The 55,673-nt window shown below is 59.1% G+C and carries 57 protein-coding genes and 1 other annotated feature (1 of these 58 cut by a window edge); of the genes, 11 read left to right on the top strand and 46 right to left on the bottom strand.

Annotation, left to right across the window (positions count from 1 at the left end):
* The first annotated feature begins 100 nt into the window (after positions 1 to 100).
* Entirely contained in the window at positions 101 to 1,312 is a 1,212-nt protein-coding gene (locus NQ490_RS13465) for an acetate/propionate family kinase (protein WP_007046637.1), read from the top strand.
* A gap of 88 nt (positions 1,313 to 1,400) precedes the next feature.
* Here NQ490_RS13465 and NQ490_RS13460 read toward each other — a convergent pair whose 3' ends face one another.
* From NQ490_RS13460 to NQ490_RS13410, 11 genes are all read right to left on the bottom strand, one after another.
* Positions 1,401 to 3,557 carry a polyribonucleotide nucleotidyltransferase gene (locus NQ490_RS13460; RefSeq protein ID WP_050764690.1) on the bottom strand — a complete coding sequence of 719 codons (2,157 nt, stop codon included), beginning with the start codon at positions 3,555 to 3,557 and terminating at the stop codon, positions 1,401 to 1,403.
* A gap of 205 nt (positions 3,558 to 3,762) precedes the next feature.
* Positions 3,763 to 4,035, bottom strand: coding sequence for a 30S ribosomal protein S15 (gene rpsO / locus NQ490_RS13455; RefSeq protein WP_007046639.1), 273 nt, complete (start codon positions 4,033 to 4,035; stop codon positions 3,763 to 3,765).
* A 153-nt stretch (positions 4,036 to 4,188) separates the two neighbouring features.
* Complete coding sequence (gene ribF, locus NQ490_RS13450) at positions 4,189 to 5,142, bottom strand: bifunctional riboflavin kinase/FMN adenylyltransferase (protein ID WP_242654983.1); 954 nt, start codon at positions 5,140 to 5,142, stop codon at positions 4,189 to 4,191.
* Positions 5,129 to 6,022 carry a tRNA pseudouridine(55) synthase TruB gene (gene truB, locus NQ490_RS13445; protein WP_007046641.1) on the bottom strand — a complete coding sequence of 298 codons (894 nt, stop codon included), beginning with the start codon at positions 6,020 to 6,022 and terminating at the stop codon, positions 5,129 to 5,131. The genes ribF and truB overlap by 14 nt, the downstream gene beginning before the upstream one ends.
* Positions 6,023 to 6,052: 30 nt before the next feature.
* Positions 6,053 to 7,042 (bottom strand): DHH family phosphoesterase, encoded by a 990-nt coding sequence (locus NQ490_RS13440; protein ID WP_007046642.1) that lies wholly within the window; start codon positions 7,040 to 7,042, stop codon positions 6,053 to 6,055.
* 63 nt (positions 7,043 to 7,105) lie between these two features.
* The gene (rbfA, locus tag NQ490_RS13435; RefSeq protein WP_040917629.1) at positions 7,106 to 7,495 is read right to left on the bottom strand and encodes a 30S ribosome-binding factor RbfA; all 390 of its coding nucleotides are present in this window, start codon (positions 7,493 to 7,495) and stop codon (positions 7,106 to 7,108) included.
* Between the two features lie 78 nt (positions 7,496 to 7,573).
* Positions 7,574 to 9,961, bottom strand: a complete 2,388-nt coding sequence (gene infB, locus NQ490_RS13430) for a translation initiation factor IF-2 (protein ID WP_007046644.1) — start codon at positions 9,959 to 9,961, stop codon at positions 7,574 to 7,576.
* Between the two features lie 21 nt (positions 9,962 to 9,982).
* Positions 9,983 to 10,288, bottom strand: a complete 306-nt coding sequence (locus NQ490_RS13425; RefSeq protein WP_007046645.1) for a L7Ae/L30e/S12e/Gadd45 family ribosomal protein — start codon at positions 10,286 to 10,288, stop codon at positions 9,983 to 9,985.
* Entirely contained in the window at positions 10,278 to 10,589 is a 312-nt protein-coding gene (gene rnpM / locus NQ490_RS13420) for an RNase P modulator RnpM (RefSeq protein ID WP_007046646.1), read from the bottom strand. Before rnpM ends, NQ490_RS13425 begins: the two co-directional genes overlap by 11 nt.
* 57 nt (positions 10,590 to 10,646) lie before the next feature.
* Positions 10,647 to 11,720: a transcription termination factor NusA gene (nusA, locus tag NQ490_RS13415; RefSeq protein ID WP_007046647.1), complete on the bottom strand. Its 1,074-nt coding sequence runs from the start codon at positions 11,718 to 11,720 to the stop codon at positions 10,647 to 10,649.
* A gap of 54 nt (positions 11,721 to 11,774) precedes the next feature.
* Positions 11,775 to 12,266 (bottom strand): ribosome maturation factor RimP, encoded by a 492-nt coding sequence (locus NQ490_RS13410; protein WP_007046648.1) that lies wholly within the window; start codon positions 12,264 to 12,266, stop codon positions 11,775 to 11,777.
* Between the two features lie 253 nt (positions 12,267 to 12,519).
* Here NQ490_RS13410 and NQ490_RS13405 point away from each other — a divergent pair, with 253 nt between their 5' ends.
* Both NQ490_RS13405 and NQ490_RS13400 read left to right on the top strand, forming a co-directional pair.
* Positions 12,520 to 12,921: a PadR family transcriptional regulator gene (locus NQ490_RS13405; RefSeq protein ID WP_007046649.1), complete on the top strand. Its 402-nt coding sequence runs from the start codon at positions 12,520 to 12,522 to the stop codon at positions 12,919 to 12,921.
* Positions 12,866 to 14,065, top strand: a complete 1,200-nt coding sequence (locus NQ490_RS13400; RefSeq protein ID WP_040917632.1) for a DUF2812 domain-containing protein — start codon at positions 12,866 to 12,868, stop codon at positions 14,063 to 14,065. Before NQ490_RS13405 ends, NQ490_RS13400 begins: the two co-directional genes overlap by 56 nt.
* A gap of 46 nt (positions 14,066 to 14,111) precedes the next feature.
* Here the strand turns inward: NQ490_RS13400 and NQ490_RS13395 are convergent, their stop codons facing one another.
* Together NQ490_RS13395 and murC are read right to left on the bottom strand one after the other, a co-directional pair.
* Positions 14,112 to 15,347, bottom strand: coding sequence for an aminopeptidase (locus NQ490_RS13395; RefSeq protein WP_007046651.1), 1,236 nt, complete (start codon positions 15,345 to 15,347; stop codon positions 14,112 to 14,114).
* Positions 15,348 to 15,460: 113 nt separating this feature from the next.
* Positions 15,461 to 16,831 (bottom strand): UDP-N-acetylmuramate--L-alanine ligase, encoded by a 1,371-nt coding sequence (gene murC, locus NQ490_RS13390; RefSeq protein WP_007046652.1) that lies wholly within the window; start codon positions 16,829 to 16,831, stop codon positions 15,461 to 15,463.
* 175 nt (positions 16,832 to 17,006) lie between these two features.
* Here murC and NQ490_RS13385 point away from each other — a divergent pair, with 175 nt between their 5' ends.
* Together NQ490_RS13385 and NQ490_RS13380 are read left to right on the top strand one after the other, a co-directional pair.
* Entirely contained in the window at positions 17,007 to 17,228 is a 222-nt protein-coding gene (locus tag NQ490_RS13385; protein ID WP_040917633.1) for a hypothetical protein, read from the top strand.
* 365 nt (positions 17,229 to 17,593) lie between these two features.
* Positions 17,594 to 19,015 (top strand): glycine--tRNA ligase, encoded by a 1,422-nt coding sequence (locus NQ490_RS13380; protein WP_007046655.1) that lies wholly within the window; start codon positions 17,594 to 17,596, stop codon positions 19,013 to 19,015.
* Positions 19,016 to 19,072: 57 nt separating this feature from the next.
* Here the strand turns inward: NQ490_RS13380 and NQ490_RS13375 are convergent, their stop codons facing one another.
* From NQ490_RS13375 to NQ490_RS13350, 6 genes are read right to left on the bottom strand one after another with little or no spacing between them, the layout of a single operon-like run.
* Positions 19,073 to 19,450 carry a type II toxin-antitoxin system PemK/MazF family toxin gene (locus NQ490_RS13375; RefSeq protein ID WP_007046656.1) on the bottom strand — a complete coding sequence of 126 codons (378 nt, stop codon included), beginning with the start codon at positions 19,448 to 19,450 and terminating at the stop codon, positions 19,073 to 19,075.
* A 52-nt stretch (positions 19,451 to 19,502) separates the two neighbouring features.
* A complete protein-coding gene (locus NQ490_RS13370; RefSeq protein ID WP_007046657.1) occupies positions 19,503 to 20,591 on the bottom strand; it encodes an acyltransferase family protein in 1,089 nt (362 codons plus the stop codon).
* Positions 20,592 to 20,594: 3 nt separating this feature from the next.
* Positions 20,595 to 20,984: a holo-ACP synthase gene (gene acpS / locus NQ490_RS13365; RefSeq protein WP_007046658.1), complete on the bottom strand. Its 390-nt coding sequence runs from the start codon at positions 20,982 to 20,984 to the stop codon at positions 20,595 to 20,597.
* Positions 20,981 to 21,511 carry a nitroreductase gene (locus tag NQ490_RS13360; protein WP_007046659.1) on the bottom strand — a complete coding sequence of 177 codons (531 nt, stop codon included), beginning with the start codon at positions 21,509 to 21,511 and terminating at the stop codon, positions 20,981 to 20,983. The genes acpS and NQ490_RS13360 overlap by 4 nt, the downstream gene beginning before the upstream one ends.
* A gap of 43 nt (positions 21,512 to 21,554) precedes the next feature.
* On the bottom strand, positions 21,555 to 22,925 hold the full coding sequence (locus tag NQ490_RS13355; RefSeq protein ID WP_007046660.1) for a CCA tRNA nucleotidyltransferase: 1,371 nt from the start codon (positions 22,923 to 22,925) through the stop codon (positions 21,555 to 21,557).
* A 31-nt stretch (positions 22,926 to 22,956) separates the two neighbouring features.
* Complete coding sequence (locus NQ490_RS13350; RefSeq protein ID WP_007046661.1) at positions 22,957 to 23,346, bottom strand: hypothetical protein; 390 nt, start codon at positions 23,344 to 23,346, stop codon at positions 22,957 to 22,959.
* Positions 23,347 to 23,482: 136 nt separating this feature from the next.
* Between NQ490_RS13350 and NQ490_RS13345 the strand changes: the two genes are divergently transcribed.
* Entirely contained in the window at positions 23,483 to 24,379 is an 897-nt protein-coding gene (locus NQ490_RS13345; RefSeq protein WP_007046662.1) for a MerR family transcriptional regulator, read from the top strand.
* Positions 24,380 to 24,431: 52 nt separating this feature from the next.
* On the opposite strand, the gene NQ490_RS13340 is transcribed toward NQ490_RS13345, so the two are convergent.
* The 9 genes from NQ490_RS13340 to NQ490_RS13300 form a co-directional block, all read right to left on the bottom strand.
* The gene (locus NQ490_RS13340; RefSeq protein ID WP_007046663.1) at positions 24,432 to 25,085 is read right to left on the bottom strand and encodes an HAD family hydrolase; all 654 of its coding nucleotides are present in this window, start codon (positions 25,083 to 25,085) and stop codon (positions 24,432 to 24,434) included.
* A gap of 12 nt (positions 25,086 to 25,097) precedes the next feature.
* On the bottom strand, positions 25,098 to 26,117 hold the full coding sequence (locus NQ490_RS13335; RefSeq protein ID WP_007046664.1) for a glycosyltransferase family 2 protein: 1,020 nt from the start codon (positions 26,115 to 26,117) through the stop codon (positions 25,098 to 25,100).
* Between the two features lie 160 nt (positions 26,118 to 26,277).
* On the bottom strand, positions 26,278 to 26,415 hold the full coding sequence (locus NQ490_RS13330) for a hypothetical protein (RefSeq protein ID WP_007046666.1): 138 nt from the start codon (positions 26,413 to 26,415) through the stop codon (positions 26,278 to 26,280).
* A 330-nt stretch (positions 26,416 to 26,745) separates the two neighbouring features.
* Entirely contained in the window at positions 26,746 to 27,153 is a 408-nt protein-coding gene (locus tag NQ490_RS13325) for a putative ABC transporter permease (protein ID WP_007046668.1), read from the bottom strand.
* A 79-nt stretch (positions 27,154 to 27,232) separates the two neighbouring features.
* A complete protein-coding gene (locus tag NQ490_RS13320; protein ID WP_007046669.1) occupies positions 27,233 to 28,684 on the bottom strand; it encodes a nicotinate phosphoribosyltransferase in 1,452 nt (483 codons plus the stop codon).
* 25 nt (positions 28,685 to 28,709) lie between these two features.
* On the bottom strand, positions 28,710 to 30,041 hold the full coding sequence (locus NQ490_RS13315; protein WP_040917634.1) for a D-alanyl-D-alanine carboxypeptidase family protein: 1,332 nt from the start codon (positions 30,039 to 30,041) through the stop codon (positions 28,710 to 28,712).
* Between the two features lie 88 nt (positions 30,042 to 30,129).
* A complete protein-coding gene (gene recG, locus NQ490_RS13310) occupies positions 30,130 to 32,214 on the bottom strand; it encodes an ATP-dependent DNA helicase RecG (protein WP_007046671.1) in 2,085 nt (694 codons plus the stop codon).
* A 61-nt stretch (positions 32,215 to 32,275) separates the two neighbouring features.
* The gene (locus NQ490_RS13305; protein ID WP_007046672.1) at positions 32,276 to 33,961 is read right to left on the bottom strand and encodes a DAK2 domain-containing protein; all 1,686 of its coding nucleotides are present in this window, start codon (positions 33,959 to 33,961) and stop codon (positions 32,276 to 32,278) included.
* A 20-nt stretch (positions 33,962 to 33,981) separates the two neighbouring features.
* Entirely contained in the window at positions 33,982 to 34,335 is a 354-nt protein-coding gene (locus tag NQ490_RS13300) for an Asp23/Gls24 family envelope stress response protein (RefSeq protein ID WP_007046673.1), read from the bottom strand.
* Between the two features lie 183 nt (positions 34,336 to 34,518).
* Between NQ490_RS13300 and NQ490_RS13295 the strand changes: the two genes are divergently transcribed.
* Positions 34,519 to 34,971, top strand: a complete 453-nt coding sequence (locus tag NQ490_RS13295) for a CBS domain-containing protein (protein WP_007046674.1) — start codon at positions 34,519 to 34,521, stop codon at positions 34,969 to 34,971.
* A 132-nt stretch (positions 34,972 to 35,103) separates the two neighbouring features.
* On the opposite strand, the gene rplL is transcribed toward NQ490_RS13295, so the two are convergent.
* The 17 genes from rplL to rfbA form a co-directional block, all read right to left on the bottom strand.
* Positions 35,104 to 35,481 (bottom strand): 50S ribosomal protein L7/L12, encoded by a 378-nt coding sequence (gene rplL, locus NQ490_RS13290; protein ID WP_040917636.1) that lies wholly within the window; start codon positions 35,479 to 35,481, stop codon positions 35,104 to 35,106.
* Positions 35,482 to 35,572: 91 nt separating this feature from the next.
* Positions 35,573 to 36,085, bottom strand: a complete 513-nt coding sequence (gene rplJ / locus NQ490_RS13285; RefSeq protein ID WP_007046676.1) for a 50S ribosomal protein L10 — start codon at positions 36,083 to 36,085, stop codon at positions 35,573 to 35,575.
* Positions 36,086 to 36,134: 49 nt separating this feature from the next.
* Positions 36,135 to 36,275 (bottom strand) — a sequence feature (ribosomal protein L10 leader region).
* A gap of 52 nt (positions 36,276 to 36,327) precedes the next feature.
* Positions 36,328 to 37,020, bottom strand: coding sequence for a 50S ribosomal protein L1 (rplA, locus tag NQ490_RS13280; protein WP_007046677.1), 693 nt, complete (start codon positions 37,018 to 37,020; stop codon positions 36,328 to 36,330).
* A gap of 18 nt (positions 37,021 to 37,038) precedes the next feature.
* Positions 37,039 to 37,464, bottom strand: coding sequence for a 50S ribosomal protein L11 (gene rplK / locus NQ490_RS13275; RefSeq protein WP_007046678.1), 426 nt, complete (start codon positions 37,462 to 37,464; stop codon positions 37,039 to 37,041).
* Positions 37,465 to 37,617: 153 nt separating this feature from the next.
* Entirely contained in the window at positions 37,618 to 38,157 is a 540-nt protein-coding gene (gene nusG, locus NQ490_RS13270) for a transcription termination/antitermination protein NusG (protein WP_007046679.1), read from the bottom strand.
* Positions 38,158 to 38,181: 24 nt separating this feature from the next.
* On the bottom strand, positions 38,182 to 38,457 hold the full coding sequence (gene secE / locus NQ490_RS13265; RefSeq protein ID WP_007046680.1) for a preprotein translocase subunit SecE: 276 nt from the start codon (positions 38,455 to 38,457) through the stop codon (positions 38,182 to 38,184).
* Between the two features lie 16 nt (positions 38,458 to 38,473).
* On the bottom strand, positions 38,474 to 38,623 hold the full coding sequence (gene rpmG, locus NQ490_RS13260; protein WP_007046681.1) for a 50S ribosomal protein L33: 150 nt from the start codon (positions 38,621 to 38,623) through the stop codon (positions 38,474 to 38,476).
* Positions 38,624 to 38,799: 176 nt separating this feature from the next.
* Positions 38,800 to 42,282: a UvrD-helicase domain-containing protein gene (locus tag NQ490_RS13255; protein WP_007046683.1), complete on the bottom strand. Its 3,483-nt coding sequence runs from the start codon at positions 42,280 to 42,282 to the stop codon at positions 38,800 to 38,802.
* Positions 42,283 to 42,293: 11 nt separating this feature from the next.
* Entirely contained in the window at positions 42,294 to 45,626 is a 3,333-nt protein-coding gene (locus NQ490_RS13250) for a PD-(D/E)XK nuclease family protein (RefSeq protein WP_040917639.1), read from the bottom strand.
* Positions 45,627 to 45,705: 79 nt separating this feature from the next.
* Entirely contained in the window at positions 45,706 to 46,284 is a 579-nt protein-coding gene (locus NQ490_RS13245; RefSeq protein WP_007046685.1) for a stage II sporulation protein R, read from the bottom strand.
* Positions 46,285 to 46,346: 62 nt separating this feature from the next.
* Entirely contained in the window at positions 46,347 to 47,237 is an 891-nt protein-coding gene (gene ispE / locus NQ490_RS13240; RefSeq protein ID WP_007046686.1) for a 4-(cytidine 5'-diphospho)-2-C-methyl-D-erythritol kinase, read from the bottom strand.
* Between the two features lie 30 nt (positions 47,238 to 47,267).
* Complete coding sequence (locus NQ490_RS13235) at positions 47,268 to 48,449, bottom strand: aminotransferase class I/II-fold pyridoxal phosphate-dependent enzyme (RefSeq protein WP_007046687.1); 1,182 nt, start codon at positions 48,447 to 48,449, stop codon at positions 47,268 to 47,270.
* Positions 48,449 to 48,928 (bottom strand): Lrp/AsnC family transcriptional regulator, encoded by a 480-nt coding sequence (locus NQ490_RS13230; RefSeq protein ID WP_007046688.1) that lies wholly within the window; start codon positions 48,926 to 48,928, stop codon positions 48,449 to 48,451. The genes NQ490_RS13235 and NQ490_RS13230 overlap by 1 nt, the downstream gene beginning before the upstream one ends.
* 123 nt (positions 48,929 to 49,051) lie before the next feature.
* Positions 49,052 to 50,029 carry a hypothetical protein gene (locus tag NQ490_RS13225; RefSeq protein WP_007046689.1) on the bottom strand — a complete coding sequence of 326 codons (978 nt, stop codon included), beginning with the start codon at positions 50,027 to 50,029 and terminating at the stop codon, positions 49,052 to 49,054.
* Positions 50,030 to 50,098: 69 nt separating this feature from the next.
* Complete coding sequence (gene rfbB, locus NQ490_RS13220) at positions 50,099 to 51,163, bottom strand: dTDP-glucose 4,6-dehydratase (RefSeq protein ID WP_007046690.1); 1,065 nt, start codon at positions 51,161 to 51,163, stop codon at positions 50,099 to 50,101.
* 7 nt (positions 51,164 to 51,170) lie between these two features.
* Positions 51,171 to 52,073, bottom strand: a complete 903-nt coding sequence (gene rfbD / locus NQ490_RS13215; RefSeq protein WP_007046691.1) for a dTDP-4-dehydrorhamnose reductase — start codon at positions 52,071 to 52,073, stop codon at positions 51,171 to 51,173.
* Positions 52,074 to 52,084: 11 nt separating this feature from the next.
* Positions 52,085 to 52,969 carry a glucose-1-phosphate thymidylyltransferase RfbA gene (rfbA, locus tag NQ490_RS13210; protein WP_007046692.1) on the bottom strand — a complete coding sequence of 295 codons (885 nt, stop codon included), beginning with the start codon at positions 52,967 to 52,969 and terminating at the stop codon, positions 52,085 to 52,087.
* Between the two features lie 309 nt (positions 52,970 to 53,278).
* Here rfbA and NQ490_RS13205 point away from each other — a divergent pair, with 309 nt between their 5' ends.
* The 4 genes from NQ490_RS13205 (at position 53,279) to NQ490_RS13190 (ending at position 55,534) form a co-directional block, all read left to right on the top strand.
* Complete coding sequence (locus NQ490_RS13205; protein WP_007046693.1) at positions 53,279 to 53,614, top strand: hypothetical protein; 336 nt, start codon at positions 53,279 to 53,281, stop codon at positions 53,612 to 53,614.
* A 64-nt stretch (positions 53,615 to 53,678) separates the two neighbouring features.
* Positions 53,679 to 54,614, top strand: coding sequence for a class B sortase (locus NQ490_RS13200; protein ID WP_007046694.1), 936 nt, complete (start codon positions 53,679 to 53,681; stop codon positions 54,612 to 54,614).
* Positions 54,615 to 54,702: 88 nt separating this feature from the next.
* Positions 54,703 to 54,924, top strand: coding sequence for a YdbC family protein (locus NQ490_RS13195; protein WP_007046695.1), 222 nt, complete (start codon positions 54,703 to 54,705; stop codon positions 54,922 to 54,924).
* A 7-nt stretch (positions 54,925 to 54,931) separates the two neighbouring features.
* A complete protein-coding gene (locus NQ490_RS13190) occupies positions 54,932 to 55,534 on the top strand; it encodes a hypothetical protein (RefSeq protein ID WP_007046696.1) in 603 nt (200 codons plus the stop codon).
* Between the two features lie 48 nt (positions 55,535 to 55,582).
* Here the strand turns inward: NQ490_RS13190 and NQ490_RS13185 are convergent, their stop codons facing one another.
* Positions 55,583 to 55,673: the final stretch of a DUF4179 domain-containing protein gene (locus tag NQ490_RS13185; protein WP_007046697.1), read on the bottom strand. The gene runs 1,088 nt beyond the window's last position; 91 of the gene's 1,179 nt are visible here — the last part of the coding sequence; its start codon lies beyond the right edge, outside the window; it ends in the stop codon at positions 55,583 to 55,585.

Raw genomic sequence — 55,673 nt, 5'->3', positions numbered from 1 at the left:
TTGCGTTTATTGTCCTTGAAAATCCATTGTTCCCATTATATAATATTTTTAGTAACTCGAAAAGGGCATTTTGCCCCACACCACTGAAGGAGGAAACCCCATGAAAATTCTGGTTATCAACTGCGGTTCTTCGAGCCTGAAGTACCAGCTCATCGATATGGAAGGTGAGAAGGTACTCTGCAAAGGCCTGTGTGAACGCATCGGCATGGAGAGCAGCATGATCACCCATGAAGCCAATGGCCACAAGGCCACGACGCCTGCGATCTTCCCCACCCATACCGAAGCGTTCGGCGAAGTCGTCAAGAAGATGACCACCGGCGAGGGCAAAGTCATTGAGGACGTCAGCGAGATCGATGCCATCGGCCATCGCGTGGTCCATGGCGGCGAAAAATTCAAGAAGAGCTGCCTGATCACCCCCGATGTCGTCAAGGCCATCCGGGATCTGTCTCCCCTGGCGCCGCTGCACAATCCCGCCGCCATCCTGGGTATCGAGGCTTCCTACAAAGTGTTCGGTCAGGACAAGCCCAACGTGGCCGTCTTTGACACTGCCTTCCATTCCACCATGCCGCCGAAGGCCTACATGTACGCCATTCCTTACGAGTACTACGAGAAGTACGGCGTGCGCCGCTATGGTTTCCACGGTACCAGCCACAAGTATGTCAGCCATCGCGCGGCTGAGTATCTGGAAGAGCCCATTGAGCGCCTGAAGCTGATCACCTGCCATCTGGGCAACGGTTCCTCCATTGCCGCTGTGGACCAGGGCAAGGTGGTCGACACCTCCATGGGTATGACCCCGCTGGCCGGCCTGATGATGGGCACCCGCTGCGGCGACCTGGATCCCTCGGTGGTCAACTATCTGAAGTATACGCTGGAGATCACCGGCCATCAGCTGGACGAGATCCTGAACAAGAAGTCCGGCCTGCTGGGTGTTTCCGGCGTTTCCAGCGACATGCGTGACGTGGAATCTGCCGCCAAAGACGGCAATGAGCGCGCTCAGATGGCTCTGGATATGCTGAACTATCAGATCAAGAAGACCATCGGCAGCTACATTGCCGCCATGGGCGGTGTGGACGCCATCGTCTTTACCGGCGGCATCGGCGAGCACGACGATGAATCCCGTGCCAAGATCTGCCACCACATGGACTGGCTGGGCATCCGCATCGACACCGACAAGAACCGCGGCGTGCGCAGCCAGCACAAGGACGTGGTGGAAATCACCGCCTGGGGTGCCCGTGTCCGGACGCTGGTCGTTGAGACCAACGAAGAGCTGATGATTGCCCGCGACACCAAGGAAGTTCTCAGCGCCGAGTAATCCGTACCCGCACAGTTGTTCCCGCAAATTTCCATACAAGCAAAAAGAAAGCAGGCTCCTGCAGGAGCCTGCTTTCTTTTGTTATCATTTACTGCTGCTGGGCAGCGCGCTTCTTGGCGATAGCCGCCAGTGCATCCTTGCGGGACAGATTGATGCGGCCCTGCTGGTCGATATCGGTGACCATGACGAAGATGGGATCGCCCACAGCAACCACGTCCTCCACATGCTCCACGCGATGGTCATCCAGCTTGGAGATATGGACCAGACCTTCCTTGCCCGGCGCGATCTCCACGAAAGCGCCGAAATTCATCAGACGGGTCACACGGCCCTTGTAGATGGCTCCGATCTCGGGATCTTCCACAATGGTCTTGATGGTGGCGATGGCGCGCTTGGCATCCTCCTGATCCACAGCGGAGATAAAGACGTGACCGTCTTCCTCGATGTCGATCTTGCAGTTGAAGTTGGCGCACATCTCCTGAATGACCTTGCCGCCCTTGCCGATGACGTCCTTGATCTTGTCCACGGGAATCATCATGCTGAACATCTTGGGCGCGTAGGGAGACAGTTCCTTGCGCGGCTCGGCGATGACCGGCTTGATGATCTCGTCCAGGATATACAGACGGCCCTTGCGGCACTTCTCCAGGGCCTCCTCCACGATTTCGTAGGTCAGACCATCCACCTTGATATCCATCTGGATGGCGGTGATGCCGCGACGGGTACCGCCCACCTTGAAGTCCATATCGCCGTGGAAGTCCTCCACGCCCTGGATGTCCAGCATGGTCATCCAGCGGCCGCCGTGCAGCGGATCGCCATCGGTGATCAGGCCGCAGGAAATGCCGGCCACAGGCGCCTTGATGGGCACACCGGCGTCCATGAGAGCCAGCGTCGAACCGCAGATGGAAGCCTGGGAGGTAGAACCGTTGGAGGAGAGCACCTCAGACACACAGCGGATGGTGTACGGGAACTCGCTCTGATCGGGCAGCACAGGAACCAGCGCGCGCTCGGCCAGGTTGCCGTGACCGATCTCGCGGCGGCCGGGGCTGCGGGGCGCACGGGCCTCACCCACAGAATACGGCGGGAAGTTGTAGTGGTGGATGTAGCGCTTGTACTGGGTATCGGACAGATCATCCATCAGCTGGGCATCCTTGGTGGAGCCCAGTGTGCAGACGGTCAGCACCTGGGTCTGGCCACGGGTGAACATGCCGGAACCATGCACACGGGGCAGCAGACCGACTTCGGCGGCCAGCGGACGGATCTCGTTGATGCCGCGGCCGTCCACCCGCTTGCCATCCTCCAGCAGCCAGGTGCGGACGACCTTTTTCTGCAGCTTGTAGCTGATCAGGTCGATGTCCGCCGCGGTCAGCTCGGGATGCTCGGCAGCGATGGCGTCCATGATGGGCAGCAGCGCCGCGTCGCGCACGTTCTTGTCATCGGTGTCCATGGCAGCCTTGACTTCGTCCAGATGCTTGGCATAGACATCCGCCAGCAGACCGTGGTCCAGCTCCACCGGCGTAAAGGTCTTCTTGGGTTTGCCGATCTCGGCAACGATGCTGTTGATGAAGGCCAGCATCTTTTTGATCTCGGCGTGGCCGGCCTTGATGGCTTCCATCATGGTGGCCTCATCCACCTCGTTGGCACCGGCTTCGATCATGACGATCTTTTCCTCGCTGGCGGCCAGCGTCAGGGACAGGTCGCTGTGCTCCCGCTGCTCCTTGGTGGGGTTCAGAACGATCTCGCCGTCCACCAGACCGACAAACACACCGGCGATGGGTCCGTTCCAGGGAATGTCGGACATGGCGATGGCCAGCGACGCGCCGTTCATACCGGTGATCTCGGCAGAATTGTCGGGATCCAGGCTCATGACGGTCATGGTAACGCAGACATCATTGCGCATATCCTTGGGGAACAGCGGACGGATCGGGCGGTCCACCACACGGGAGGACAGGATCGCATGCTCGCCAGGGCGGCCTTCGCGGCGCATGAAGCTGCCGGGAATGCGGCCGGCGGCGTAGAGCTTCTCCTCAAACTCCACGCTCAGGGGGAAGAAGTCGACGCCCTCCCGGGGCTTCTCGCTCATCGTGACGTTGCAGAGCACGCAGGTGTCGCCATAGCGGACCATGGCACTGCCGTTGGCCAGACCGCACATCTTGCCGGTCTCCACCACAAAGGGGCGGCCCGCAAAGGTCGTCTCAAATTTGCGGTAGTGGGGGAATGTTTCCAGCCGGGAAGCAAATTCGTAAGCCATGAATGATTCTCCTTCTGTTTGGATTTTATATACCGTGGCCGCGTCTGCTCCCGATTTGAGCAATAAAGCCAGCAGCCAAGCCAATGCTTGGGTGCTCGATTTACTGCACAAAACGGCGGGCATTCCCGGCCGAAAGCCATGCAGTGGAATAAAAAAAGAAAAGCGGGCAAGGTGCTTGCGTGCACCCTGCCCGTTTTTGCGAAAATTACTTGCGCAGACCCAGCTCAGCGATCAGGGCACGATAACGGTTGATGTCCTTCTTTTGCAGATAGGCCAGCAGATTGCGGCGGCGGCCGACCATCTTGAACAGGCCGCGGCGGCTGTGGTTGTCATGCTTGTTGGTCTTCAGATGCTCGGTCAGGTGGTTGATGCGTGCGGTGAGCAACGCAACCTGGACCTCCGGAGAACCGGTGTCACCCTCGTGCAGGGCGGCCTTCGCGATGATGGGCTGCTTTTCGATAGCAGATTTCTGGCTCATGATAGATACCTCTTTCAAGTAATATTTGCCGATGGCGCAGTATGGGGTAACTGCAGATCTGAGGCATACGCCCCTTACCGGGCCACGGTAGCAGACAATAGTATACCACAACGCCGCCTGGATTACAAGAGCAGGCAGCGGTGTTTTTTGCAATTATTTTACCGTCTGGGCGGCAAAGTAATCCTTGCTCTCCCTGGCTGCACGGTGGATCAGATCGGACAATTCCTGCAATGTGCGGAACTTGCGAACCGGGCAGAAATACCGGTGAAATTCCAGCACCGGATTCTGGCCGTAAAGATTCCCGGAAAAATCCGGGACATAGGTTTCGCAGGTCACGGCGGCGTTGGCACTGTCGTCCACCGTGGGACGGCGGCCGATACCGGTAGCGGCGGGCCACCAATGTCCGTCCAGCAGGATGCGGGTCAGATAGACACCGGTGCAGGGCTGCAGAGCATCGGGCGGATAATTCTGGTTCACGGTAGGCGTTCCCAGGCGGCTGGTACCTACCCCTTTCCCGTGCGTAACGGTCCAGTCAATAGCATAGGGGGCCCCCAGCATGGCATTGGCATCATCCAGGCGTCCTTCCTCCAGCGCCGCACGGATACGGGTGGAGGACACCGCCTGCGCACCGTACTGCGCCATGGGAACGATGTGCACCGAGATTCCTCGGGGTTCGCAGAGGGCGTGAAGCATCTCCACATCACCGGCTGCCCGGGCGCCAAAGGTAAAATTCTTCCCGCAGAAAACAGCTTTGGCCCGGAAACAATCCACCAGTACTTTCTGGACAAAATCCTCCGGGGAGAGATCCCGGAATGCCTCAAAGGGCGGCTCCAGATACTGCTCGATACCGAGACTTTCGATGCGGATGTGTTTCTGCACCGGGGAAAGAATCCGTCCGCCTTTCAGCGTCTGATTGCCGGGCAATTCAAAGGTGAACGCCGCCGGTGTCAGCCCGTTTTCAGCTGCATAGCGCACTGCGCTGCCCAGCACCATCCGGTGGCCGCAATGGACCCCGTCAAAATACCCCAGCGCCACCGCACAGCCCTGCGCGGTATGCACCGGAGTCATGGTATGGTAGATCTGCATCGGCGTTTCAATTCCTTTCACAAAAGAGTTTTTCCACCTGCAGCACGCCGCCTTTTACGGCGGCAAGCCCCAGGAACGTGCCCTCTTTATCGTAGGCACGGTAGCGGCCGTCGGCCGCTGCGTAGTGACTGGTGGGACAACCGTTGAAGAGATGCGCTTTCACACCGTCGTTGACGGTCAGAGTCGGCAGCGGCGCAAAGACCGTCTCCACCGGAAGAATCCAGCCGTCTTCGGTCAGTGTACCCTTTTCTGCCGCGGCCAGAATGTCCGGCAGCGTGTGACACTGGCTGATCTCGAATTCACCGGCCCGGGTACGGCGCAGTGCCGCCAGTGTGGCGGGAACGCCCAGCGCTTTGCCGATGTCTTCCGCCAGCACACGGATGTAGGTTCCCTTGGAGCAGGCAATGCGAAGGGTATAGTCCCCCGGTTTGGGAGTGCCAAGATATTCGATGCTGTACACCGTGATGGGGCGCGGCGTGCGCTCCACCGTCTGACCTTTTCGGGCCGCTTTGTACAGCGGCTGACCGTTGATTTTGACCGCACTGTACATGGGCGGCAGCTGCATCTGCTCCCCCATAAACCGGGGTAGCACGGCGCGCAGTTCTTCCTCCCCTATCGTCACGGGGGCGGTCTCCAGTACCGTGCCGGTGATGTCGCCGGTATCGGTGCGCTGTCCAAAACGCAGCGTCGCTTCGTAGGTTTTATCGTGATTCAGCTGGCGATCGGCGGCTGCAGTTGCCTTGCCGATAAACACGGCGAGCACACCGGTCGCCATAGGATCCAGTGTGCCCGAGTGCCCCAGCTTGCGCGTGCCCAGGGCGCCGCGCAGCTTGGCCAGCACATCAAAGCTGGTCCAGCCGGCGGGCTTATCCACGGGCAGAATGCCGTTTGGCGTTTGCATAGTGGGGATTCCTTTTCTGTTCGTTCAGGACTAGGACTCCGCCGCGTTCAGGGAGGCGCTGCGGTCCAGTTCTTTTTTTACTTCATCCAGGATAGCGTGCTTGGCGTTGTCCAGATTGCCGCTGATTTCACAGCCGGCGGCCCGGGGATGTCCCCCGCCGCCCAGACGCCGTGCAATGTTGCAGGCGTTGGTGTCGTGACCGGTGCGCACGCTGATCTTGTAGCTTCCGTCCTTCTGCTGGCGCAGGGTCAAACCCACCTCCACGCCTTCGATAGAACGGGGCAGGCTGGTGAGATCTTCCAGCTCAGCTCCTGCCACACCAGCCGCCTGAATCTGATCCCAGGTCAGACAAATCAGAGCGCAGCGGTTGTCGTAATAGAATTCCAGACTTTCCAGCGCCATGCGCTCCGCTGCCATCCGGGCGTGGGAACGGCACTCAAACAGCCGTTCGTTGAGATTTTCCACATCGGCTCCCGCCTCGATCAGGGCCGCCGCCGCACGATGGGTGGCAGCCGTGGTGTTGGTGAAACGGAAGCAGCCTGTGTCGGTGGCAATGCCGGTATACAGGCAGGCGGCAATATCCGGCGTGATCTCCACACCCATTTCAGGGATCAGCGCGGTCAGCAGTTCCGCCGTTGCCGCGGCATGGTCATCCAGCATGGTCTCGTAGGCATAGCCGCTGTTGGAGCCGTGATGGTCAATACAGAGATCCACATGTTCGGCATACTGGGGCATATTGTTGCGGTCGCCGAACAGCTGAATGCCGGCCACATCCACTGCCACCACAAAGTGCGGCGTAAAACTGCCGTCAAACACCGTGATGGGCAAAAACGCATACATAGCCGGAATGGGATCGCTGCACAGAACCGCAGCGGTCTTGCCCAGCTTCTGCAGCGCCAGACACAGCGCCGTACCCGACCCGATGGTATCACCGTCCGGATTCTTATGGCATAGTATCAGGATCTCATCTGCGCTCAGTAGGCGCGAGACAACGGTCTCATGATCCACGGATTGCGTCATACAGTTCCTCTTTTCTGGGGCGATCGGTCAGGCACTGCCTCCCAGGCAGCGCCCTCGCGCCGATCATTCGCTGTCGCTGTCCGCGCCGTCATCCGCGGCGGGTTCAGCTTCGGCTGCCAGTTCTCCCAGCAGCTTGTTGATATGGGCAGCGTAGGCAGCGCCCTCGTCTGCCACAAACACAAAGCGAGGCGCTTTGCGGATGTGCATGCGGCGGCTGACTTCGGTGCGCACATGGCCCGACGCTTTGTTCAGCGCCTTGACCACCGGCTCCGGACCGCCTTCCCGTCCCATCACGCTGATGTAGACCTTGGCCTGATCCAGATCCGGGGTAACATCCAGACGCGTGACGGTCAGCAGGCCGCCGGTCACCCGCGGGTCTTTCATCTCGCCGATGATGGCAATCAGTTCCCGCTTCATGTCCTGGGCCATACGGCCGTGATTTTTGCTTGGCATGGTATTCTTTCCTCAACTTTATGCAGGAACCCCCGCCGGCATCCGCCGGCGAAGCGTTTTTCCTGCCTGAATTCCAACTCAGTCGCGGTACTCCTCGAGCTTGAAGCACTCGAAGACGTCGCCCTCCTTGATGTCGGAGAACTTCTCCAGCGTGATGCCGCACTCAAAGCCCTCGGCCACTTCCTTAGCGTCGTCTTTGAAGCGCTTCAGGCTGGCAATGGCATCCTCGCAGATGACAATGCCGTCACGCACCAGACGCAGCTGGGCATCGCGGGTGATCTTGCCGCTGGTCACGCGGCAGCCGGCCACGGTGCCGACGCTGGAGATCTTGTAGACCTGACGGACCTGGGCTTCACCCAGCGCAACCTCGCGGATCTTGGGTGCCAGCATGCCCTTCATAGCGTCGGAAACATCGTTGATGGCATCGTAAATGACGCGGTACATACGCATCTCCACGCCGGTCTGCTCGGCCTCGGCCTTGGCCACCGCGTCGGGACGGACGTTGAAGCCGATGATGATGGCGTTGGAAGCATCCGCCAGCGAGACGTCGGACTTGGAAATGGCGCCGACACCCGCATGAATGACGCGGACACGGACCTCGTCGTTGGAGATCTTCTCGAGGCTCTGCTTGACAGCCTCGGCGGAGCCCTGGACGTCCGCCTTGACGACGATGGGCAGTTCCTTCATATCGTTGGCCGCCATCTGATCGAACAGATTATCCAGGGTGACCTTGGTGTAGGCGGCAAACTGACGTTCCTTGGCCTCGGCGGTACGCTTGTCGGCCAGTTCACGGGCCAGCTTTTCGTCCTCCACAGCCTCAAACAGTTCGCCGGCTTCCGGCACTTCGGTCAGACCGGTGATCTCCACAGGAGTGGACGGACCGGCCTCGGTGATCTCGCGGCCCTTGTCGTCGCGCATGGTACGCACACGGCCCACGGCGGTGCCGGCGATCAGGCAATCGCCCTTATGCAGGGTGCCGTTCTGCACCAGCAGGGTGGCGATGGGGCCCTGGCCCTTGTCCAGACGGGCCTCCACCACAGCGCCCTTGCCGCGGCGGTTGGGGTTGGCCTTGAGTTCCATGACCTCGGCTTCCAGAACGATGCGCTCCAGCAGATCCGAGATGCCCATGCCGGTCACCGCCGACACCGGGATGCAGGCCACGTCGCCGCCCCAGTCCTCGGGGACGATCTCGTACTGGGTCAGCTGCTCCTTGACGCGCTCGGGGTTGGCGGTGGGCTTATCCATCTTGTTGATGGCCACGATCAGCTTGACGTTGGCAGCCTTGGCATGGTTGATGGACTCGATGGTCTGGGGCATGATACCGTCATCGGCTGCCACCACCAGAACTGCAATATCAGTCATGTTGGCACCGCGGGCACGCATGGCAGTGAACGCCTCATGGCCCGGGGTATCCAGGAAAGTAATGACGCTGTCGCCGCTCTTGACCTGGTAGGCACCGATGGCCTGGGTGATGCCGCCGGCTTCCCCTGCGGTCACATTGGTCTTGCGGATGGCATCCAGAATGGAGGTTTTGCCGTGGTCGACGTGGCCCATGACCACCACGACCGGCGGACGCTCGACGAGGTCGGCGGCGTTGTCCTCCTCCTGCACAAAAAGGCGCTCCTCGATGGAGACGTGCACTTCGTGCTCCACCTTGGCGTGGAACTCCTCGGCGATGAGGGCGGCGGTATCGAAGTCGACCACATCGGATACAGCGTGCATCTCGCCCATCTGCATGAACTTGGCAACGACTTTGGCAGCGGTCTGCTTCAGACGGCTAGCCAGCTCACCCACGGTGATCTCATCGGGAATGGAGATCTTGAGCTGGGCGTTGCGGGCCTTCTCCAGCTGGATGCGCTGCAGGCGCTCGGCTTCCGTTTCCCGGCGGCGGCCAAACTGCTGACCGCGGCGGTTGTTGCGGTTGTTGAACTTTTCTTTCTTGCCGGTGGGCTGGTTCTTGCGCTTGTTGGGCATGTTGCGGCTGTCGGCCAGGTCGTCATACCGGGCGTTGAACTTATCCACGTTGACATCCACCGTACGGGTGTCCACCGACACCTGGGCACGGTTGACCTTTACCTGCTCCGTGGCAGCCACCGGCTTCTTGATGCCGGTGTCAGCAGCCAGTTCCTGAAGGGTGACACGCTTTTCGTTACGCTTCTCCGCCTGCTTCTCGGGCTTGCGGTTTTCCCGCTTGGGTTCCTGCTTCTTGCCCTCCGGCTTTTTCGCCTCGGCCTTGGGCGCCGGTTTCGGCTCTTCCTGTTTGGTGCCGCTGGCGAGATAGGCATCGAGGCTCTCCTCGGCATTCTCACGGGTCAGCGTCTCCAGCAGGAAATCCAGCTCCTTTTCCCCGAACGTACCGCCGGTCTTATAAGCTTCGCCGGTGATGGGCGAAACGGTCTCGATGACCTTCTTGGCGGGCACGCCGAACTCCTTGGCAACATCAGCGATCTTGTATTTAAAATCCATAAACTGTGGTCCTCCTCTGCATCAGGTAAGATGTTTTGCGCACAGCTGCGCAAGGTGTTCGTCCGTTATGCCGAACACAGCGGCAGGCTTGGGGGTGAGCATCGCCAGATCGGCGGTGGTCAGCGGCATCTGTTCACAGGCCACGATTCCCTCACAGGCGCTGCGCATATGGGTCACGGTGCGTTCACTGGCATCTGCGGCAAGCAGAACCAATGCCACCTTACCGCGCAGGGCATTTTCCTGCACTCGGTCGTACCCGTGCAGTAGCTTTCCGGCTTTGCGGCAAAGCCCCAGCGCGCCCAGCAACGGATGTTGGTCATTCGCCATGCTCTGTCGCCTCCTTTGCACTTTGTTCCGCGCATTGGATCTCCTCGGTCAGGCGCTCGTAGATTTCCCCGGGAATGGGGACCTCAAACGTGCGCTCCAGCCGCTTGGCCTTGCGGGCTTTCGCCAGACACGCGGCGGACGGGCAAAGATATGCCCCCCGTCCCGGGGCCTTGCCGCGCAGATCAATGCTGATCTCGCCTTCCGGGCTGCGCACAACGCGCACCAGCTCGCGCTTGGGGCGCTGGGCGTTACAGCCCACGCAACGGCGCACCGGGATCTTTTTTTGCTTTTGCTGCTGCAAGTAGCCGACCTCTTTTCCCTTGGAATCCGGGGCCGATGCACCCGGGTCTTTGTCTTTTTATTCCTCGTCCTCGCCGTAGTAACCGGACTCGGGGCGGATATCAATATTGTAACCGGTCAGGTGTGCACACAGACGCACATTCTGTCCTTTATTGCCGATGGCCAGGCTCAGCTGGTGATCCGGCACCGTGACACGGCAGCTCTTGGTCTCGCCGGGGAGCAGTTCCACCTTGACCACCTTGGCCGGAGACAGCGCCGCCGAGATGAACTCGGTGATGTCCTCGCTCCAGCGGATGACATCGATCTTCTCACCGCCCAGCTCCTGGACGATCTTTTCCACACGGGCACCGCGGGCACCAATGCAGGCGCCGACGGGGTCCACATCGGGGTTCTTGCTCCAAACCGCCAGCTTGGTACGGGCACCGGCCTCACGGGCAATGGCCTTGATCTCGACGGTGCCGTCATAGATTTCCGGCACTTCCAGCTCGAACATCCGCTTGACCAGGCCGGGATGAGTGCGGCTGATCGTCACGCGGGGACCGCGGTCGGTGGCCAGCACATCCACCACGTAGACCTGCACGGTCTCGCCCTCATGGAAGGTCTCGCCGGGGACCTGCTCGTTGCGGGGCAGCACGGCGCTGCCGCCCTTGCCCAGATCCAGCACGACGTTGCCGCGCTCCGGATCAATGGAGACCACCGTGGCGGTGATGAGCTCATGGGCGCGGGACTGCATCTCGCTGCACTGCAGGTTGCGCTCACCTTCGCGCAGGCCCTGACGGATCACGTGCTTGGCAGTCTGCGCAGCGATGCGGCCGAACTCCTTGGTTTTGAGCTGGGTGACCATGCGCTGACCGACCTTGTAGCTCTTGCGGACCTTCTGGGCCTCCTCCAGGCTGACCTGGGTATGGGGGTTCTCCACTTCCTCCACGATGTCGCGCAGCAGGCTGGCGCGGAACGCGCCGATCTCGGGGTCGATGTCAACCACAACGTTGTCGTCCTCGACCTCGTAGTCCTTCTTCACAGCAATGACGATGGCTGCCTTGATCTTTTCGATCAGGTAATCTTCCGGCAGTCCGCGCTCTTTTTCCAGCGCAGCCAGAGCATCAAAGAATTCGTTGTTCGCAGTAGCCATTTTTACGGTTTCCTCCCAATATAGGTTTCAGTACACAAATACAGAACTTGGCGCTCAGCCAAACAGATCTTCATCATCGCAGAGCTTGACATAGCCCGCGGCCTTCACCGGGAAGGTGTAAGTTTCTTCCCCGTCCACGAGGGTCACATTGCCTTCCCCATCCAGCCCCTGCAGAATGCCCGCCACGTCCCGCCGGCCCGCTTCGTCAGGCCGGATCAGATGCGCGGCGCACTTCTGCCCGCGCAGGGCTTCATAATGCTCAGGGCGGGTCAGACGGCGTCCCAGTCCGGGGCTGCCCACTTCCAGATAGTAACTCTGGTCGATGGGGTCTGCCTCGTCCAAAATGGGATCGATGGCGCGGGAAACCGCTTCACAGGTATCGGTATCCAGCGGTTCGTCCCGGTCGATCAGCACCCGCAGGAACCAGTCGGGGCCTTCTTTTTCAAAACGGACATCCCACAGGCGCAGGCCCATGCCCTCCACCGTGGGGCGCACCAGCGTTTCGACCGTCTTGGCCGCTCCGCCGCTGTTTTGCTGTTTTGCCATGCAAACGCTCCTTAATTCTTCCCTATCATAAAAAGAAAGCGGACCTTGACGGCCCACTTTCCAATAAAATCATCATCGAACAGTAAAAATATACCACACCCCCGGGCAAATTGCAACCCCCTGCCGCAGAAAAAGGGGGCACAAAAAGGCCTTTGCAGGCCATTTTTTACCGCAAAGCGAAAAAAACAGTTGACTGCGCATCGATATCAATATACAATATCATTATACGATATTGCAACGGGAGGTGTTGCCGATGCCCAGGCAGGCAATGGAAAACCTGACAGAATCCATGTTTTATGTGTTGATGGCTCTGCAGCAGGCAGATGCCTGCGGTGCGGAGATCACAGCCTATGCGGCACAGATTTCCGGCGGCACGGTACGGCTGGGTCCCGCCACCCTCTATACTTTGTTGGCTCGATTTGAAAAAGAAGGATTTCTGGCGGATGCCGGTTCGGTCGGATGCAAGCGCTATTATCATCTTACCGCCGCCGGCAAAGCCGCTTACGAAGGCGAGCGAGCCCGTCTGCAGCGCTGTCTGGATGACGCCGCCCGCGCCGAGATCACCGCCCCCGCCAGCCTGACAAAAGGAGATGCCCGGGATGAAGCTGCTTCACAAGGAGATCGTTTACCGTCCCGTCCCCAGCCTGTGCTATGAGGTGGAAGCCTGTGAAAGCTGGCTGACGGATATGGCCGCCCGGGGCCTTTTTGTGGAGAAGATGGGGCGTACGCTGGCACGGTTCCGCCCCGGCACCCCGCAATCGGTGCGCTATCGCCTGACCGCCGCCCGGCTGAAAGGCGGCTGGCTGGATTCTGCCCCGTCGGAGCCGCTCTCCTCAGAAAAAGCGCTCTACGCCGAATACGGCTGGTATTTTGTCTGCGCTCAACAGGAGTTTTTTCTGTATGCCTGCGAAGATCCCCGTGCGCCTGAACTGCACACCGACCCCGCCGTGCAGGCGCTGAGTCTGAAGATGGCCCGCCGCTCCGCCTGGTGGAGCTTCCTGGGGTTGTTTGCCGCACTGATCCTGCAGTTTCTTCTGAATGGCCGAGGGCGTCTGGTGAGGTTCCTCGTGGAAATGCCACTGCTTTCCTGCTGCATTTACCTGTATTTTTTCGGCACGCTGTTTCTGGCTTTCCGAGACCTGTATAACATTCTGAAACTGAGCCGCAGGCTGCGGCAGGGGTATGAACCGGATCACCAAAAGAACTGGCATGCCGCCGCCTGGATCCACCGGATCAGCCAGGGGATCACTACCTGTGCCCTTGTTCTGCTGCTCCTGGGTGGATTTGGGGCGCTTGTCCAGTCAGGGACCCGCCAGCCCATCACGGACTACCAAGGCCCCCTTCCCTTTGCCACCCTGACAGACCTGGCCGACGGCACACCGGTCTGGGATGAGGCAGACGCTCGGAAACGCAGCAATCTGGAAATCCGGCATTCCCTGTTGGCCCCTACCATATTGGAGTATGACGAGAGCGGCAAAATCCTGCAAAACGGGAAAGTGGTGCTGGACACCTCTCTTGCCGTTTGCTACTATGACACACGCACACCCTGGCTGGCCCATCTTCTGGTGAACGACCTCCACGAAAGCCAGTCCCTACTGGCCGATGAGCCGCAGCCATTGCCGGATCTGCCGGGGACGGACGCCGCATACGGCTATAGCGGAAAGGATGGCGTTTTCCGACAACTGATTCTGGTGCAGGGCCGCCGCGTGTTGTGCGTTCTGTGGACGGATCCCGACGGCACCCAGAATTTTGACCGGATGGCACCGCGTTTTGCGGAAGTCTTTGCCGCTTCGGCCTGACAGAAAAAGTCCCGGACAAACTGTCCGGGACTTTTTACGGATGATATCAGAAAGCCCACTCGCCGTCGGTGAAGATGGTGACTTCCTCGCCGGACTTGGTGATGCCGGTGATCTGGCTGTCTGCTGCGCCGATCATCACATCCTCATGGATAGCGGAATCGTTGAGTCCCTTCTCCATCAGCTGCGCGCGGGTCATCGAAGCACCGCCCCGGATGTTCGTGGGGTAACCGGCGCCAAAGGCGATGTGGCAGGCGGCGTTCTCGTCAAACAGCGTGTTGAAGAAGAGCACACCACTGCGGTTGATGGGGCTGGAAGCCGGCACCAGGGCGATCTCGCCGATGCGGTTGGCATTCTCGTCGGTGGAGAGAAGCTCTGCCAGGAGATTGGCGTTCTTCTCAGCGCCATGCTCCACGACCTGGCCATCCTTGAAGGTCACATGCCAGCCCTCGATGAGCTGTCCGTTGTAGACATAAGGCTTGGTGCCATAGACTATGCCGTCCACGCGATTGCGGTCCGGGGCGCAGAAGACTTCTTCGGTAGGCACGTTGGCGATAAACTCAATCCCCCGTTCCGACTTGCTGGAGGCTCCCTCCCAGGTGGCATCCTGAGCAATGCCCACCGTCAGGTCGGTGCCGTTGCCGCTGGTGATGTGCACGCGGTCCAGGTTCCAGGCGTTGAGCTGATCCCGCCGGGCCGCCGTCTTGGCCACATGCTCTTTCCAGGCGGAGACGGGATCTCCGGTGGAAACGCGGCAGACGTCAAAGATGACCTCCCACAGCTTCTCCACCGCCTGCTCGACGGGAAGGTCCGGGAACACCTTGGCAGCCCAGCCGGGGGCCGGGACAGCGACCACGCACCACTGGACCCGGTCGTTCATGGTATATTCCTGCCAGGGCTTCATGAAGGTGCGCTTGGCCAGGTTCACACGGTTGACCTTGGCGGCATCCAGGCCGGCCAGCGCCTCGGGATCCTCGGCGTGGATGGCCAGCGTGCAGCAGCCGTCCGGATCTTCGGCATAATCGAGATAACTGCGCAGCTCATAGGGCTTCAGCTCGCACAGGTCGGACTCCTGCGCCAATTCCATATGCAAACGGGTGAGTTTGTCATCCTCCCACCGGACGATGACCCGCTTGGCACCCGCTTCGTAACCCGCGCGCACACAGGCATGGGCAAACTCCGGCATCGTGACCGGGCAGCGAACGATAAAATTCTGGCGCGGACGCACATTGACGCCCACTTTGACAACAAAATCAGCATACAGCTGCAGATAGTGCTGGTTCATAGATCGGTTCTCCTTTTACGATTTTGGTTTTAGTATACACCATTTGAGGATAAATGTGTAGAGATACAGCAAAAAGGCAGGCCGCCCGACGGGCAGCCTGCCTTCCGATTCTATTACTTGCCGACCATCATGTCCGCCGCCTTGTACAGATCACCGCAGCTCATGCAAACCACCAGATCGCCTTTTCCGGCGTTCTGCTTGACCCAGTCGGCCGCGCCTTCCAGCCCGTCGACCACCACACTGCCGGGGATCTTGGCCGCCAGCTGTTCGGAGCTGACGGTGCCGTCGTCCGCTTCGCGGCCGCCCATGATGGGCAGCAGCACGACCTGATTCGCTTCGCCCAGCACCTTGACGAAATCATCCATCAGCATCTTGGTGCGGCTGTAGGTAAACGGCTGATGCACCGCAATCACCCGCTGGTATCCCAGCCCCTTGGCGGTTTTCAGCGTAGCTTCCAGCTCTGTGGGATGATGGGCATAATCGTCCACAATCACGGCACCGTTGCACTCGCCCTTGATCTCAAACCGGCGGCCGGTACCATGGAACGCTTCTGCCGCACGAACAGCATCCTCCGGCTTGAGGCCCAACGGACGCACGCAGCAGCACATGGCCAGAGCATTATAAATGTTGTGGTAACCGGGCACGCCCAGACGGATATGAGCAAAATTCTCGCCCAGTTCAAGGACATCAAACTCATAGAATCCGGGTTTGTACTCGGCTACGTTGACGGCACGGAAACGGGCATCTTCGGTGATGCCGAAGCTCAGTACCGGACGGTCAATGCTGTTCACCACATCAACGGTGTTGTGATCGTCCATATTGAATACTACCGTGCGGGACAGAAGCGCAAACTTCTGGAATGCCAGCTTGAGCTGCCCCATCGTGCCGTAGTACTCCAGATGGTCATTGTCAATGTTCAGGATGACCCCTACCGCGCAGGTCAGATGCAGGAAAGTCTCATGGTATTCGCAAGCTTCGATGACGGCGCTCTGACCGCTGCCGGCCTTGCCGTAGCCATCGATCAGCGGCAGTTTGCCGCCGATGACTGCCGCAGGGTCCCGTCCGGCCAGTTCCAGCATCGTCGTGATCATGCCAGTTGTGGTGGTCTTTCCGTGAGTACCTGCCACGCCGACGCTCTGGGGATGCATCCGGCTGACGTATCCCAGCAGGACACTGCGCTCCACAGCCTTGATTCCGCGGGCCTTGGCCGCCTGCAATTCGGGATTGTCGTCATGAATGGCGGCACTGTACACCACCAGCTGGGCATCCCCCAGATTGGCAGCATCGTGGCCGATCGTTACCTTGACGCCGAGGGCACGCTCCGCTTCGGTGTTCTTGGTTTCCTCCACATCAGAACCGGTGATGGCAAAGCCGTGACTGTGCAGGATCTGGATCAGCGGATAGGTACCGGAGCCGCCGCAGCCGATAAAGTGTACGGTCTTGACGCCATCCAGCAATTTCGGGTCAAAGATGTTAAATACCATGAGTCGTCACCTCAAACAAAGTCCGTCCCCGCAGGGTACGGCTATACTTTTACAAAAGTTTTTTATAATTATAATATTTTTTTGCAGTAAAATAAACACTTTTTTAAAATTTTTGGTATAATGGCAGAAAAGATTTCCACAATTCGGGTGATTTGCCCACGGGGAGGCATAAATCATGGCAAAATTTGTATGGAGCATGGATCCTCTGGTCATTTCCCGCTTGGGGAAGGACTCCTCCAAAAGTCCTCTCACCAGCGCCGATCTGCGAGCGCTGGGTATTCCAGCCCGAAAGATTCCCCGGGTTCAGGCTGAACTGGCCCGTCTGAACGCCGGTAATGATGTGAGCGTGGAAGCACTACCCGAGCTGGCACGACAGATTGCACGTCAGCTCTGCTGAACCGCTGCCCGCTTTCGTTTATTCCCTCGCAGCCATGCGGCCAAGACAAGACGCCTCTTTTTTGCGAAGCAGGGCAGAGAGGAAGCACCAAAAAGCGGATACCTTTGGATGCACTTTTTCCATTACGCGATCGCCTTGCTGCGCATATCTGTGCCGCCTCTCTGTTTTTGCCGGTCGCATCCATTTTCCGGACTGTATTACTTTCCAATTATACCAATGTAATACTTCCTTTTCAACAGCTTTTGCCGCGCAGCGCTTGTGCGGACCTGCTGCCTATGCTATAATAAGTGCATTGCGCCCGATTGGTGCGGCGCAGCAAATCGCTTTGTGTGGCAGCCAGCCATGCGGAAGGAGTAATCGTACAAATGAAGAACAGTGAAAAGACTCTGGACATGATCGTCAACCTGTGCAAAAACCGCGGGTTCATCTACCCCGGCAGCGAGATCTACGGCGGCCTGGCCAACAGCTGGGACTACGGCCCCCTGGGCGTTGAGTTCAAGAACAACGTCAAAAAGGCCTGGCTGAAGAAATTTGTGCAGGAAAGCCCTTACAATGTCGGCCTGGATGCCGCCATCCTGATGAATCCTCAGACCTGGGTAACCACCGGCCATGTGGCCAGCTTCTCGGATCCGTTGCTGGACTGCCGTGCCTGCAAGAGCCGTCACCGCGCCGACAAACTGATTGCCGACTGCGAGCAGGGCAAGAATGTGGACGTGGACGCCATGACCTTTGACGAGATGGACGCCTTCATCGCCAGCCACGAGGAGGTGGTCTGCCCCGTCTGCGGCAAACATGACTTTACCCCCATTCGTAAGTTCAACCTGATGTTCAAGACGGCCATCGGTGTCACCGAGGATTCCTCCTCCACCTGCTACCTGCGTCCCGAGACTGCGCAGGGCATCTTCGTCAACTTTGCCAACATCCAGCGCACCACCCGCCGCAAACTGCCCTTCGGCGTCTGCCAGGTGGGCAAGGCCTTCCGCAACGAGATCACTCCGGGCAACTTCACCTTCCGCACCCGTGAATTCGAGCAGATGGAGTGCGAGTTCTTCTGCAAGCCGAACACCGATCTGGAATGGTTCGCCTACTGGAAGGATTTCTGCAAGAACTGGCTGCTGAGCCTGGGCATCAAGGAAGAAAATCTGCGCCTGCGTGATCACGAGGCCGCCGAACTCGCCTTCTACTCCCGCGCTACCACCGACATCGAGTACGCTTTCCCGTTCACCGACTGGGGCGAGCTGTGGGGCATTGCCGACCGCACCAACTATGACCTGAGCCGTCACCAGGAGGCTTCCGGCAAGAGCCTGGAGTACTTTGACCCCGAAACCAACGAACACTATATTCCCTATGTTATCGAGCCGTCCCTGGGCTGTGACCGCGTCGCCCTGGCTTTCCTGTGTGAAGCCTACGACGAAGAGCACCTGGTGGATGCCAAGGGCAAGGAGGATGTGCGCACTGTGCTGCATCTGCATCCCTTCCTGGCGCCTTTCAAGTGCGCCGTCCTGCCGCTCTCCAAAAAGCTGGGTGACAAGGCTATGGAAATCCGCAACGAGCTGGCCAAGGACTTTATGGTGGACTACGACGACGCCGGTTCCATCGGCAAGCGTTATCGCCGCCAGGATGAGATCGGCACCCCGCTGTGCATCACTGTGGACTTCCAGACTGTCGGCGACGACAAGGTCGAAGCGGACAACTGTGTCACCGTCCGTGACCGCGATACGATGGAGCAGGTCCGCCTGCCCATCAGTGAGCTGAAGGATTACATCGCCAAGAAAGTGGCGTTCTGATCCTTCCCTGAAAAACAGCAATCCCTCCGGGACCAGCATCCCGGAGGGATTTTTGTATCAAAAGTAGCCGCCATCCTCATGGGTATTCTGGCTTTCCAGTCCCATGGAAACGCCCAGCGCCTCATCCACCCGGCGCATATCGTCGGGCGGGATACGACCGGCCCGTTCCCGCAGCCGCCGTTTGTCCAGCGTACGGATCTGTTCGGTCAGCACAATGCTGTCCTTGGACAGCCCGCAGCGATCTGCCCGTACGCTGATGTGGGTGGGCAGGCGGTTTTTGTCCTGCCGGCTGGTGATCGCTGCGGCAATGACGGTGGGACTGTGCCGGTTCCCGATCTCATTCTGAATGATAAGTACCGGCCGGATGCCCCCCTGTTCCGAACCCACCACCGGGCTCAGATCCGCGTAGAACACTTCCCCTCTATGCACTTCCATCAAAAAACCTCCTCTCGTCTCATACTCTTAGTATAAGCGGGAGGAGGTTCTTTTAATCACCGGACTGTATTTTTGCCGCGAGTGCATCCCCCTTTGCGCAAAGCATACGGAACGGCGGGCTATTATACAGCGGACGCATAACCAGCCAGGTGCGCACAGCATCTACACAGGCACAGCCCGCAAAGGTAGCCAGGATCACCAGCAGTGTATAGGATACCGAACCGTGATGCGCCTGTGCCTGAAAGATACCGTTCCACAGGAAGTCCCGAAATGCCGGAACCTGGTGCAGGATGTAGACACCAAGGGTGGTACCGGCCAGGGCATTGACCCAGCGTCGGCTGCCGAGCTTCACTGTCTGGAACAGCGAGAACAAGGCCAGCGCCGCCAGCAGATTGGGCAGGGCGCCGAGCCCGGTACGATAGTAAGCAACGTACTGGAAGGCCTTGCCGTCCGTCCGGCCCTGCCATTCCAGCCAGGCGCGTGCCGCCGTGTTGAGCAGCGGCAGGCCCACACCCAAAGCCAAAGCCAGTACCCGGTGGCGCAGCAGCCGGCTCAGACGGTTGTCCGGGTAACGGCGCAGGTAGGCCGCCAGCAGATATTCATACAGGAACATCCAGGAAAGATCGCTGACAATGCCGTCCTCCGCGAACAGCGTGGGGTACAGAATCAACGGCACCGCCAGAACCAACAGCAGCCCTCGGTGCGCCCCGCGGGGCAATCCCCGCAGAACCCGCGCCAGCAGCGGCATACAGACCAGCAGGACCAGATAATCCGAGATAAACCACAGCTGCCGAGTGGAGGCCGGGAAGACAGCCCACCGCAGCGTGCCGAAGGAGACCGGCAGCCCCCCCAGGGCGCAAAGCAATGTAACCGGCACTGTATAAAGCCACAGAGAAAGCCACAGCGAAAGCGGGCGGCGGGTTGCAAAGGGCTGCTCACACAAAAACCAGCTGCCGATCAGCACAAAGATGCTGCAGGCGATGCGGGACCCGCATCCGATCAGGCAAAACGCCAAGGAGGAGGACAGGGTGCTGTAGTCCGCAATGCCGCCCTGGCCGGTCAGGTGATCCCCGATGATGAACAACATACAGAGAATACGCAGCAATTCCAGATTGCTGGCGCGGGGTGTTTTAGCAACCATCGGTCACTCCCCTTTGGGTCGGTGTTCTTCCAGCAGGACGATGGCACTGGCCAGGCCTTTCTCATGGGTCAGACTGACGTGCACGGTCAATCCCCGCTGGACTGCCCAGGTCGCTGCCCGCCCCTGGAGCTCAAAATAAGGCGCTCCGTTTTCTGCCCGGAGCAGCGCCAGTTCCGACAGCGCAAAGCCGCCCAGGCCGGTACCGGCCGCCTTCAGAAAGGCCTCCTTGGCAGCGAAATTGGCCGCTGCGGTTTCCGCTCTCCGTTTGCCGGAAAGCCCCGCCAGCAGCGTCTGCTCGGCGGGCGCGTAGACATAGTCACAGAACGTTTGTTTTTCCAGACTTTTTTCGATGCGGCTCGCATCGCAAAGATCGATTCCGACGCCGAGAATCATGCCTTCACCACATAGTCTGCCTTGCGCGGTGTGGCCGCTTTGACCCCACCAGGTGCAGGATAGCCCAGGATACAGTTGCCTACCCCGACGTACTTGTCGGGATCAAGTCCCCACTTGCGCAGCATCTCTTTGCCTTCCTCGGTTTCGAAGGTTTCCTTGGCACGGTGGATCCAACAGGAACCCAGACCGATGCTGGATGCTGCCAGGAGCAGATCTCCCAGCACAAGAGAACCGTCCTCCACGTGGGTATGAACGCTGCGGTCTGCCAGCACCACAAGCACGGTGGGAGCACCATAGAAGGGATCCCCGTTGCTGCCCATGATGGCGGCGTTGATGGCAGAAAGGCGGTCCCGGGTTTCTTTGTCCTGCACCGCAACGATCACCGGGCTCTGCCGGTTCATTCCCGTGGGAGCCCAGGTACCGGCCTGGAGAACCGCATCCAGCTCTTCGGGCTTGATCTGTTCCGGCTGGTAAGCACGGCAGCTGCGGCGCGCCGCGATGGCAGACAAAACTTCATTTTGAATCATGGCAAAAACCTCCCTGTACAAAATACAATATAGGAAATGGAGTTCAGCATTCGCGCAGCAGACGTTGTGCTTCCCGCAGCAGCGTGTCGCGCTGATTTTCGATGCGTCCCTCCATGACCGCACTCAGCAACGCATGGAGCACCCGCCCCACCGCAGGTCCGGCGGGCAGACCGGCCTCCATCAGGTCCGAACCGTTGACCGCCAGCTGGCGGATGGTGAAGCAGCCGTTTTTGGAAAGTTCCGTCATCCGGTTTTCGAATATCGTGACATCTTCCCGGCGGCAAGCCACCTCCGGCGTCAGCGCATGGGCATCCAGATCGGCATATTTGAGTGCGCACAGGCGGCGCAGAGAAACCGCTCCGTACCGGTTGAGACATTTGAGGATGGCCGCATCCCCTTCGGGCAGCGGCGCGTCGTGGATGGCAATGAGCCCCACCGCCCCTTCCAACAGGTAGCTGGGTGCCTTGAGCCGACGCAGAATCGCACGTGCCACCGCCGCCCCACGCTGGTTATGTCCCTTGAAGTGAGCCGCACCATCCGGGCCCACGCTGCGGCAAAGGGGTTTGGCAATATCGTGCAAAAAGGTGGCCCAGCGCAGCACCCGGGCTCCGCGGGTATCCTGACCTCGCAGATCCAGTGCCGTGACGGCGGCCGCTGTATGCTGCCACACGTCAAAACAATGCCAGCGACCCGGCTGCGTACAGCCGATACAAGGGCCTACTTCCGGCACGGCGCCCGCCAGAATTTCGCCATATTGTGCTAAGGTTTTCCCCGCATACTGTGCCATCAGAAGGCCGTCCAGTTCGGTATAAATACGCTCTGCACTGACCGCCTGCAGGCTGTCACGGGCTTCCCGTGCTGCCGCTTCCGTTGCGGGATCAAGGGCGAAATCCAGCCGGGCAGCAAAGCGCAGCGCCCGCAGAATACGCAGGGCGTCCTCGGCAAAGCGGGCTTCCGGATCTCCCACGCAGCGGATGATCCCCGCTGCAAGGTCTTTTCTGCCGCCGCAAAGATCGATCACGCCCTCACCGGGAGCATAGGCCATGGCGTTGATGGTAAAATCCCGCCGGGCCAGATCCTCGGCCAGTTCGCTGACAAACTGCACCTTATCGGGGTGGCGGTGATCCCGGTACGTACCATCCAGACGGTAGGTCGTGATCTCATAAGGGGACCCGTGCAGTACGACCCCCACAGTGCCGTGCTTTTCCCCCGTCAGGATCAACTGCTGATCGGCAAACAGCGCCCGCAGCTGATCCGGGCGGGCCGATGTGCAGATATCCCAGTCCCCGGGGCGGCGTCCCAGCAGGCTGTCCCGCACACAACCGCCCACCACATAAGCGCTGTAGCCGGCATCGTGCAGCGTCTGCAGCAACCACATGGCATCCCGCGGCAGGTGTATGATTTCCCGCTTCATCCTCGCCCCCCTTTTCTCCGGCCGGTCCGGCTCATGCTTCGCGGTGCCACTCCTGTTTCAGGTCCACCACACAGGCAAGGCTTCCCTCCTCGCCCTGCAGCGACGCCACCTTGGCTTCGGCCTTCTCGGCATCGGTCATCCAGGTCAGAATGAAAAAGTTCTCGGCAGGGACCTCATAATAGACCCACATGCCATCGGCACGCAGCAGATCCGGCAGATGGTCCAGTTCTCCTTCCAGCAGGCCCTGGCCTTCCTCACCGTAGATCATCTCGGGCCCTACCTGCAGCGAATCGATCACATTGATGCTGCTGTTGATATAAGTATCCCGGTCTACATGCTTGTCACTGTGTTCCCATGCACTGGCAAAAGCCTTGACCAGCAGTTCCCGTACTTCCAGCTTATCGTCTCCCAATTGATACATCGTTCTGTTCCCTCTTTGTTTTGAAATGCAACACCAGTATAGCACAAAACAGGCGTATATGGTATGATTATTTGAAAAAAAGCCTTGACCTTCCAGCGGGTGCAGGGTATAGTCTGAGGGAAAAGGAGGGATCCCGATGAACATCAAACAGGCATCCGAGGCTTCCGGCGTCTCCAGCCGGAACATCCGCTACTATGAACAAGCCGGGCTTATCTGCCCGGCCCGCGACCCCAGCAACGAATACCGGATCTATACCGAAGAGCTGGTCCGTACCCTCAAACTGATTCGTATCCTGCGCATGTTGGACATGCCGGTGGAAGAAATCCGTGCGGTACTTCAAGGATCGCTTCCGCTGGCCAGGGCAGCGGAAAAACAGGCGGAGCGCCTCGCCCAACAGGCCCGGGAGCTGGAGACTGCCCGGAAATTCTGCAAGGAACTGCAGCAGCATCAGGAAAGTGCCGCCTCCCTCGACACAGACGCCTGCCTTCGGCGCATGCAGGAAACCTCTGTCTCCCACTGGTGCTGGGACTGGGTCAACGACTACCGTGCTATCTGCAGGGCCGAACATCGACGCGTCTTTACCTTTACTCCGGACACTCCTGTGACCACCCCCGCAGAATTTACCGACGCATTGTTCGGCTACGCGCGGGCACAGGGTCTGAATCTCGTAGTCACCCGGGAAGGCATGTACCCTCATTTCACCATCGACGGCATAGAATACCGCGCCGTGCGCTACTATGCCTCTGTCCGCGGCATTCCCACCGCACGGGTCCGCTGTGTATGCTGCGACCCGGAGTTTGCCGAAGCAGATGTTTCCTCCTGGCGCCTGCGCCTGATGAAAGGGCTGCACTATGCTGCACCGGCGCTGTTCATGCTGGGCATCGCCCTGCTTTTTCTGGGCCCCCGCGGCCTGCTGAGCGAATGGTGGGGCATCGCCATCCTGGTAAGCCTCACAGCAGCCGGCATCAGCGCAGCCTGGTACAACGCCCACTTCTATTACAACGATAAAGACAATCAGCCGCACAAAAAATGAACAGGAGCCTGCGTACCGTACATGTCGGCATGCAGGCTCCTCGTTTTTTCTATCATCCCAACAGCAGGGTGCGCAGCTCCTCTACTGTGCCGGCCAGGGCCACAGCACCGGCTTCGGTGAGTTCTTCGGCGCTGCCATACCCGTAAACCGCCCCGATGCAGGGCAGCCCGTTGCGAAGCGCCCCTTTCACATCGTGTTCCCGATCCCCCACCATAACGGTCCGCTGCCGGTCCGCAATGTGTGCCGTTTCCAGTGCGTAGGCAATGACATCCCCTTTGTCCGTGCGGGTCTCATCGATAGTCGCCCCGCAGATGGCATCAAAGCAGTCCACCAGAGCAAAATGTTCCATGATACGCTTGGCGAACACTTCCGGCTTGCTGGTGGCCATCACCACCGTTTTTCCGGCGCGTTTCAGATCCCGGAGCAGTTCCGGGATTCCCGGATAGACTTCATTTTCAAAGATGCCCTTATCCGGATAATATTCCCGGAACGCTGCCACCGCCCGGTCCACATCTGCCTCGTTCAAGTGCAGATAGTCCCGGAAGGAGGATGGCAGCGGCGGGCCGAGAAAACGACGCAGTGTGGCTTCCCCCGGCACATCCAGCCCCATTTTCCCGCAGGCATACCGCACCGAGTTGAGGATGCCGGGCGCCGAGTCGGTCAACGTACCGTCCAGATCAAACAAAATAGTCTTGTATTGCTGCATAATAGCACCCGCTCAGTTGAACTTGAAGAGCTTCTGCGCAATGCGGTAGCCTGCAATGCTCAGTTTACAGCCCAGCCACCCCGGCAGATTGCAGGCCTGCGCCACCGAATGACGGCAGCGGCGGTAGAGGCGCTCGTCGTGGGCTTTCAGGTCATCCCACAGCTTCTGCCGCTTGGCCAGCGCTTCTTCGCTGCCATCCAGGGCCAGAAAGATGCTGGAGATAGCCATCATCATGGAGAAGTAGTTGAGCATATAGGCGCGCAGCTTCTCCTGCTCCGGCGGCAGGGCAAAGACGTCCACCGCCTCCATCATCAGCCGGGTCACCCGCAGCTGCTGGTCCACGCGCTTGATCATGTTCTTCTCATTGACGCTCTGATCGTCGCGGCCGATGAAGTAGCGGTACAGGTCCAGATTGAGATAGTAGATCGTCTTGACCTGAGGCAGCGGCTGGTAGACAAACAGATTGTCCACGTAGAAGGTATGTTTGGGCAGCACCATGCCGCTGGCGCGCAGCACTTCGGTGCGATAGATGACACTGTGCATCAGGATATTCTTGTCCGGCGGGAACTTACCGATCTCATCCCAGTGAAAGACACGGTTTTCCGGCAGGATCCCGGTATAATCCACCACGTTGCGGGTGTTGTCGGCCACATGCTCATAGACATAGTTGGCCATAAGAAGATCCAGCGGCGTCTCCGCGTCCGCATACCGGCGCAGCACCTCCATCACCTTGGCCAGTGCCTCGGTGTCCAGCCAGTCATCGGAATCCACCACCTTGAAAAACAATCCCGTGGCGTTCCGGATGCCCTGGTTGACGCCCTCCCCGTGGCCGCCGTTTTCCTGATGGATGACCCGTACAATATTGGGATATTTTTCGGCATAGCCATCGGCCACCTTGCCGGTGTCATCGGTGGAGCCGTCATCCACGAGGATGATCTCGGCTTCCTCCCCCGCCGGAAGCAGTGTCTCGATACAGCGGTCCATATACGCGGCCGAGTTATAGCACGGCACAGTAAAAGTAATCAGTTTCATGCGGATACTCCTTTTGACAGACCGGCTCAGGTGTGCCGGTTTCCTACAGTAACAGTAATAGAATACCCTGTTTTGCAGAAAAATACAAGCAAAAAATGCCCCGTGCCGATGCACAGGCGGCATCGGCACGGGGCATGCTTGCGTGGGAATGAATGGGTTTTCAGAACAGATCGGTACGGTTGTAGGTGTGTACACCCGACGGGATCACGTCATTGTACATCTCCTCCGGCAAACCATACGGACGATCCGGATCCAGGAAACCGTGCATCCATTCAGCCAGGGTATGCAGCTTCAACATGCAACCCCATCTCCTTTCTGTTTTCTGTCTTTATTATATGCGAAAAGTCCGTCTTTTGCAAGCTGCATTTTGTACAAACTTACAAAAGTTATTTGTATATATTCCACCATTTCGGCAGATTGTACATATACGCATTGCGTTTGTACGCCTCACGCGGACAATTCCTCCCATGCTTCCTGCATGGTGTCTGCCGAGAAGAGAAACTCCCCGCACTCCGAATAGACTTCAATGTGGCCGCCGACATATTTGAACTGCTGGGTCATGGTTGGATACCGCCTTTCTGTTTCGATGCTTTCAGTATACAGCATCAGCGGTACCAAAATCAGGACTTCAGGATTCTGCAGCAGCTCTTTGTATACAATAAAAAGGACTTCCAGTCACTTTGCCGGCCACGCGCAGCACAGCCACCACCCAGCCGCACAACAAGAACCAGTAGAAACAGTACCTCGGGCAGATCAGTCCAGCCAGATTGCCCCACTCAGCGCTGTAGTCCCAGACCGCAATGTGCAGCCAATTGCGACATACCAGGCCGATGACCACTTCCAGAAGGCTGGCTCCTGCTGCGCCTGCACCGGCAGCCACCGGCAGTGCAATCCGCCGGGAGGCGAGACTTTGCAGAAAGCACAGGCAGAGTCCTCCCGCCAGGAACATGGTCCAGTGGGTACTCCCACGCCAGGCCAGTTCTATGCTCAGATATCCCCCACCGCCCAACACAAACAGACACATCCGTTCCAACATAAAAAAACCTCCCGCGCTTTACCGGTGTATTGCCACTAGTATGCGCGGGAGATGTGCTTTGTAACCTGATTGTAACGAATTATTTGGAGAGTTTTTTGAGCAGCGCACTGCGGGTATCCCACAGCTTCTGGCTCAGGTCCACATAGTAGCGGTGGGGGTTTTCAAAACGCTTGACCTCATCCCACAGGGTGTTCACCTGGGCCTTGCAGAATTTCTTGATGTCATCCAGACTCGGACTTTCATAGACGCGCTTGCCGTTTTCATAGATGGGGGTGGACAGGCACCGCGCCGTGCAGTGGACGTAGGTGCACTCTTTCCAGGTCTCGATGGGATCGAACAGCGTAATGCCGTGCTGGGTCTCCACCTTTTCATCCGCCATAGTAATGAGGTCGGCCATGGCCTTGCCGTCCTCGTCATAGATGCGCCACACCTTTTTCAGGCAGGGAATCGTCACCTTTTCCGCCGACTCCGACAGCTTCATCTTGGGCGTGTAGCTGCCGTCCTCCTCCTTGACGGCGGCCAGCTTGTACACACCGCCGAAGACGGGATCGCTTTTGGCGGTGATCATGTTCTCGCCAATGCCAAAGCTGTCCACCCGGGCGCCCTGCAGGATCAGATCACGGACCAGATACTCATCCAGGCTGTTGGAAGCGCAGATGGTGCAGTCGGGGTACCCGGCTTCATCCAGCATCTTGCGCGCCTTCTTGGAGAGGTAGGCAATATCGCCGGAATCGATGCGGATTCCTTTGGGGCGCTTGCCCATCGGCTTGAGCACCTCATCAAAGACTCTGATCGCATCCGGCACGCCGTGGCGCAGCACATTGTAAGTATCCACCAGCAGTACGCAGGCGTCAGGGTACATCTCGGCATATTTTTTGAATGCCTCGTATTCGCTGGGGAACATCTGCACCCAGCTGTGTGCCATCGTGCCGGAGGCCGGAATTCCGAAATCCCGGGCCGCCATCACGCAGGAGGTGGAACCACAGCCGCCGATGTAAGAGGCGCGGGCGCCGTAATAGGCGGCGTCGTAGCCCTGGGCCCGGCGGGCGCCGAACTCCATCACCGGCCGCCCCGCAGCCGCGCGGACGATCCGGTTGGCCTTGGTGGCAATCAGGCACTGATGGTTGAAGGTCACCAGCAGCAGCGTCTCCAGCAGCTGGCACTCGATGGCCGGGCCTTCCACCGTGACGATAGGTTCCTGGGGGAAGATCGGCATACCTTCCTCAATGGCCCAGATGTTGCAATGAAGCTGGAAGTTGGCAAGATAGCTCAGGAACCGCTCATCAAAGACACCGGTAGAACGCAGATACGCTACGTCCTCGTCGGTGAATTTCAGGTTGTCCACCGCCTCAATGAACTGTTGCAGGCCTGCCATGATCGCATAGCCGCCGCCGTCCGGCACCCGACGGAAAAACATGTCAAACACCGCGATCTTGTCTTCGTACCCCTCGTCCAGATAGCCGGCGGACATGGTCAGCTCATAGAAATCCGTCATCGTCGTCAAATTGCGTTTTACATCCAGCATGGTCATTTCCTCCTGATGGATTTTTCCGGCATTATTTATCTTCGCTTTCCCGGCTCCAGACGCCCAGAATGGACAATACCCATACAAACGCATACACGGCAATGACCGCCATCGTCAGCATGATGACCACTTTAAAATAGGTGCTGGAGAAAAATTCTCCCACACGGGAAATCGTATACAACATCTGATTGCGCTCCACATCACTGCCCGCAATCAAATCCACCGTACCGATGCTCTCTCCCTCGATGGTCAGTGTCACGGTCCCCACCACATCCCCCTGCTTGAGAGGAGCCGTCAGATGATCCGGCAGATTGAATACCTGCTCAGTCAACGCAGCGCCACCTTCCCGGGGCAGCAGCGTCATCATGTCATCGGCCGGATAGAGCATAACGGTATCGGTCTGGGTGGAATAGACAATGCGGCTTTCCGTAATGGGCTGAGTGGTGTCCAGCGCCGGTGCAATGGTGTAGGTCGCATAGACCCAGTCCATCAGCGTACCGGTCTCGAGAAGGGCCGGACGCCCGCCTTCCTCATCGGTGGCATTGGGCACATTGAGCAGCACGCTGATGTAATTTTCACCATCCTGGCTGTGCCATCCGGCAAAATTCTGCCACTCTCCCAGGCTGCCGGTCTTGCCGCCCTTGGTATAGGCACGGTAATAACTGGTATTGGAGATCATCTTGTTTGTGTTCTGGATGATATAGGTGCCGGGCGTGGTATACCGGTCATTGGTACCCATATCATAGCTGGCCGTACCCATCACGGTTCCCACAATGTCGTAGGCTGTCAACGCGCGCAGAATCAGGTAGGCATCCTTGGCCGTGGTAACGTTGCGTTCATCCAGACCGCAGGGATCTGCAAAGGTGGTTCCCGTACAGCCAATGGCTGCCGCTTCATTGTTCATCATGGCCACAAAGTTATCGATACTGCCGCCGCCCATATAGTCCGCCACAATATAAGCGGCCTCATTGGCGCTGGGCAGCAGCATGGCGTAGAGCAGATTGCGCAGCGTCTGGGTTTCCCCTTTGCGGATATCCGCCGTGGAGGCATTGGTCGTCTTTTCCCAGATCAGATCATAGATATAGCTGGGGGCCGTGACTGTGATGGTGTCCAGCTGATCCTGGTACTGCTCCAGCATCAGCAGGCAGGTCATCATCTTGGTCAGGCTGGCTGCTTGGAGCTGCGTGTCGCTGTTCTTGTCATACACCACGATGTTGGTGTCCAAGTTGACGACATAGCCCGCCGGGGCTGTAAGTTCCGGTGCGTCGGCAGACAGAGCGCTGCTCTCTCCCTCCGCTGCCACTGGCAGTACCAGCACAAAGGCCAGTACAACGGTGCAAAACAATGCCCAGAATCGTTTCATAAGCATGTGGTTCCTCTGTTCAGGGTTGGTTCTATGGTTATCCTTTAGTATAGCAAACTTTTCCCGGAAATAAAAGGGATTTACGGATTTAATTCATGGCACCGGCCGTGGCGAACAGCCGTTCCACCTCGTCGGAAAGCGCACGATGTCCCGGATCCGTCAAGTTGGGATCGGCGGCCAGCAGCGCTTTGGCCTCGTCCTGTGCCACCCGCAGCGTGCGGGTATCCTGCACCAGGTCCGCCACCCGCAAGGTCGGCAGACCATGCTGTGCCTGACCAAAGAAATCGCCGGGGCCGCGGGTCTCCAGGTCATATTTGGCCACCGCAAAACCGTCCGATGTATGACAGAGAAACCGCAGACGTTCCCGCACGGAATCGTTTTCATTGTCGGAGATCAGGATGCAACAGGAATCTGCTGCTCCCCGTCCTACGCGACCGCGAAGCTGGTGCAGCGCTGAAAGACCGAATCGCTCGGCATTTTCGATGACCATAGCTGTAGCATTGGGCACATCCACACCGACCTCGATCACGGTAGTGGAGACCAGCACGTCCAGCTCCCCGGCCTTGAACTGCTGCATGACCTCGTCCTTTTCTTTGGGCTTCATTTTGCCATGCAGCAACCCGATGCGCCGGTGGGGCAGCATGGCGCAGGCAACCTCGGTATAGTATTTGTTGACGGCCTGCATGCCGGTATCCAGCTCATTTTCCTCAATGGCCGGGCAGACGATGTACACCTGGTGTCCCGCCTCGATCTGCTTATCCAGAAAGCCGTACATATCCCGCCGCTTTTTGCCATTGATGAACCAGGTCTTGATGGGCTTGCGCCCGGGCGGCAGCTCGTCCAGTACCGAGATATCCAGATCACCGTACATTAGTAGTCCCAGCGTACGCGGAATGGGCGTAGCACTCATCACCAGCAGATGAGGACTCTGCGCCTTGCCCGCCAGCAACCCGCGCTGCCGTACACCGAACCGGTGCTGCTCGTCCACGATGGCGAGTCCCAGATTTTTGAAAACCACCGAATCGGTAAGTACCGCGTGGGTGCCCACCACCAGCCCTGCACGGCCATCGGCAATGGCCGACAAGGCGATCCGCTTTTCGCTGGCCTTCATGCCCCCTACCAGCAGTGTCACATTGATGCCGAAAGGCTCCAGCCGGTCCGCCAGCGTGGCCGCATGCTGCCTGGCCAGGATTTCCGTGGGCGCCAGCATGGCGCTCTGCCAGCCGTTCTGGGCGGCAAACCAGATCGCCGCCGCCGCCACCAATGTCTTGCCGCTGCCCACATCTCCCTGCAGCAATCGGTTCATCGGCACATCAGCGCAGAGATCGTGAAGAATTTCTTCTGTGGCGCGGCGCTGGGCACCCGTGGGCTGATAGGGCAAACTCCCCCAGAACGGGTCCAGCTTCATGGGGCGCATGGGTGCACTGGTCTGCCGGCGTCCATGGCTGCGCAGCAAAAAGATGCCGATCTGCAGAAGGTACAGTTCCTCAAAAATCAGGCGACGGCGTCCTGCCGCAAGATCTGCCTGATTGCGCGGTGCATGCACGGCACGAACCGCCTGTGCCTTGGTGGGCATCCGATAGCGAATCAGCAATTCCGGCGGCAACGGATCCTGGAGTTCCTCCACATAGGCCAGTGCCGCCTGGGCGCAGCTTGCCTGCCGCGAGGCCGGAAGTCCTTCTGTGCCGTGGTAGACCGGCACAAAGGGGCTGGCCGCCACCTGGGCTTCGGTACGAACCAGCGGATGCAGCAGTTCCCGATGGGTCAGTGTACCGCCCACACGTCCCTCAAAATAATAGGTCTGGCCGACAATCAGTTTATCCGCCGCATAGGAAGCGTTGAACCAGGACAAAGCCAGCACGCCGGAATCGTCGGCCGCCAATGCCCGGCTGAGCACACGCCCCCCCTTGATGCGCCGGGCCGGTTCTTTCTGCAGAACCGTGGCCTTTACGCAGCAATCCACGTCATAGGGCGCGGAAGCCACTGTATAGGGCTGGGTATAATCGATATATTTGCGCGGATAGCAAAGCAGAAGGTCCCGGATGGTATGAACACCCAGCTTTTCAAACTTTTTGGCGAAGGCAGGACCCACGCCCTTGAGATATTGGATGGAGCTGTCGATGGTTGCCACAGGGGACCTCCTTTCTGTTTCGGATGGGCGGCGAGCCGCCATAAAGGAAAAAGGCGAACTCGGAACTTCCCCAAATTCGCCTTTTGTCGTTTTCGCTTGCCGATTACTCTACCGAGATCATGTAGTAGTACACCGGCTGGCCGCCGCTGATGTGGCTGACCTCAATATTCCCGCCGCACTTGGCGCGGACCAGTTCAGTGGTGTGCTCGGCGTCCTCGTCACTCACATCGCAGCCGGAAATCACCGTGATGAACTGGGTATCCTTCTTGCGCATGGAGCGAGCCAGACGATAGGTAACCTTGACGATGTCGGTGCCGGTGGCCACGATCTTGCCATTCTCCAGCGCCATGATCTCGCCCTTCTTGATGGGCTTGCCGTCAAACTCACTGTCGCGGGCTGCATAGGTCACCAGACCAGTGCTCACACGGTCTGCCGCCTGCATCATGTTGACAGCATTCTCGTCGGGCTTGACCTCGGGATCAAAGTTCAGCATCGCCGTCATGCCCTGGGGCACAGTGCGGGTGGGAAGCACGATGACCTTGCGATCCGCCAGCTTCTGCGCCTGCTCGGACGCCATGATGATATTCTTGTTATTGGGCAGGACGAGGACCGTCTTGGCGGGCACACTCTGGATGGCCGCCAGGATATCCTCGGTGGAGGGGTTCATGGTCTGGCCACCGCTGACAACGGCATCCACACCCAGATCGGTGAAGACGTTCTTCAGGCCCTCACCGGCGGCAACGGCCACGAAGCCATATTCGCGCTCGGGATCCACCGCCGCGTAGGTGAACTCGCTTTCCTTGTTTTCCTCAGCCTGCGCCTGCTTCTCCAGACCCTTGCCCTGTTTCTGGCGGGCCAGGAACTGCTCATGCATGTTCTCGATCTTGAAGTCGGTCAGATAGCCGTACTTGATTGCCTCGGACAGCATCATGCCGGGATCGGAGGTATGCACATGGCAATTGGCCACATCGTCATCTTCGATGACCACCACAGAATCACCGTTGGATTCCAGGAAGGCCCGCAGACGGGTCACGCTGGCATCGGCATTTTTATGCAGCAGGAACTGGGTGCAATAGCCGTTCTTGATATCCTCTACCTTCATCAGGTCGTCGGCAAAGACACCTTTGCCGGCCGCCTCGCTGGACACTTTGGGCTTGGCCGCCACTTCAGCACCGGCGATGATCTCGCCGCCGTCAAAGACCTGCTTCATGCCCTCGAACACCAGCATGATACCCTGGCCACCGGCGTCCACCACGCCCGCTTTCTTCAGAACAGGCAGCAGATTCGGCGTATCGTTCAGGGCTTCCTGCGCCGCTTCCAGCGTGGCGTCCCACATGGCGGGAATTTCCATATCGGTGCACTGCTGAGCTTTTTCGGCCGCCAGGCGGGTGACGGTCAGGATGGTGCCCTCCGTGGGCTTCATGACCGCCTTGTAGGCAGCCTCAACGCCCATCTGCAGCGCCATTGCCAGGTCGGCGGCACTGGCCTCAGTCTTGTCCTTCAGGGCCTTGGAGAAACCGCGGAACAAAAGGCTCGTAATTACACCGGAGTTGCCGCGGGCGCCGCGCAGCATGGCGGAAGCCGCCGTCTTGCTTGCCTCGGCCACGGTGCAGCTGTCGGGCAGGGCCTCCAGCTCACGGGTAGCGGCACCGACCGTCATACTCATATTGGTGCCGGTATCACCGTCCGGGACAGGAAAAACGTTCAGCTCATCCACCCGGGTGCGCTGATTTGCAATGTTGTTGGCGCCGGAAAGAATGGCGTCACGCAGGATCTGACCAGTAATCATCGTATGTTACACCTCATGTCTTAATCTGCCAGAATATCGTCCACATACACATCAATGCGCGCGACCTTCAGGCCGGTGGCATGCTCCACCTCGTCCTTGACGCGATGGGTGATGCTTTGCGTGATGGTAGAGATATTGAGCCCATACCCCACTTTAATATGCAGCGCGATGACCAGACGCCCGCCCTCCTGCGTGACGGTGACGCCCTTCGGCGGCAGACTGCCGGTGCGCAGCGCGTTGCGCACGACACTTTCGGCAGGGGCTTGCCCCATAGCCGCAATGCCGTAGCACTGCTTGGCCGCCTGCTCCACCAGGCCGGAGAAATAGTCGTTGGTCAAAGAGATATGTCCGTAAGGATTCACCTTGGTGATCATCTGCGATCCTCCTTTGTTGGGCTTAATTAGGTTTATTATACACCACTTTTTACCGTTTGAACAGTCTTTTTTCAAGAAAAATCCGAGCAGTTGTTTTTTAACAAACCATTCACAAAGTTTACAGGCTGAACGTATATACTGGTTATAGAAACAACACTACCACCAAAAGGAGTGCATTTACGCATGAATCTTTTGTTCTTTTTGACCCCCAAGCAGGACGTATTATATATCTACGAGGATTTCACCCTGCGCCAGACGCTGGAGAAATGGGCCAACCAGCGTTTCGCCACCATTCCCGTTCTGAAACGCAACGGCGAGTATGTGGGCACCATCACCGAGGGAGATATCCTGTGGGGCATGAAGAACCTGCACGGGCTGGATCTGGAAGCCAGCGAGGATGTTCCCATTGCCAGCTTTCCCCGCCGCCGAGATTACAAGGCCGTTACCGTTACCACCGATATGCCCACCTTGCTGCGGGCAGCCATCGATCAGAACTTCGTTCCGGTGGTGGATGACCGCAACGTCTTCATCGGCATGGTACGCCGCACCGTTCTGTTAAAGGATATGTACGGCAAGTTTGCCGGGATCCCTGGTGAAAAACGTCCCCGCAGTACCGCTCCGCGGCAGCACACCTGATCCTTTTGTCATTCTCTTTCCCGTTTTCCCCAGCAGCGCGATGCCGCAAGGCATCGCGTCTTTTTTTGCAAAACAAAAACACCGCATGGCGGTAAAACCATGCGGTGTAAAATGACAGTCTGGAAAACTGAATTACTTCAGCTCGACCTTGGCGCCGACTTCTTCCAGCTTCTTCTGCATCTCCTCGGCGTCGGCCTTGGAAGCCTGCTCCTTCAGCTTGGCATCGGGGGTCTCGACGAGCTTCTTGGCCTCCATCAGGGAAGCACCGGTCAGCTCCTTGACGGTCTTGATGACCTGCATCTTGTTGGCGCCGACGTCCTTCAGGATGACGTCGAACTCGGTCTTCTCTTCCTCAGCGGGAGCGGCAGCAGCGCCGGCGGCAGCGGGAGCAGCAGCGGCAACAGCGGAAACGCCGAACTCCTCGCAGATGGTGTCAACGAGCTCTTTGAGCTCCAGAACAGTCATAGTCTTGACAGACTCGACAATGGCAGTGATCTTCTCAGAAGCCATGGTAGTTACCTCCATTTAAAATTGAGTTTGTTAGGCGGCGCACAGGTTTAACGAGCACTGCGCCGAGGTGCTCACGCAGCTTGATTTACAATCAAGCTGCGGGTTCCTCCTGCTTGTCGGCAACAGCCTGCAGGGCCACAGCCAGACCGCCGATGATCCCGTTGAGGGAACCGGCCAGCATGGAAAGCAGACCCTCGCGGTTGGGCATGGTGGACAGAGCCTTGACACCGGCAGCGTCCATAACCTGACCATCGCAGAAGCCGCCCTTGACGACGAAGCGCTTGGACTTGTCGGCATCGGCGAACTTGCACAGGATGCGGGCCGCAGCAGCCGGGTCCTCGGGGGACAGGGCAACGGCGGTGTCACCCTTGAAGTACTCGGTCAGACCCTCGTACTGGGTGCCCTTGACGGCGAGACGCAGCATGGTGTTCTTGACGACCATGTAGTGCACGCCGGCCTCACGCAGTTCCTTACGCAGCTTGGTGTCATCGGCCACGCTGATGCCGTTGTATGCGACAACCACACCGGCCAGAGAAGAAGCGATCTCCTCGTTCAGGGCCTTGACAAGAGCCTTCTTGGATTCCAGAATCTTTGCACTGGGCATTTGAATTTCACCTCGTTCCACTTACAGTTTGGTAACGGTAAGCGGCTTTTCGTGTAACAAAAAAGCCCCTTTCCCGTCGCCGGGAAAAGGGCTTGAAAGCACAGCAATCAAACGCACGTTTCTCGGCAGGTTGGGTTACCCCATTATGCCTCGCGGCACCTGCTGTCTTAAAAACAGCTTAGATAGTATAGCACGCAAACGTGCGTTTGTCAAGTACTTTTTGAATTCAGCAAACGCTGGGATCAGACACCGTACTTGTTGGTGGCAACGCGGACGCCAGGGCCCATGGTGGTGGCGACGGTCGCGCTCTTGAAGTACTGGCCCTTGGCCGCGGCGGGCTTCGCCTTGGCGATGGCATCCAGAACGGTGTCCAGGTTGGTCATGAGCTTCTCGGCGCCGAAAGAGGCCTTGCCGATGGGCACATGGATGATGTTCTGCTTGTCGAGACGGTACTCGATCTTACCGGCCTTGGCATCGGTAACAGCCTTGCCGACATCGGGGGTCACAGTACCGGCCTTGGGGTTGGGCATCAGACCACGGGGGCCAAGGATTTTACCCAGACGGCCAACGCGGCCCATCATGTCAGGGGTGGTAACCAGAACGTCGAAGTCCAGGTAACCGCCCTGGATCTTGGCGATCAGATCGTCGTCGCCGACCTCCTGCGCACCGGCAGCCTCAGCAGCCTTGGCAGCGTCGCCCTTGGCGATGGCGATGACGCGGACGTTCTTGCCGGTACCGTTGGGCAGAACAACGGCGCCGCGGACCTGCTGGTCAGCGTGACGGCTGTCAACGCCCAGACGGACATGCAGCTCGACGGTCTCGTCGAACTTCGCGGTCGCGGTCTTGCAGCAGAGCTCCAGGGCCTCGGCCGGATCATAAGTCTTGCTGCTCTCGATCAGTTTGGCAGCATCGGTATATTTCTTGCCGTGTTTCATTGCTTATTCCCCTCCTGTTCAACCCTCAACGGTAACGCCCATGCTGCGGGCGGTGCCCTTGATCATGCTGACGGCAGCCTCCAGAGAGGCGGCGTTCAGGTCGGGCATCTTGGTCTTGGCGATCTCCTCGGCCTGGGCCAGGGTGATGGAACCGACCTTGTTCTTGTTCGGCACGCCGGAGGCGGTGTCGATGCCGGCAGCCTTCTTGATCAGAACGGGCGCCGGGGGGGTCTTGGTAATGAAGCTGAAGGAGCGGTCAGCGTACACGGTGATGACGACGGGGATGATCATACCCATCTGGTTCTTGGTACGCTCGTTGAACTCCTTGGTGAACGCCATGATGTTGACGCCCTTCTGGCCCAGGGCAGGACCAACGGGGGGAGCCGGAGTCGCTTTGCCGGCGGGAATTTGCAGCTTGATGTAGCCAGTGATTTTCTGTGCCATGATACTTGCACCTCCAAATTTTGTGGTGAGTTGCGGCCCGCGGTGCAGGCCTCCCACGGGTATGCGACCACCGCATACCCTATAAAAACCGTACCCCGGGAACAGGCCCGTTCGCGGTTCTTACCGGAAATTGCTTGCGTTCCGAGAATTTTCTCAGAACAGTTTGACCTGATGGAGCTCCAGCTCAGCAGGCAGCTCGCGGCCAAACATCGTGATTTTCACGCGCACCTTGCGCGCAGGAATGTCGATCTCCTCCACGGTGCCGACGGAACCTTCCATCGGGCCAGCGGTGATTTCGACCGTGTCGCCGACTTTGTAGTCGACCTGCAGTTCGGCCGTGGTCTCGACGCCCATCTTGGCAACCTCCGCCTCGGTCAGCGGCTCCGGTTTGGACTCCGGGCCGACGAAACCGGTGCAGCCGCGCGTGTTGCGCACGATGTACCAGGTGTTGTCGTTCATGACCATCTTGACAAAGACATAACCGGGGTAAAGCTTGCGCTGGACTTCCTTTTCGCCGGTTTTGTTACCGGTCTTGTCCAGCACTTCCTCGATCACAGTCTCGGTCGGGACCTTCACGTCGCAGATCAGGTCCTGCAGGCGGCGGTTTTCCACCATCGTCATCAGGTCCTGTGCGACCTTGTTCTCATAGCCGGAATAGGTATGCACCACATACCAGTTTGCCTGTTCAGCCATTGGTCATTGCCTCCGCTCAAGCGCTCAGGCGCCGACCACTAGGTGGATCGCGCCGCCGAAGATAAGGTCCAGCACAATCAGGACGATCGCCGCGATCAGCACGACCGCGATGACCGTGATGGTGTTGGTCTTGACATCCTTTTTGCTGGGCCAAACGACCTTTTTCAGCTCGCTCTTGGTATCCTTGAAATACTTTGCGATGCCTTTGAAAAAGTTCTTGACCTTACCAAAAACCGAAGTCTTTTTCTTTTTGTCGCTCTGAGCCTGGGCTGCGGTGTTCGAAGATTTCTTATCCGCCATCTCTAAGCTCCTATCCTCACTTGGTTTCGCGGTGAAGGGTATGCTTTTTGCAGAAACGGCAATACTTCTTCATCTCAAGACGATCGGGAGAATTCTTCTTGTTCTTCTCCTTGTTGTAGTTGCGCTGCTTGCACTCGGTGCAAGCCAGGGTGATCTTGACAGTCATTGTTCGGCACCTCCATTATCGGTTAATAAGCCTCCCTCGCGCTTACGGGCTGCCCCCGAAAAAGGGCATAAAAAATAAACCCGCAAAAGAGGTGCTATCATAATAGCACAACCGCGGGGTTAAGTCAAGGCATACCGCCGTATTTTTTACAGGTTTTCTTGGCGGCACAGCGTTCCTTATCCCTCCCGAAGGGGGATATCGATCTCCTGCTGCAACGTAAAGCTGTAGATCGTCAGCTTGGTGACCGGCACACCCAGGCGCAAGGCAAAGGCATGACGATAGAGCTGCAGCTGGGCGGCATATTCCTTTTTATAGAATTCAGGCTCCCTGCTGGCGTCGGTCTTGTAGTCACAGATCTCGGCATGGTCGTCAAAGACCAGCACCAGGTCGGCGATGCCCTGTACCAGCACTTCGGCATCGCTCTGCCCCGCTTCCGGCGCAACCTGGGAAGCCGGAAGGGCGGTGATGAAGGGTTCCTCCCGCAGCACTCGGCGGGCTGCACGGATTCTTCTCCAGACGCCGCTCTCAAAGAAGGGACGCACCCGCTCCAGATCCAGTTTCTCCGCCAAATCGGCATCCAGCAACCGGAGATCTTTCTGACGCTGCACTTCCGCCTGCAGATCGGGCGCCGGACCATCGAAAGGCACACTCTGCAGAAAGGCATGGATGGCGGTGCCTCGCTCGGCGCCGGTCATCCCGCTTTTTTGCAGGAAAGCCGGACGCTCCAGCGCCACGGGGCGTGCTCCATGTGTCACTGCGCTGACACTGACCTTGGCCGGAATTTTCTGGAGTTTCTCCCGTGGGTTGTGCCAGGCAAAGGTTTCTTCCAGCGCGCGGCGCAGCGATACATCGGGCTGTACTTCTAAACAAGGCGGCTGTTCCGGCATCGCCTCCGGTGCCGGCAGCAGACGAACCGTCAGCGGCACCTTGGTGGGCAGATGATGGGGCAACAGCGGCGTATGAGCCCACAAAGCATCACTTTCGGGGTGCAGCAAAACCGCAGTCAGCAGCCACCCTGCCCAACTGCTCATTCCCTGCATGGCTTCGGGACCGGTGGCTTCGGCGGCCGCACAGAGTGCCGGCGTTTTGAGGGCGCTGTCGGTCTTTTTCAGGGGAATCGTCACGATGAGGGCGTCCTGGGCACGGGTCAGCGCCACATACAAAACACGCATTTCCTCACTGAGCGTCTCGGTGCGGATGGCCTGGGCCAGCGCTGCGTAAGGCAGGGTCTTGTAGCGCTTGGCAGACTTTCCCGCCCGCAGCATGACCCCCACCCCCAGCCGGCTGTGGGTCAGTACCGGGCGGATGGCATCACTCTGGTTGAACTGGTGAGCTGTGTTGGCCACAAAGACCACCGGGAACTCCAGTCCCTTGGAGCGATGGACCGTCATGATGCTGACACACCCCGGACGGGTCTGACCGCCGCCGCTCTGATTCAGGCCACCATTGGCCGCTGCGGAATCCATGGCACGCACCAGCGCCGAAAGGCCCGCGCGGCCGGCCCCACCCGCCCAGGTCACAAAGGTGAGAAGATCTTCCCGGCAGCGGGCACCATCGGGGAGCGCTCCCACCGCTGCCAGATATCCGGTGCGTGCCAGCAGTTCTTCCAGCAGGCGGTCCACCGGCAAAGTCCGGGCCAGACGGCGGTACTCCGCCAGAGACTCGGTGAAAGCTGCAAACCGGGGCTGGCCGCCATACAGCACCGCGCCGTACAGACTTCCCTGGGGGCAGGCCCGGCGCAGGGATACCAGATCGTCCGGCGTATAGGGGAACATGGGACTGAGCAGCACCGCTGCCAGCGGAATGTCCTGCGCCGGGTTGTCGATGACCCGCAGCAGGGCTGCGAAGGGGCGGATATGGGGCGCATCCAACAGGTCTGCCGCCGTATCGGCAAAGACCGGGATCTCGGCCGCCCGAAGTGCCTCCTCGTAGATGGAAAAATCTGCACGGCCGCGCAGCAGGATGCAGAAATCATCATACCGGCAGGGACGTGTTCCCGTCTTGTCCCGCACGGCAAACCCTTCCTGCATCATCCCGGCAATGCGTTGGGCAATGCCCGCAGCATCCCCCGCCGCGTCGGCACCGTCCAAAACGTCCACTTCGCAGAGTCCCGGATAAGACACATCGGGTTTGCCCACCACCAGACGCTGTCCGTCTCCGTAGGTCACGCCGCCCAGCCCCTCCGAGAAGAAGACCGAAAACAGATAGTTGATTCCTTCGATGACCTGCGGAGCACTGCGGAAGTTGGCATCCAGCGCCAGGGTCGCCGGTTGGGGCGCCGGCTGCGGATAGGGCTGCCAACACTGCTGCTTGCCCAGGAACACCGCCGGGTCGGCCTGCCGGAACCGGTAGATGCTCTGTTTAATGTCGCCCACAAAGAACAGATTATCGGCCTCCGGGGACGCCAGCGCGAAATAGATGGCATCCTGCAGGGCGTTGGTATCCTGGTATTCATCCACCAGTACGGCGGAATACCGCTCACTGACGGTATGGCAAAGCGGCGTGCGGCTGCCGTCCGGAGCAATCAGCAAATCCAGGGTCAGGTGCTCAAAATCCGCATAGTCCAGCAGTTTTTCCTCACACTTGGCCGCGAAACAGGCATCGGCAAAACGTTGGGTAATCCGCACCAGTGCCGCCACCAGCGGGGCCGCACGACGGCGGTCCTCCTGATACTCTTCCGCCGTGCAGAGCAGGAAGTCCGTGCGCAGGGCCGCAATCTGCTTTTTGGCACGGTCACGCAGTTCGCTGGCCGCAAAGGCCACCGGATTGGAATCTTTGCCGCCTTTGATGCGTCCCGCTTTTCGCCAGCTGCCGCCCAGTTCCTCCAGTGCCGCCACCGCGGCATCCCAGTCCCCCTGCTGCAGTTTCTGGCAGAGCCATTCCACGCGGGAAACATCATCCTGCAGCACCGCCGTGTAAGCGGCATCAGCCGCCTCGTCACGGGCCGCCGTACGGGCACCGGCTTCCAGCAGGGCCTGGGCGCCGCGCGCCCGGTCCAGTGCAATGCGCAGCAGGTCCTTTCCCCAGGGAGTAGTCTGGGGTGGTTCCCCGTTCTGCCACTGGTCGGCAAAGGACTGCAGCGCCTGCATGGGGTGAGGCAGCGACCGGCTGAAATGATACAGTTCCAGCACCGCATTGCCTGCCGTCTGGTCGGTGCGGCCCCGGTCGTAGAGGTCGGCAAAGGCACGGAAATCCGGATCTTCATAGGCTTCTTCCAGCAGGTCTGCCAGGACTTCCTGTTCGATGCGGGCCAGATCTGCCTCCTCGGCCGTCTCAAAGTCCGGCGGTACATCCAGCGCCGCGAAATGCTGCTGCACGAAATGCAGGCAGAAGGCATCCACCGTGCCGATGGAAGCCCGCTGCAGCAGGAGCTGCTGGCGGCGCAGACGCACATTCCCAGGATGAGCCCGCACCTCATCCGCCAGGCGGGTGGCAATATCCGCCCGGAGTTTGGCCGCCGCCGCATTGGTGAAGGTCATGATCAACAGACTGTCTGCCTCCACCGGATGCTGCGGATCGGTGATCATCCCTACCACACGTTCCACCAGGACCCGGGTCTTGCCGGAACCGGCCGCCGCCGATACCAGCAGACTGCCGCCCCGTGCGCCGATGGCCGCCGCCTGGGCAGGGGTAAATTGAATTTTAGGGGTATCCGGCATAGTGTTCTCCTTTATTCTTCTGCAAACGGATCGGCAGCTGCCTCCACCTTGCGCTCATTTTCCCCGTCCCGGTGTGCACAGGCAATACGGAAATCGCAATAAGTGCAGGGGCTTCGCCCGCCGTTGCACAGCGGCTGGGCATCGATCTTGCCCGCATAAAGGTTCCTGGACATCTGCTTCAGCAAACCGTCCAGATGATCCCGGATGCGGGCCAGTTTCTTTTCATCGGCCAGACGGCTTTTGCCGTTGGTGACTTTTCCGGTTTTGGCGCTGAAATTCAGCGGCACAAAATTGCCGGTGCAGCGGCGGTCCATGGCCTGATAGACACTCTCATCATCCAGCAGGAGGCCGTTGAGCGGATAATTGTTTTCCGCCTCCGCTGCATCCTGCCCGGCCTCGGAACGAGGGATACTCTCGGGAGCCGGATCCGCCAGGAGGTATTCCACCCCCGCTGCCGTCGCGCCCGGGAATTTATTTCCGGCGTTGCGTTCCAGCGTAAAAAGATACAAAAGCATCTGGCAGTCCAGCCCGCAATAGACTTCCTTGAGTTGAAAATCCTTGCCGCCGGTCTTGTAATCCACCACCCGCAGATAGGTGCGTTCCCCCAGCGGCATGGCATCCACCCGGTCCACGGTGCCCACAATCCGCACCGTGTGACCGGCTCCGTCCTTCAGCTCCACCGGATCGATCCGCGGAGCCTCGGGATCCTCCCCGGGGCGGTCATCAATGCGAAGTTCAAAGGCCACCGGCTGGAAACCGGACTGCTGCAGGTCCCGCTGGATAAACCCCAGCAATCCCACCAGATTGCGGCGGATTCGCTCGATCAGGTACTGCATCCGCACCGTGATCCCCGGCAGATTGGCCTGGGTATATTCCGCCACCAGTTCCTCCACCAGCGCCTGCAGTTCCTCCGCAGTCAGGTCCTTGAAGGCCGCTCCCTGACGACGCAGGGCGTTTTCCAACACCCAGTGGGTCAGCGTACCGCTGATGTTGGGCGCAAGTTCCGCTTTCTGACGGGGCGCAGCCCGCAGCACGAACTGCATAAAGTAGCCAAAAGGACAAGTCTGGTACTTTTCAAACCGCGTCGGGCTGACACGCAGACCAGGCCCCAACAGCTTCTCCAGTGCCCCGGTATCCCGGACGGCAGGTTCCGCCTTCTCCCGGGCACGGCGTACCGCTTCATACCCCGGGGCGCTCTGGGGTGTTCCTTCCGCATCCTCCAATGCGGCGCGCAGGGCTTCGCCCTCTCCTTCCCGGCCGGGCTGCTGACTGATGACACCAAGTATGTCCAACGCCGCTGCCGGAGAAGCGCCCAATTCCGCAGTGGACGGCCCGGCGAAGGGAACTTGCAGCAACCGCCGCACCGGAGCCAGTGCCGAACTTGCAGGGGTATCGTCCTCGGCATGGGCGGCGCCTGGCCAGCTTAGCCACAGGAATGACCGCGCCGCCGTCATCGCTTTATAAAAACAGACCCCTTCACGCAGCACCTTATTTTCGAAGCAGTCCGGCAGTTCTGCTCCCTGCCGGATCATCGCATCCCGGTCGGCATGGGTCAGAAGCCCCTGATCGCCGGGTGTCTTGGGGAATTCTCCCTCCAGCAAACCGACGACAAACACCGCATCGGTTTCAGGCAGACGCATGCGGCCCGCCGTTGTCAGAATCACGCTGTCCAGGCTCTGCGGGATATGTCCCATATCGGTGGTACGCAGCAGCAGCGTAAAGAGTTCGGCATAATCGGCCGGCGGCAGTTCCTCCTCCCCCAGCAACTGTGCCAGCTGGTTGAGCAGTCCCATGACCACATTCCACTCCCGCAGAACCTCGTCCGCTTCCGGCATGCGTCCCTGCCCCCGCAATGTTTCTGCCAGGGCGTTGAGCGTATCCTCCGCACCAAGGGACTGCAAGAACAGATACACCTGTTTGGTCAGTGCCGCCGCTCCCGCATTTTTCACGCGGGGCAGGAATTTCTGGATGCGCTCCATCAAAAACACACGGGCTGCCTCGGCCTCTTCCCGGGTCCGGACATCTTCGGCGCGTTCCACATCCGCATACCCCGCTGCACTGCGGGTGAAAGGGGCACGCCAGTCCGCGGCCTTGAGGGACCAGGTGTATGCGTAGTTTTCCAGCGCGGTCTGCTGTCGCTCGGGCAGATTCACCAGCCCGGTCTTGAGCAGCCGCAGCACCGTCCGGCTGGAAACGCCGCTCCTTGCCAGGTCCAGCACGGCATGCACCGCACGGGCAGGCGCCGTATTTTCCGGCGTGGTCGCCTCGTCACAAAAAAGAGGAATGTTCTGCAGGCGGAATTCGTACCGCAACGGCCCCAGATACTGCGCCGCGTCACGGCAGATGACCGCCATGCGATGATAGGGCATCCCGGCACGGGCACGGGCCGCGATTTCAGCCGCCACCGCCTTGGCCTCGGCCTGCCGGCTGGCCGCCCCATAGCAGACAATGGCTGGCTGGTCCGGATCCACCGTCCGGTCCGGCGTGTAGGTAGGATCGGCAAGCAGCAGATTCAGTTCCGCCAGCACCGGGGTGTCCGCATGGCGGGGGTCATCGGTCAGGGTCTCGGTATGTACCGGAACACCGGCGTCGGCGGCCATACGGCGCAGGCTGCCTGCCACCGCTTTGGCACCGCTGAACAATCCCATACCGCCCTCGTGATCCTCCGGTCCGTCGCAGCAAAGGCAGACCGTCACATCGGCAACCGGCAGCATAGCAGCCAGCAAGGCCCGTTTCGGGGCATTGAAGGTGTCGAACTCGTCAATGAAGACCGCACGGCCGGCAAAAAAGGCTGCGTCCAGATACTGCGCTGCCAGCTGCTGCCGGTCACCGGGGTCCATGGCCGTCTGGGCCAGCAGTCCCTCATAAGCGCCGTAGATCAGGGAAAGTTCCTGCAGCTTGTCCCGGTCGGCTCCCGGGGCACAGGCATACGCTGCCAGAGCCTGCGGCGTGACACCGGCGCTCTTCAGTTCCTCGATGGTCTGGGCCGCTTTTTCGCAGAAAGCCGCCGACCGCCGCTGCCGGTTATAGTACACCACCTGGTCCAGCAGCGAGTCCACCGCCCGGCGCACCAACAGCGCCCGTCCCGCCTCATCCAGCGTCTGCACCGCCGCCCCGCCATAACGGCGCAGCAGTGTCTCGGCCAGAGAAGTAAAGGAGTAACTCTCCACATAGGCTGACAGAGTATCCCCCAGCGTACGGTACAACTGCCCCTCGGTGGAGGAAGTGAACTGTTCCGGCACAATCAGCAGGCTGCGTTCGCCGTGTTCGGCGCGGGTACGCAGCTCCGCCAGCATACGGCGGGATTTGCCGCTGCCCGAAGGTCCCAGAAGTAGATGCAGCATAAAAAGTCCTTTCCCGTTGCAGAAAAAAGAGGGAATGTGGGAGCCTGCCGGGCTTCCCCCTTCCCTCTTGGCATTGATTTTACAGGCCCCGCAGGGCATCCAGCAGAGCAAAGCGCACTTCATAGGAACCAAACACCAGCGCATTTTCTGCCCCGGTGGGGTATTCTGCTGTTGCCCCCGACACACAGAGGGCCGGGTAAAGCACACAAAACCAATTGTGCCCCTGCGCCGCTCCCAGCTCCACCCGCAGCGCGGTATAGGTACCGCCGGGCAGGGCAAACTCGCCGTAGTCCCGGGCATCAAAGTCGTAATTTTCCAGACGGACAGCCGCCGTCTGTCCACTGTGCTCCTGCAGCAGCGCCTGGTTGGCGGCTGCCTGCAGGGCGGGCAGCGATCGCCGCAGCGCCTGCTGGGCCTCGGCAGGTGTCCCGGCTTCGGTAACCGTTCCGGGCAGCGCCGCCAGAACGGCGTCCCGCACCTTAAGTTTCAGAAGCTGATCCTCGATGGTATCACTGTTGGCCAGCACATGCAGCCGGATGGTATCCGCCCGCACCCGGGCAGCCACCGTTTCCCGCCACCCCATAGCCAGCGTAAGTACAATCGTCAGCAAAAATCCCAGGCCAACGCCCAGTTCCAATACCTGTCGTCTGCGGTTCATACCCACTCACTCCCTTCGCAGGGAGTATGGGCGGGCCAGGCATTCCGCAAACACAAGGGCGGTTATTTTTTCAGGGGGCGCCGTACCGTGACCCGCGGACCGCCGCGGGTGGGCCGGCAGAGATAGCACTGTTTGTAGCCGGGTTTGAGCGCCGCAAGGGCTGCGCGCGCCTTATCCTCGTCGTCAAAGACGCCGAACACCGCGGCCCCGCTGCCGGTCATTTGAGCTGTCAGCGCTCCGTGTTCCCGCAGGACCGCGCAGATAGCCGGTGTTTCTTCGGCGCCGGAGCAATGTTCCAGGGCATTGCCGGCCGCTGCACAGACTGCCGCGAGATCCCCGGACCGCACCGCCTGTTCCTGCGCTTCGCAGTCGGGATGGACCGGGCTGCCCATGGTGTCATACCGGGCGAAAGCTTCCGGAGTGGATACGCCCACGCTGGGCATCGCCACCACAAACCAGCATTCCGGGCAGGGCGGCAGTGCCTTCATGAGATCGCCGACGCCGCGTACCCGGCAGGTACCGCCCAGCAGCGCAAAGGGCACATCTGCCCCGATTCCCGCGCCGATGGCACAGAGTTCGCTTATGGAGAGATGCGCGTCGTACAGGTCATTGAGTCCCACCAGCACACCGGCTGCATCGGCGCTGCCGCCTGCCATGCCAGCCCGCACCGGCACCCGCTTGTAGATGGTCATGTCCACCCCCGCCAACAGGCCGGTGTAATGGAAAAAGGCCAATGCCGCTTTGATGGCGGTATTCTTATCGTTGACCGGCACAAAGCTGCCGGGCAGTGTCAGATTCAGCCCCTCACTGCGGCGCAGGGTGATTTTTTCGTACAGGTCGATGGTCTGCATGACCATGTCCAGATCATGATAGCCATTGGGCATGGTGCCCACCACGTCCAGCGAAAGGTTCAGCTTGGCCGGGGCCAGCACCGTAACGGATTTTTTGAGCATAGAGATCCCGTTCCTGTCTTGTGTGATGCCTTATTCGGTCTTGAGCCAGCCGTGTTCCTTCAGGAAAGCCCGAATGCGGTACATGGCCGTTTCCAGATGGTCCACGCTGTAGGCGTAGCTGATACGGGCATAGCCCTCACCGGAAGCGCCAAAGGCATCTCCCGGAATGATCGCCACTTCCTTCTCCCGCAGCAGCTGCTCGCAGAAGGCCTCGCTGCTCAGGCCGCTGATCTGAATGGACGGAAAGACATAGAACGCCCCGCGGGGTTCAAAGCAGGTCAGCCCCATCTCATTGAGAGCCTTGACCACATAACGGCGGCGGCGGTTGTACTCATCCCGCATCATCTCGATCTGGTCGTCGCACTGGCGCAGCGCCGTGATAGCCGCATACTGGCTGGTGGTGGGAGCACTCATGATGCAGCTTTGGTGGATCTTGGTCATGATCTGAATGATGGGTTCCGGCCCCACCGCATACCCCAGGCGCCAACCGGTCATGGCGTAGGATTTGGAGAAGCCATTGACCACAATGGTCCGTTCGGCCATACCGGGGATCGCGGCGAAGGAAACATGCCGGTCCAGACCGTAAGTAAGCTCGGAATAAATCTCATCCGACAGCACCATGACGTTGGTCCCCCGCAGGACCTCCGCGATCGCCTCCAGATCCTCGCCCCCTATAACCGCTCCCGTAGGGTTGTTGGGATACGGGAAGATGACCAACTTGGTGCGCGGCGTGATGGCGGCTTTGAGCTGCTCGGCCGTCAGACGGAAGCCGTCCTCGGCGCGGGTGGCAATATGCACCGGCACACCCCCGGTCAGCTGGGTGATGGGTTCATAGCAAACAAAGCAGGGTTCCGGGATGATCACCTCGTCCCCGGGTTTGACCAGGGCGCGGATGGCCAGGTCGATGGCTTCGCTGCCGCCGACGGTGACCAGCACCTGCGGCACATCATATTTCAGATCAAAACGGCGTTCCAGATACCGGCAGATCTCGGCGCGCAGCTCCTTGAGGCCGGCGTTGGCCGTATACTTGGTGCGCCCCTGTTCCAGGCTGCGGATACCGGCATCCCGCACACTCCAGGGTGTCTTGAAGTCCGGCTCGCCCACCCCCAAAGAGATGCAGTGCGGCATATCACTGGCCAGGTCAAAGAACTTGCGGATGCCGGAGGGACGCATCGCCTGGGCGGCAGGAGCAAGCAGTTCGTTATAGTTCATCACAGCATCGTCCACTCTCTTTCGTCGGTCTCCTCGGCCTGGTACAGGCGGCCGCCCCGCTTATAGGCACGCAGCACAAAGCTGGTCGCCGTAGAGATCACATCGTCCAGCGGCGACAGGCGCTTGGCGACAAAGAGGGCGATTTCCTGGAAGCTGCGGCCCTTGATGATGACCTGCAGATCGTAGCTGCCGCTCATCAGCAGCACGGTATCCACCTCATCAAAACCGGCAATGATGGTGCCGATGTCATCAAAACCGCGGGACTTGTGCGGCGTGACCCGCAGTTCGATGACCGCTTCCACCAGATTGACGCCGGCCTGCTCCCAGTCCACCAGCGTCTCATATCCACGGATATACCCCTTGGCAGCAGCCTCATCCATCATGGCGGCCACTTCCTCCGGCGTCTTGTCCAGCATCGCCGCGATATCCTCAATGGGCATACGGGCATTCTTTTCCAAAATCCGCAGCAATTCTTCCATATTGATACACCTCTTTGCAGTATATATGGTTTGATTATAGCATAGACCGCCTGAGAATGCACCTGTTTTTTGCACAAAAAACGCCCCCGCAGCCTTGTGCGGGGGTGTTCGGTTCTGCAAAAATCAGCCTACGGCTTCGTCGCTCTCCGCCGTATCACTGTCAGCTTCCGGTGCGGAATCCGCGGATTCAGATTCCGTGCCGTCCGTCGATTCCTCGGAATTTTCTGTGGATTCGGCAGGCTCGGTACTCTCGGCCGGTTCAGTTTCCTCTGCAGCGGAAGCATCCTCTTCCGCTGTGCTGCTGGCCGCGTCCGTCATGGAAGAATTCAGCTGGCTCTCCACCATGGACTGCGTATCCTGGGTCACAGCCGCGGTGGGCGAAGGCTCCGGCGTGGCTTCCACCTTCATTTCGCTCTCCTGCAGGGCGGCCAGATACCAGTCGCGGTTTTCTCCGCGGGTAAAGACGTAGTCCATATACTTGACAGGATCGGTGGGCGCCGTCAGGGCCAGTTCGCCGCTGGCACTGTTGCTGGTGGTGGGGATGTACCCCACCGTGACGTACATCTTGCCGCCGGAGGTCGTAATTTTTTCCACTTCCGGCGTGTACTGCGCCACCGAACTGGTGACAGGCACCAGATAGCACTGCTTTTCCTCGTTGTACTGATAGACGAACTCGTCGGTGCTGAAGCTGCCGTCGGTGATCTGGTAATCAGGCCCCAACAGATTGGAGATGTAGGTGTCGATCTCCAGCTTGGGGATCATCGCCGAACCGGTATCGGGATCGCGCTCATACTGGTCCAGACTCTCTCCGTTTTTCTGGATCTCATAGACGGTGCCCCAGATCGCGGCCTGCTTGAAGACACCGGGATCGACGGCATTCACATCATCAAAAGGAAGGGGATCCAGCATGACCATGCCGTACAGCAGGTCCGCGTAGGAAGCCCGGCGGCCGGAATCATCCAGTGCGCTGCGCAGCGCACTGACGACCCAGCCCAACACGGTAAACAATCCGATGAGTGCCAGCAGCAGCGAGACCGCGCCCAGAATCTGCCGGGCCAGACGGCGGCTGTTGCGGATTTGCTCTTCTCTGTAATTTGCCATTGTGGATTATGAAGCTCCTAAAAGATCTGCGGGCCTGCAGCCCGGAAGGTTCTGTACAGGGCAGATGAATTACTTGTTTTTGTACATCTGCTCGTAGTACTTCTGATATTCACCGCTGGTGACATGGCTCATCCACTCGGGATGCGCCAGATACCAGTCGATGGTCAGCACGATCCCCTTTTCAAAGGGAGTTTCGGGATACCAGCCCAGATCTTCCTTGATCTTGGTGGGATCAATGCCGTAGCGGCGGTCATGGCCCAGACGGTCGGCCACATGGGTGATCAGTTCTTCGCTGATACCTTCATCCTTCAGGCGGTCATGCAGCTGGGCAATGACGGTCTTGACGATGAAGATGTTGGGACGTTCATTGTGGCCGCCCACATTATAGACCTCGCCGTCCTTGCCGCCATTGGCCACCATATCAATGGCCTTGCAGTGATCCATGACATACAGCCAGTCTCGGATCTGCATGCCGTCACCGTAGACCGGCAGCTTCTTGTGCTGCTTGGCGTTGTTGATGAGCAGGGGGATGAGCTTCTCCGGGAACTGATAAGGGCCGTAGTTGTTGGAGCAGCGGGTGATGTTCATCGGCATGCCGTAGGTATCGTGGAATGCCTTGACAAACATATCGGCGCTGGCCTTGCTGGCGGAATACGGGCTATGGGGGCACAGCGGCGTGGTCTCCATGAAATAGCCCTCGGCGCCCAGCGCGCCGTACACCTCATCGGTGGATACCTGCAGATACTTCTTGCCGGCTTTCCAGGTTTTGGCCTCGGCGTCGTACCAGGCATCCTTGCAGCACTGCAGCAGGTTGACGGTGCCCAGCACATTGCTCTCCACAAAAATTTCAGGGTTCTTGATGCTGCGGTCCACATGGCTCTCCGCCGCAAAGTTGATGACGTAGTCGGGATCGTACTTGGCAATCAGATCGGTGACCAGCGCCTTGTCGCAGATATCCCCCTGCACAAAGATATGGCGGGCGTCATCCTCGATGTCCTGCAGATTTTCCAGGTTGCCGGCATAGGTCAGCTTGTCCAGGTTGATCAGACGAATGTCCTCATACTTGTCCAGCATGTAGTGGACAAAGTTGGAACCGATAAAACCGGCGCAGCCGGTGACGAGATAAGTTTTCATAACGTGATCATTCTCCGTTCCAGTTTGCAAAAAAGTCCTTGAGAGCGTCCTTCCAGTCGCGCATCTCGTCGCCGACGGTGCAGCGCAGCATGCGGTTGTCCAGGGCACTCCATTCGGGACGGTTGGCGCTCTCGGGATGGGCAGCGGCGTATTCGGCACTGGTGCAGGGAATCACCTTGCAGGGAAGGCCTGCTCCCTTCATAATCTCTGCGGCAAAGTCTGCCCAGCTGCAGATGCCGTTGCCAGTGCAGTGGTAGATGCCGTAATCATGGCTGACCGCCAGCTTGAGGATATGGTACGCCAGGTCCACCGCATTGGTGGGATTGCCCAGCTGGTCGTTGACCACGGTGATCTTCTCGTGGGTTTTGCCCAGATTGACCATCGTCTTGACAAAGTTCTTGCCGTAATAGCTGTAGAGCCACGCCGTGCGCACAATGATATGGCGGCGGCAGAACCGCTCCACGTACTGTTCGCCCAGCAGCTTGGTCTGACCGTAGGCCGAAATGGGCGCCGGCAGTGCACACTCATCCAGCGCCACACCGCCGTTGGGCGCGCCCGAAAACACATAGTCGGTGGAAATATGGATCAGGCGGGCATTGACCTTGTCACAGGCCAGCGCCAGATTGCGCGGGCCGATGGCGTTGACTGTAAAGGCTGCATCTCGGGAAGTCTCGCAGCCGTTCACATTGGTGAAGGCCGCGCAGTTGATGACGGTATCCGGCTGGTGCCGGCGAATGTAGCTGATCGTTGCTTCCCGATCGGTGATATCCAGTTCATCCACATCCACGGGAATGACCGTGGCCTTGCGCAGACGCTCCGGCAGAGGGCCCAGCACACAGCCTTCCTCTGCCAGCTGATGCTGCAGTTCGGTGCCCAGCTGACCGCGGCACCCGGTAATCAAAATTTTCATTGCAAATCCTCTCAATACAGCAGCTTGTCGTCGGCAACGTTCTTCAAATGCTTGCCGTAGGGCGACTTGCCGTACCGTGCGGCGCTTTCCAGCAGTTTTTCCTTGCTGATCCAGCCGTACTTGTAGGCGATCTCCTCCGGAGCAGAAATCTTGATGCCCTGGCGCTGTTCCACCGTCTGTACAAACGTAGCGGCTTCCACCAGGGAATCCATCGTGCCGGTATCCAGCCATGCGTAGCCTCGGCCCAGCAGCTGTACGTCCAGCTTGCCCTCATCCAGGTACATCGCATTCAGCGTGGTGATCTCCAGCTCTCCGCGGGCGCTGGGCTTGACCTGCTTGGCCATCTTCACAACGTCCTTGTTGTAGAAATACAGACCTGTGACCGCATAGTTGCTCTTGGGATGTTCCGGCTTTTCCTCGATGGAGGTTGCGCGCCCTTCCTTGTCAAAGGAAACCACACCGAAACGCTCAGGGTCATTGACATAGTACCCGAATACCGTGCTGCGACCTGCTTCCGCATTGGCCGCGGCCGCCTTCAGGCGCTTTGAGAAACCGGCGCCATAGAAGATATTGTCCCCCAGGACCATCGCACAGCAGTCACCGTTGATGAATTCCTCCCCCAGCAGGAATGCCTGGGCCAGACCGTCAGGGCTCGGCTGGACCTTGTACTGCAGATGCAGGCCGTACTGACTGCCGTCGCCCAGCAGCGCCTCAAAGCGCGGGGTGTCGGTGGGGGTGGAGATGATCAAAATATCCTGAATGCCCGCCAGCATCAGCGTTGACAGCGGATAGTAAATCATCGGCTTATCATACACAGGCAGCAGCTGTTTGGAGGTGACCATCGTCAACGGGTAGAGTCTTGTGCCGGCACCACCGGCAAGGATAATCCCTTTCATCGTTACAACTCCTTATGCTGAATTTGACAGTGCGCGCCGCCCATCCCACGGGGGCTTCCCATTGGGGCATAATCTCACACAATATTGAAGTTATTATACCGCATTTGTCTGCATGGCGCAAGGGGCAAATCCCGCCCGCGCCTCCGGATAGCCGGCCGGAATTTGTTTCCAGTTTGTTACCATTTGTTTACGAACGCTTGACGTCTGCGACATCATATGATACAATATACGCAGTGTAATTGACGATGGCCGTGTACGCCGTCTTGTAATATTGAATTTTCAAGCCTATATTAAGGAGGCGTTTTCGCGTTGAAACGCTTTTTATGCGCGGCCTTTTTTATTGCGCTGGTCGCCTTGCTGGCCGCCTGCGGCGTGCTGAACAATGAACGTTCCGCCGCACAGGCCACTGCAACCCCCACCAGTTCCACTTCGCGCACACAACAGCAGAGCGATACCGTCAAGGTCAATGAAACCGTTGCCAAGGTGGATGTCGTTACCGCCCAGAGCAGCCAGACGCCTTCTTCTACGGCCACCCCTGCTGCCGACACACCGGCCACCGGTGATTTTCCGGTTCTGTATCTGGCCGGAATCGTCGGCCTGATCCTGATCTGTTCCGCAGGCCTGCTGATGCTGCGAAAGATATGATGACAACGCCCTGCGGGGCGTTTTTTTATTTCCCGAAAAAAGATGCAGAGAGGAGTCGGTTCCCTTGTTCAAGCGTTACCGCAGGCTGCGCGGCGACACAGCCTACTACCCTTTCGCCGCCCGTACCGGTCTGCGCGCCCGCCAGCGGCGTCATGCCCGGTGGCTGCGCCTGGGCGGAGCCGTCGCACTGCTTCTGGCCGCCGCGCTGCTGCTGCGGCAGACGCTTTTCCATGGCGGCCAGCCGGAGCCTCCTACCTTGGTGGCCGTCAGCTCCACCACAGCCACCGCGGAGACCGGCCGTGTCACGGTGGCGCCATTGGCAGCCACCCGCGATGCCCTGGCCAGGACGGAGGCCGCCGATGCACACACCACACCCGAAACCGCCCCTACTCCCGCCCCCGAACAGGCTGCCCAGGTCCTGCCTCCGTACCGTGCGCTGTATGAGCAGAACGCCGACCTGGTGGGCTGGCTTCGCATGGACGGAACTGGCATTGATCTGCCGGTCGTCCAGACTCCCGGCGACAACGAGCACTATCTGCGCCGCGGGTTCGATGGATTATATGCCACCGGCGGCACTCTTTTTCTCGACGAACAATGTTCCATTGATCCTGACAATCCCACGGCCAACTGGCTGATCTACGGACACAACATGGCGGATGGTTCCATGTTCGGGGAACTGACGCGTTACCGCGACGAGGCATTCTGGCGGGCGCACCCCACCTTTACCTTTGATACGCTGTATGAGACCGGTACCTGGCAGGTGGTGGCCGCGCTGGACACCACGCTGGGTGCCGATGCCCTCCCCTATTATACCTTCTTTGACGCCGACACCAAGCTGGAATGGCAGCAGCGGGTGGATGCCATCCTGGATCTGGCCCTGTACGATACCGGTACCACCCCCGAATACGGCCAGCAGCTGCTGACTCTTTCCACCTGCGGCAACACGACCCCCGCCACCGACACCCGCTTTGCCCTGCTGGCCGTCCGTATCGGGGATTGAAACCGCGTCCGGGCAGTTTGGTCTTGCATTTTCGGCGGGAATCCGCTATGATGTTGCAAGACAATACTATGAGAGGAGCCTGTGAAGTATGGCAGAATTCACCTATGAAATTACCGAGCGCATCGCTGTGCTCTCCACCAATGCACGCGGCTGGGAGCGCCAGCTGAACATGATCAGCTGGAACGGCAATGCACCGAAGTATGATATCCGCGACTGGTCCCCGGACGGCAGCCGCATGGCCAAAGGCATCAGCCTGACCGCCGAGGAACTCAAGACGCTGCGGGACATTCTCAACGACATGGAACTGTGAGGTCGTTATGGAAGACTACCACGCTCAATTTGTGGAGATCTATAACAAGAACATCACCCGTCCCGGTGCCGACCGGCTGCTGAACTGGCTGGAAACCACAGATTTCTTCACCGCACCGGCTTCTACCCGTTTTCACGGTGCCTGCGAATACGGTCTTGTCATGCACAGCATCAACGTCTACCAGGCGATGATGCAGCATTTCTTCACCGAAGGGGAGAGTGCGGAAAGCTACGCTATCTGCGGCTTGCTGCACGATCTGTGCAAGGCGAACTTTTACAAGGTCAGCACCCGCAACGTGAAGAATGATGCCACTGGACAGTGGGAGAAGGTCCCTTACTATCAGGTAGCCGACCAGCTGCCCTATGGCCACGGTGAGAAGAGCGTTTATCTGATCGAACACTTCATGCGGCTGAAAACTGCCGAAGCAGTGGCCATCCGCTGGCATATGGGCGGCTTTGACGACGCGGTGCGCGGCGGCAGCTTTGCCGTAAGCGACGCCTACAACAGCTATCCGCTGGCTGTCAAACTGCACATTGCCGATCTGACCGCCACTTACCTGATGGAGCAGGGCACCAGCAGCGTGGAAAACGGACATCCAAAAAACAAATAGAAATCCTATAAAAACAGCCTGCCGGGAAACCGGCAGGCTGTTTTGGGTTTATTGAGGCAGAGTTATCGTCCACTGGGCCAGTATCGCTTCCTCCTCCGCATTTTTGTCCAGCACCTGGGCGCAAAGTTCGGTAACGCCT

It is taken from the genome of Subdoligranulum variabile, from assembly GCF_025152575.1.
GTDB lineage: Bacteria > Bacillota > Clostridia > Oscillospirales > Ruminococcaceae > Gemmiger > Gemmiger variabilis.
Note: the sequence above shows the minus strand (reverse complement) of the source record. Positions and strands in the feature narration are given on the sequence as shown.

Excerpts from the sequence above, each read along its gene's own strand:
- NQ490_RS13360 (WP_007046659.1), bottom strand. The coding sequence starts at position 21,511 with ATGATTCAAAATGAAGTTTTGTCTGCCATCGCGGCGCGCCGCAGCTGC.
- rfbA (WP_007046692.1), bottom strand. The coding sequence starts at position 52,969 with ATGAAAGGGATTATCCTTGCCGGTGGTGCCGGCACAAGACTCTACCCG.
- rpmG (WP_007046681.1), bottom strand. The coding sequence starts at position 38,623 with ATGACTGTCAAGATCACCCTGGCTTGCACCGAGTGCAAGCAGCGCAAC.
- NQ490_RS13315 (WP_040917634.1), bottom strand. The coding sequence starts at position 30,041 with ATGAAACGATTCTGGGCATTGTTTTGCACCGTTGTACTGGCCTTTGTG.
- NQ490_RS13305 (WP_007046672.1), bottom strand. The coding sequence starts at position 33,961 with ATGATTACTGGTCAGATCCTGCGTGACGCCATTCTTTCCGGCGCCAAC.
- rpsO (WP_007046639.1), bottom strand. The coding sequence starts at position 4,035 with ATGAGCCAGAAATCTGCTATCGAAAAGCAGCCCATCATCGCGAAGGCC.
- nusA (WP_007046647.1), bottom strand. The coding sequence starts at position 11,720 with ATGGCTACTGCGAACAACGAATTCTTTGATGCTCTGGCTGCGCTGGAA.
- NQ490_RS13350 (WP_007046661.1), bottom strand. The coding sequence starts at position 23,346 with ATGTATCAATTGGGAGACGATAAGCTGGAAGTACGGGAACTGCTGGTC.
- NQ490_RS13330 (WP_007046666.1), bottom strand. The coding sequence starts at position 26,415 with ATGTTGAAGCTGCATACCCTGGCTGAATGGATGCACGGTTTCCTGGAT.
- rbfA (WP_040917629.1), bottom strand. The coding sequence starts at position 7,495 with ATGCCAAGCAAAAATCACGGCCGTATGGCCCAGGACATGAAGCGGGAA.
- NQ490_RS13325 (WP_007046668.1), bottom strand. The coding sequence starts at position 27,153 with ATGTTGGAACGGATGTGTCTGTTTGTGTTGGGCGGTGGGGGATATCTG.
- NQ490_RS13300 (WP_007046673.1), bottom strand. The coding sequence starts at position 34,335 with ATGATCACCAAGGTGAATCCTTACGGACATATCTCTTTGACCAACGAC.
- NQ490_RS13400 (WP_040917632.1), top strand. The coding sequence starts at position 12,866 with ATGAAGCTGCTTCACAAGGAGATCGTTTACCGTCCCGTCCCCAGCCTG.
- NQ490_RS13460 (WP_050764690.1), bottom strand. The coding sequence starts at position 3,557 with ATGGCTTACGAATTTGCTTCCCGGCTGGAAACATTCCCCCACTACCGC.
- rfbB (WP_007046690.1), bottom strand. The coding sequence starts at position 51,163 with ATGAAAACTTATCTCGTCACCGGCTGCGCCGGTTTTATCGGTTCCAAC.
- NQ490_RS13440 (WP_007046642.1), bottom strand. The coding sequence starts at position 7,042 with ATGACGCAATCCGTGGATCATGAGACCGTTGTCTCGCGCCTACTGAGC.
- NQ490_RS13370 (WP_007046657.1), bottom strand. The coding sequence starts at position 20,591 with ATGGTTGCTAAAACACCCCGCGCCAGCAATCTGGAATTGCTGCGTATT.
- NQ490_RS13245 (WP_007046685.1), bottom strand. The coding sequence starts at position 46,284 with ATGAACCGCAGACGACAGGTATTGGAACTGGGCGTTGGCCTGGGATTT.
- rplA (WP_007046677.1), bottom strand. The coding sequence starts at position 37,020 with ATGAAACACGGCAAGAAATATACCGATGCTGCCAAACTGATCGAGAGC.
- NQ490_RS13425 (WP_007046645.1), bottom strand. The coding sequence starts at position 10,288 with ATGGCGAATGACCAACATCCGTTGCTGGGCGCGCTGGGGCTTTGCCGC.
- NQ490_RS13195 (WP_007046695.1), top strand. The coding sequence starts at position 54,703 with ATGGCAGAATTCACCTATGAAATTACCGAGCGCATCGCTGTGCTCTCC.
- NQ490_RS13340 (WP_007046663.1), bottom strand. The coding sequence starts at position 25,085 with ATGCAGCAATACAAGACTATTTTGTTTGATCTGGACGGTACGTTGACC.
- NQ490_RS13250 (WP_040917639.1), bottom strand. The coding sequence starts at position 45,626 with ATGCTGCATCTACTTCTGGGACCTTCGGGCAGCGGCAAATCCCGCCGT.
- recG (WP_007046671.1), bottom strand. The coding sequence starts at position 32,214 with ATGGCGGCTCGCCGCCCATCCGAAACAGAAAGGAGGTCCCCTGTGGCA.
- NQ490_RS13255 (WP_007046683.1), bottom strand. The coding sequence starts at position 42,282 with ATGCCGGATACCCCTAAAATTCAATTTACCCCTGCCCAGGCGGCGGCC.
- NQ490_RS13320 (WP_007046669.1), bottom strand. The coding sequence starts at position 28,684 with ATGACCATGCTGGATGTAAAACGCAATTTGACGACGATGACGGATTTC.
- ispE (WP_007046686.1), bottom strand. The coding sequence starts at position 47,237 with ATGCTCAAAAAATCCGTTACGGTGCTGGCCCCGGCCAAGCTGAACCTT.
- rplJ (WP_007046676.1), bottom strand. The coding sequence starts at position 36,085 with ATGCCCAGTGCAAAGATTCTGGAATCCAAGAAGGCTCTTGTCAAGGCC.
- secE (WP_007046680.1), bottom strand. The coding sequence starts at position 38,457 with ATGGCGGATAAGAAATCTTCGAACACCGCAGCCCAGGCTCAGAGCGAC.
- truB (WP_007046641.1), bottom strand. The coding sequence starts at position 6,022 with ATGCAAACGCCAAACGGCATTCTGCCCGTGGATAAGCCCGCCGGCTGG.
- murC (WP_007046652.1), bottom strand. The coding sequence starts at position 16,831 with ATGGTATTTAACATCTTTGACCCGAAATTGCTGGATGGCGTCAAGACC.
- NQ490_RS13355 (WP_007046660.1), bottom strand. The coding sequence starts at position 22,925 with ATGAAGCGGGAAATCATACACCTGCCGCGGGATGCCATGTGGTTGCTG.
- NQ490_RS13380 (WP_007046655.1), top strand. The coding sequence starts at position 17,594 with ATGAAGAACAGTGAAAAGACTCTGGACATGATCGTCAACCTGTGCAAA.
- rplL (WP_040917636.1), bottom strand. The coding sequence starts at position 35,481 with ATGGCTTCTGAGAAGATCACTGCCATTGTCGAGTCTGTCAAGACTATG.
- NQ490_RS13345 (WP_007046662.1), top strand. The coding sequence starts at position 23,483 with ATGAACATCAAACAGGCATCCGAGGCTTCCGGCGTCTCCAGCCGGAAC.
- NQ490_RS13395 (WP_007046651.1), bottom strand. The coding sequence starts at position 15,347 with ATGAACCAGCACTATCTGCAGCTGTATGCTGATTTTGTTGTCAAAGTG.
- NQ490_RS13410 (WP_007046648.1), bottom strand. The coding sequence starts at position 12,266 with ATGGCAAAACAGCAAAACAGCGGCGGAGCGGCCAAGACGGTCGAAACG.
- NQ490_RS13190 (WP_007046696.1), top strand. The coding sequence starts at position 54,932 with ATGGAAGACTACCACGCTCAATTTGTGGAGATCTATAACAAGAACATC.
- rplK (WP_007046678.1), bottom strand. The coding sequence starts at position 37,464 with ATGGCACAGAAAATCACTGGCTACATCAAGCTGCAAATTCCCGCCGGC.
- NQ490_RS13225 (WP_007046689.1), bottom strand. The coding sequence starts at position 50,029 with ATGGCAAATTACAGAGAAGAGCAAATCCGCAACAGCCGCCGTCTGGCC.
- acpS (WP_007046658.1), bottom strand. The coding sequence starts at position 20,984 with ATGATTCTCGGCGTCGGAATCGATCTTTGCGATGCGAGCCGCATCGAA.
- NQ490_RS13405 (WP_007046649.1), top strand. The coding sequence starts at position 12,520 with ATGCCCAGGCAGGCAATGGAAAACCTGACAGAATCCATGTTTTATGTG.
- NQ490_RS13465 (WP_007046637.1), top strand. The coding sequence starts at position 101 with ATGAAAATTCTGGTTATCAACTGCGGTTCTTCGAGCCTGAAGTACCAG.
- NQ490_RS13230 (WP_007046688.1), bottom strand. The coding sequence starts at position 48,928 with ATGGAAGAATTGCTGCGGATTTTGGAAAAGAATGCCCGTATGCCCATT.
- NQ490_RS13235 (WP_007046687.1), bottom strand. The coding sequence starts at position 48,449 with ATGAACTATAACGAACTGCTTGCTCCTGCCGCCCAGGCGATGCGTCCC.
- infB (WP_007046644.1), bottom strand. The coding sequence starts at position 9,961 with ATGGATTTTAAATACAAGATCGCTGATGTTGCCAAGGAGTTCGGCGTG.
- NQ490_RS13385 (WP_040917633.1), top strand. The coding sequence starts at position 17,007 with ATGGCAAAATTTGTATGGAGCATGGATCCTCTGGTCATTTCCCGCTTG.
- NQ490_RS13295 (WP_007046674.1), top strand. The coding sequence starts at position 34,519 with ATGAATCTTTTGTTCTTTTTGACCCCCAAGCAGGACGTATTATATATC.
- NQ490_RS13335 (WP_007046664.1), bottom strand. The coding sequence starts at position 26,117 with ATGAAACTGATTACTTTTACTGTGCCGTGCTATAACTCGGCCGCGTAT.
- nusG (WP_007046679.1), bottom strand. The coding sequence starts at position 38,157 with ATGGCTGAACAGGCAAACTGGTATGTGGTGCATACCTATTCCGGCTAT.
- rfbD (WP_007046691.1), bottom strand. The coding sequence starts at position 52,073 with ATGAAAATTTTGATTACCGGGTGCCGCGGTCAGCTGGGCACCGAACTG.
- NQ490_RS13375 (WP_007046656.1), bottom strand. The coding sequence starts at position 19,450 with ATGGAAGTGCATAGAGGGGAAGTGTTCTACGCGGATCTGAGCCCGGTG.